This is a genomic window from Streptomyces sp. NPDC048718 (assembly GCF_043198875.1).
In the GTDB taxonomy this organism is placed as follows: Bacteria; Actinomycetota; Actinomycetes; order Streptomycetales; family Streptomycetaceae; genus Streptomyces.
In genome coordinates this window covers 114,876-172,199 of sequence record NZ_JBICVG010000002.1, presented here as the reverse complement: position 1 = coordinate 172,199, position 57,324 = coordinate 114,876, and the positions used below count along the sequence as shown (strand labels likewise).

The window sequence follows — 57,324 nt, the reverse complement described above, 5'->3', positions numbered from 1 at the left end:
TGGGCTATCTGATCCTCGCCCTCGTCAAGCCCGAGAGGTTCTGAGCCCCGAGATGAGTCCCGTCCTCGCTGGAGTCCTCCAGCTTCTGGCGCTGGTCGTCGCGCTCGGTCTGTCGTACCGGCCGCTCGGCGACCACATGGCGCGCGTCTACTCCTCGGAGAAGCACTACCGTCCCGAGAAGTGGATCTACAAGGCGATCGGCGCCAACCCGGACACGGAGATGCGCTGGCCGGCCTATCTGCGCGGAGTGCTCGCCTTCTCCGCCGTCAGTGTCCTCTTCCTCTATCTGCTGCAGCGGGTCCAGGGTTCGCTGCCCGGCTCGCTCGGATTCGTGTCGATCGACCCGGACCAGGCCTTCAACACGGCCGCGTCGTTCGTCGCGAACACCAACTGGCAGTCGTACTACGGCGAGCAGGCCATGGGCCACGTGGTGCAGACCGGCGGCCTCGCGGTGCAGAACTTCGTCTCGGCGGCCGTCGGCATGGCCGTGGCGGTCGCCCTCGTCTGCGGATTTGCCCGGTCCCGCTCCGGTGAACTGGGCAACTTCTGGGCCGACCTGGTCCGCGGCACCGTCCGTATCCTCCTGCCGATCGCGGTCGTCGGCGCGGTGGTCCTGGTGGCCTGCGGCGTCATCCAGAACTTCTCCGGCATCCACGAGGTCGGCCAGTTCGGCGGCACCCCGCAGCAGTGGAACGGCGGCGCGGTGGCCTCGCAGGAGGTCATCAAGGAGCTGGGCACCAACGGCGGCGGCTACTTCAACGCCAACTCCTCCCACCCCTTCGAGAACCCCAACGGGCTGTCGAACCTCTTCGAGATCTACCTGATACTGGTGATCCCCTTCGCGATGACGCGGACCTTCGGCCGGATGGTCGGGTCGGTCAAGCAGGGGTACGCGATCCTCGGCACGATGGCCGTCATCTGGATCGGCTTCACCGCCCTGATGATGTGGACCGAGTTCGCCCACCGCGGCCCGGCGTTCGAGCTGGCCGGCGGGGCCATGGAGGGCAAGGAGACCCGGTTCGGGATCGCCGGCTCGTCGCTGTTCGCCGTGGCCACCACACTGACCTCGACCGGCGCGGTCAACTCCTTCCACTCCTCGTACACCGGCTTCGGCGGCGGCATCGCGATGCTCGGCATGCAGCTCGGCGAGATCGCGCCCGGCGGTGTCGGCTCCGGCCTCTACGGCATGCTGATCATGGCGGTCGTCGCCGTCTTCATCGCGGGTCTGATGGTCGGCCGTACGCCCGAGTACCTGGGGAAGAAGATCGGCACCCGCGAGATCAAGTTCGCGGCCTGCTACATCCTGATCACCCCGGCGCTGGTGCTCTGCTTCACGGCACTCGCGATCGCGCTGCCCACGCCCCCGCACTCGATGCTCAACACGGGCGCCCACGGCTTCTCCGAGATCCTTTACGCCTACACCTCCGGCGCCAACAACAACGGATCCGCCTTCGCCGGTCTGAACGCCGACACCCAGTGGTTCAACTCGACGATCGGCATCGCGATGCTGCTCGGCCGCTTCCTGCCCATGGTGTTCGTCCTCGCCCTCGCCGGCTCGCTCGCCGAACAGGCACCCGTACCGGCGACCGCCGGAACACTGCGGACCGAGAAACCGCTGTTCGCGGGCCTGCTGGGCGGCACGATCCTGATCGTCACCGGTCTCACCTACTTCCCGGCCCTCGCTCTTGGACCGCTCGCCGAAGGGCTCGCGGCATGACACACGGCATACGGAAACCCGGCACACCGGAATCCGGCATACGGGAATCCGGCGCATCGGAACCCGCACCACGGAACCACGCCCCCCAGGCCCACGCCCCCCGGACCGACGCCGCCCGGAACCACCCCGCTCGGACCCCCGCCCCACACCACCCCGGCCCACAGCACCCCGACGTAAAGGATCACGAGGACGCCATGTCCGCCACGCGACCGACCACCGCGCCCCACGGGGACCCCTCCGGCGGGCAGCATGCCCACGGACGGGTGGGCGGCGGTCTGTTCGACCCGAAGCAGCTGGTCACGTCCTTCCCCGACGCGCTGCGCAAGCTCGACCCGCGGGTGATGGTCAAGACGCCGGTGATGTTCGTGGTCCTGGTCGGGTCGGTCGTCACCACGGCCCTCGCGATCCAGAGCCCCTCGGACTGGTTCGGCTGGGCGATCGCCGGCTGGCTGTGGCTGACGACGGTCTTCGCCAATCTCGCCGAGGCCGTGGCCGAAGGCCGCGGCAAGGCGCAGGCCGACACCCTGCGCAAGGCCAAGACCGACACGGTCGCGCGCCGGCTGGCCGGCGGCACCGAGGAACCGGTCCCCGGCACCGATCTGCGCGTCGGCGACCTCGTGGTCTGCGAGGCCGGCGACATCATCCCCGGCGACGGCGATGTCGTCGAGGGGGTCGCGAGCGTGGACGAGTCCGCGATCACCGGCGAGTCCGCCCCGGTCATCCGGGAGTCCGGCGGTGACCGGTGCGCGGTCACGGGCGGGACGAAGGTGCTGTCCGACCGGATCGTCGTGAAGATCACGACGAAGCCGGGCGAGACTTTCATCGACCGCATGATCAACCTGGTCGAGGGCGCGGCCCGGCAGAAGACGCCGAACGAGATCGCGCTCAACATCCTGCTGGCCTCGCTGACGATCGTCTTCCTGCTGGCCGTCGTCACCCTGAAGCCCTTCGCGATCTACGCCGGGGCCGACAAGCAGACCTCCCTCATCGTCCTCACCGCGCTTCTCGTCTGCCTTATCCCGACGACGATCGGCGCCCTGCTCTCCGCGATCGGCATCGCGGGCATGGACCGGCTCGTGCAGCGCAATGTGCTCGCCATGTCCGGCCGCGCGGTCGAGGCGGCGGGCGACGTGTCGACGCTGCTGCTCGACAAGACCGGCACCATCACCCTGGGCAACCGGCAGGCCGCCGAGTTCGTGCCGGTCAAGGGTGTGACGGAGGCCGAGGTGGCGGACGCCGCGCAGCTCTCCTCGCTGGCCGACGAGACCCCCGAGGGCCGTTCGATCGTCGTCCTCGCGAAGGAGAAGTACGGGCTGCGCGAACGCCACCAGGGCGAACTCGCCCAGGCGGAGTGGATCGCCTTCACCGCCCAGACCCGGATGTCGGGCGTGGACGTCGACGGCCGGCAGACCCGCAAGGGCGCGGCCGGTTCGGTCCTCGCCTGGGTCCGCGAGCAGGGCGGCGACATCGCCGCCGACGCCGACACACTGGCGGACCGGATCTCCGAGGCCGGCGGCACCCCGCTGCTCGTCGCGGTGAAGGACGACGCCGGCGCGCGGGTCCTGGGCGTCGTCCATCTGAAGGACGTCGTCAAGGAGGGCATGCGGGAACGGTTCGACGAACTGCGCCGCATGGGCATCAAGACGGTCATGATCACGGGCGACAACCCGCTGACCGCCCGCGCCATCGCCGAGGAAGCGGGAGTCGACGACTTCCTCGCCGAGGCCACCCCCGAGGACAAGATGGCCCTCATCAAGCGGGAGCAGGCGGGCGGCAAACTGGTCGCGATGACCGGCGACGGCACCAACGACGCCCCGGCGCTCGCCCAGGCGGATGTCGGCGTGGCGATGAACACGGGCACGTCGGCCGCCAAGGAGGCCGGCAACATGGTCGACCTCGACTCGAACCCGACGAAGCTCATCGAGATCGTCGAGATCGGCAAGCAGCTCCTCATCACCCGGGGCGCGCTGACCACCTTCTCCATCGCCAACGACGTGGCGAAGTACTTCGCCATCATCCCGGCCATGTTCGCGGTGGCGTATCCCTCGCTCGACAAGCTGAACATCATGGCCCTGTCGTCGCCGAGGTCCGCGATCCTCTCGGCCGTCGTCTTCAACGCGCTGATCATCATCGCCCTGGTCCCGCTCGCCCTCAAGGGCGTGCGCTACCGCCCGTCCAGCGCGGACTCGATGCTCCGGCGCAACCTCGGGATCTACGGACTCGGCGGCCTCGTCGCCCCGTTCGTGGGCATCAAGATCATCGACCTGCTCCTCTCCCTCATCCCCGGAATCGGCTGACCCACGATGAACTACTCGGTAGGAAACACGGGCCGTGTGCTCTGGGCCGGCCTGCGGGCCCTGATCGTCCTGACGGTGGTGTGCGGGGTGCTCTACCCGCTCGCCGTGACCGGGATCGCCCAGCTCGCCTTCCCCGCCAAGGCCAACGGATCGACGATCGAGGACGCGAGCGGAAAAGCCGTCGGCTCCTCGCTCATCGGGCAGCGCTACGACCTGCCACTCAAGGACGGCCAGGAGACGGCCGCCCCGGATCTGCGCTGGTTCCAGCCGCGCCCATCCCGTGGCCTTGGTGCCAACACCGTCAACACCCGGTACGCGCTCCTGCTCTCCGGCGCCACCAACCGCGCCGGCGACAGCCCCGAGCTGATCACCTGGATCACCGAGGCCAAGGCGGCCGTGGTCAAGGACAACTCCGTCCCCGGCCACCCGGTGACGCCGTCCGAGGTGCCGGCCGACGCGGTGACCTCCTCCGGTTCGGGCCTGGACCCGAACATCTCCCCGGCGTACGCCAGGCTCCAGGTCCGCCGGGTCGCCGAGAGGAACCACCTGACCGTCGAGCAGGTGGAGAAACTGGTCGCCGGGCACACCAGCGGCCGGATCCTCGGCTTCATCGGAGAGCCCCGGGTCAACGTCCTCGAACTGAACACCGCACTCAGGGACTTGGCGGCCAAGGGCTGAATCGCGAGCCGAGAAGGGGCCGAGTGCCCGATCACGGCGAAGAGGGAGGGGGGGGGGGGGGGGGGGGGGGGGGGGGGGGGGGGGGGGGGGCGCCCGCCCCCGCCCCCCCCCGGCCCCGGGGGGGGCGGGCGCGGCGCGCGGGGGCGCCCCCCCCCCCGCCCCGGCGGGCGCCGCCGCGCCCCCCCCCCCCCCCCCCCCCCCCCCCCCCCCCCCGGCGTACCGGAACTACCGGAGTGGAGCGGAACGGAGCGGAGCGGTACGGCCTTTTCTGCCGACCCGACCCGACCCGACCCGACCCGGCTACGGCTTCGGCAGGGTGCAACCGGCCCGGTTCAGGTCGAACACGTTCCCGGGACCGACGCACGGGATGATCTGGTACGTCTGCTGGGCGTAGTTGATGCCCTGGCGGACCGTCACGGCACCGTTCTCGGCGACCTCGCACGGGTTGTTCATGGTGCAGGTCCCGCCGCTCTCGTTGCCCGTGTTGTTGACGGCGACGACCTTGCCGGTGGTCGTGTCGATCACCGGCGAGCCGGAGGTGCCGCCGATGGTGTTGCAGGACGAGGTGTAGCGGACCGAGTCCTTCCAGGTCCAGGCGTCCTCCTTGAGGCGGTACGCGAACCCGTCGACGTTGCAGCTGTACGTCCGCTTCCAGTACCCGGAGACCACGGTGATCGCCGAACCCTGCGTCGGGCGCACGTCGTTGAGGGTGAGGGCGCCGATGCCGTACTGGCTCTGGATCTGCGCGTACGTCTTGGTCAGCTGGTAGACCGAGATGTCCGTGTCGGTCATCGTGGCGTACGCGATCTTGCTCGCCTGGAGCGTGGCCACCTTGGTGCCCGCCCCGTTGAGCAGGGAGAAGGTGCGGGTCGACGCCCGGTCCTTGACGACCTGACCGGCCGCCGGCATGCCGGTCTCCAGGCAGTGCCCGTTGGAGAGGACGAGCGCGGGGTCGGTCGACAGCGAGGACGGCATCCGGACGACGGAGCCGGAACAGTTGCTGAGCGCGACCGTCCCCGCGAAGTCGACGGCGGCGGGTGCGACGGCCTTGACCGGCGCGGTGTTCCCGGGCGCGGAGGCCATGGCCGGGGCCGTCGTCGCGCCCGCCAGGGCGAGCGCGATCAGCGTGCCGGCGAGAGGCTTGTTCATGTGGGGGTTCCCCTCTGGTGACGGTGCGTTCGAAGCGGTGCGAGTTGTCATGTGCATTCTTGGAACCCCGGGCCCGGCTGACAAGAGGGCGTACCGCGCCACATCCCGACGGCCTCCTCCGCGCCGCCGCCCACCGCCCCCGTGCCCCGGCGCCGACGGCGCTCGGCCCCGCGCGCGGAGCGACCCGACGGCGTACCGCGACTCTCGCGTACGCCCTCGGCCCCCGTGCGCCCCACAGCGCCCCGTTCGCCGCCCCGCAACGCCACCGACCGGCGGCCGGGCACCCCCGGCCATGGCTCACGCACTCTTCCCGAACCGGCGGCCGGCCGTCGAAGACGCCGCTCCGGCGGCGGTTTCCGCGCGCTACGGCGGACGCGCGGGGACCGGCCCGGACCGGACACCCCGCCCATGTCGTACAGTCTGCGGACCGGTGCCGCCATACTGGGACGGGCCGGGGAGGGGCGGCACGGCGACGGGGTACTCGGGGGCGACAGCACGCGATGGCGGACACGGACACCAGGCTGATCCAGGGCCGGTACCGGCTCCAGGAAGTGATCGGCCGCGGCGGCATGGGCGAGGTGTGGCGGGCCACCGACGAATCGCTGGAGCGGCGCGTCGCCGTCAAATGCCTGCGACCGCTCGGCCGGCAGCGCGACCCCGACCATCTCGCCGTCCTGCGCGAGCGCTTCCGGCGCGAGGCCCGGGTCGCCGCCGCGCTCCAGCACCGGGGCATCACCGTCGTCCACGACTTCGGTGAGTCCGACGGGGTCCTCTTCCTCGTCATGGAACTCCTCGACGGGCGCAATCTGAGCCAGCTGCTCACCGACAACGACAAGCGGCCGCTGCCGGTCGCCGAGGTCCTCGACATCGCCGAACAGGTCGCCGAGGCCCTCGCCTACACCCACCGTCAGGGCGTCGTGCACCGCGACCTCAAGCCCGCCAACATCATGCGGCTCACCGACGGCACCGTGAAGATCTGCGACTTCGGCATCGCGCGGCTCGGCGCGGACATGGACTTCACCTCCCGTCTCACCGGCACCGGCATCGCCATGGGCACCCCGCACTACATGTCGCCGGAACAGATCGGCGGGGGCGGCGCCGTCGACCACCGCAGCGATCTGTACTCCCTCGGCTGTGTGCTCTACGAAGTGGCCACCGGACGGCCGCCGTTCGACATGGAGGACACCTGGGCGATCCTCATCGGACACCGTGACACCGCCCCCGCGCCGCTGCGCGGCCATCGCCCCGAACTGCCCGGCTATCTGGACCTGGCCGTCCTCGACCTGCTCGCCAAGGCCCCCGGGGAGCGCCCGGCCGACGCGGCCGAACTGGGCCGGCGGCTGGTCTGCGGCCGCACCGGCACGGACCCGGCCCTCCGGCCGGCGGCACCGGCCGTGCTGCCCGCCTGGGCCCGCACGCTGGCCGTCGGCCGCCCGGCGGCCTCCAGCCCCGCCGGCCGCCCCGCCCCGGCGCACGACCACGCCGCCGCGCTCACCACCGTCTGGACCGGGACCGCCCCGTCACGCCCGCCCGCGCCCCCCGAGAGCGGGTCCGCCCCCGCCTCGCCAGCCGGCGAGATCGCCCCTGCCTCCCCGGCCGGCGAGATCGCCGCCGTCCTCGCCGGCCGGCACCGGGCCGGCCTCGGGCTCGGCCGGCTCGGCCGCTGGACGGAGGCCGCCGACCTGCTCCGTACGGTGGTGCGCGACCGGGCGCACGTGCTCGGCGACGACCACCCCGACACCCTGGCCAGCGGCTACGAACTCGGCTTCGCGCTCGGGCGGCTCGGCCGCGCCACCGACGCCCTGGACCGGTTCGCGGCGGTCGCCGAGGGCCGCGCCCGCACCCTGGGCGCCGACCACCCCGACACCCTGGCGGCCCGTCAGGAGACCGCGTACATCCTCGGCGGACTCGGCCGCCACGCCGAGGCGCACGAGGTCTACGAGACGGTTCTCGCCGCCCGGACCCGCACCATGGGCGCCGAGCACCCCGACACCCTGCGCTGCCGCCACAACCTGGCGTTCACCCTCGGCCGGATCGGCCGGGTCACGGAGGCGTACGCGACGGCCCGCGAGGTCGCCCACGTCCGCGCCCGGCTGCTCGGTGCCGAGCATCCCGACACACTGGCGACCCGGCACGAGATAGGCCACGCGCTCGGGCGGCTCGGCCGCTGGTCGGACGCGCTCGCCCAGCACCGCGAGGTCGCCGAGGCCCGGCGCGCCGTCCTCGGCGCGGACCATCCCGACACCCTCGCCGCGCGCTACGAGACGGGCATCTGCCTGGGCCGCCTCGGGCGCGCCGAGGAGGCCACCGTGCTCTACCGCGACCTGGTCGGCGCCCGGACCCGGGCGAACGGCCCCGACCACCCGGAGACCCTGCGGGCCCGGCACGGCCTGGGTGTCAACCTCGGCCGCCTCGGCGACTGGGACGGCGCCCTGGCCGAGGCCCGTACGGTCCGCTCCGCCCGCGCCCGCGTCCTCGGCGACGACCACCCGGACACCCTCGCCAGCCACCGCGAGGCCGGGATCGCGCTCGGCCATCTGGGCCGCTGGGCGGAGGCCCTGGCCGAGTACCGCCACATCACGGCGACCCGCACCCGGCTGCTCGGCGCCGGCCACCCGGCGACCCGCGCCGCCCTGGCCGACGAGACCCACTGCCGGCGACGGCTGGGCGCCACATCCGCGTAAGACGGCCCACCCGCGCCAATCTGTTCGATCGAGGGGGTATGTCCTGGTAGACAGGGGGAGATGGGTGCCAAGGAGCGCGAGCGCAAGGTGTACCGGCCGCTGCGGCGGGCCGGTCTCGAGGTGATTCCGGACGCCGTGCCGGCCGGCACGATCCCCTTCGTCCTCGGATACGGCACCGAGGACGTGGCCGGCGGGTTCTCCTGCCCGTACGACACCCCGAGGCTCGTCGAGCGGCTGAACGAGAGCTGGTACGACCTCGCCGTCTCGGCGGGTCTGTTCGACGACCGGCGGGAGTTCCTCCTCCAACTGCCCCAGGGCGCCCGGTCGCACCAGGAGATCCTGCGCGATGCCGGTTGCGGAGACCGCGGGGCGCCCGAGGTCTGGACCCGGGTTCGGCTGCTCGACCGCTGGGACATCATGGGCCGGGGCGCGCAGTCGGCGTTCCTCGGTATCCACGCCGGTCATCCCGGCTTCGACATGCTGGCCCTCGACGGCAGTGTGTACATCAGGTGCTCGACCGGTGAGCGGGGTGTCGACGTGCTGGAAGTGCGTCGCCCGGACCGCTCGGAGAGCGTCCTGCGGTTTCTGGAACGAATCGTGGCACAGGACGGATCCTTCGGCCGGCACCGCGAGTTCAAGGAACGGATCGCCGCCTGGCTGCGGGAGCGCTGACGGCGTGCCGCCGTCCGGCCGGCCCGCGCCCGCGCCCCGAAACGTGCCGAGACGCGGCGGGCCCCGGGCGGACCCGGCTTACGGCGGCAGGGGTACGGGTGGGCGGGCCGCCCCCCGCCCGCCCGCCATCCCCCTCGGAGCAGGGGATTTCGCCGATCCCGTCGTGTCGGATCCCTGGTGGAAGCGCCCGCGAGGTGCTAGCAAGGGGCATGATCGATTCGCACAGCTCCTACGACGCAGTCATCGTCGGCGGTGGACACAACGGCCTGGTCGCCGCCGCCTACCTCGCCCGCGCCGGGCGCCGGGTCGTCGTTCTCGAACGACTCGGCACCACCGGTGGCGCCGCCGTCTCGACACAGCCCTTCGCCGGGGTCGATGTGCGGCTGTCCCGCTACTCGTACCTCGTCTCCCTCCTCCCCGAGAAGATCGTGCGCGATCTCGGGCTGCGCTTCGCGGTGCAGAAACGTTCCGTCTCCTCGTACACCCCGTACCGCGACTCCGGTCTGCTCGTCGGCGGCGACCAGGAGCGCACCCGCGCCTCCTTCGCCGCGCTCACCGGATCCGACCGTGAGTACGAGGCCTGGCAGGAGTTCTACGGCCGCACCGCGCGCGCCGCCCGGCGGATCTTCCCGACCCTCACCGAACCGCTGCCGAGCCGGGCCGCCCTGCGTGCCCGCCTCGACGACGAACCGACCTGGGACATGCTCTTCGAGCAGCCGATCGGCGCCGCCGTCGAACGGCACTTCGCCGACGACCTGGTGCGCGGCGTCGTCCTGACCGACGCCCTCATCGGCACCTTCGCCGACGCGCACGACCCCTCCCTGATCCAGAACCGCTGCTTCCTCTACCACGTCATCGGCGGCGGCACCGGCGACTGGGACGTCCCCGTCGGCGGCATGGGCGCGCTCACCACCGCCCTCGCCGACGCCGCCCGCGCCGCGGGCGCGACCCTGCTGACCGGCCACGAGGTCACCCGGATCGAGACCGACGGAAGCCGCGCCGAGATCGCGTACCGCACCGCCGACGGCGACGGCGTCATCGACGCGGAGCACGTCCTCGTCAACGCCTCCCCCGAGGCCCTCGCCGAACTCCTCGGCGACCCGGCCCCCGCCGCCCCCGCCGAGGGCGCCCAGCTCAAGGTCAACATGGTGCTGAGCCGGCTGCCGAGGCTCCGGGACCGGGCCGTCGACCCGCGCGAGGCGTTCTCCGGCACCTTCCACATCGCCGAGGGATACGGCCAGTTGGCCACCGCGTACGCCGAGGCCGCCGCCGGCCGGCTGCCCACCGCCCCGCCGGCCGAGATCTACTGCCACAGCCTGACCGACCCGACGATCCTCGGCCCCGAGGCCACCGCCCGCGGCTACCAGACCCTCACCCTCTTCGGGCTGCACGCGCCCGCCCGGCTCTTCGCCGCCGACCCGGACGGCGCCCGCGAAGAACTCCTGAAGGCCACCCTCGCCCAGCTCGACGCCGTCCTCGACGAGCCGATCACCGACTGCCTCGCCCGCGACGCCGACGGCCGGCCCTGTATCGAGGCGAAGAGCCCCGTCGACCTCGAGAACGAACTCCGGCTGCCCGGCGGCCACATCTTCCACCGCGACCTCTCCTTCCCCTACGGCGACGAGGAGGCCACCGGCGCCGCCCGCTGGGGCGTCGGCACCCGCCACCCCAACGTCCTGCTCTGCGGCGCCGGTGCCGTACGCGGCGGCGGAGTGAGCGGTGTGCCCGGTCACAACGCGGCCATGGCGGTACTCGAAGGGCTCGCGGATTGACGCCCGGCCCCGCCCCGCCAGCGGTGTGAAGCTGATCTGCGAGGGCGCTTAAGAAATCCTCGATGGACCGCGGCCCCGACATACGAAAGATTTCGTCCGGGGATTCCGATGTTTCAGCCTGCCCGGAACCCCCGCACCACAGGAATTCGTACGTCGGGAGCCGTGACATTGAAGGCGCTGGTCAAGCAGAAGTCGGAACCGGGACTCTGGCTCGCGGACGTCCCCGAGCCGGAGACCGGACCCGGTGACGTACTGATCAAGGTCAAGCGGACCGGAATCTGCGGCACCGATCTGCACATCCGCTCCTGGGACGGCTGGGCGCGAAAGACCATCTCCACCCCGCTCGTCCTCGGCCACGAGTTCGTCGGCGAGGTCGTCGAGACCGGCCGCGACGTCTCCGACGACATCAAGGTCGGCGACCTGGTCAGCGGTGAGGGCCACCTGGTCTGCGGCAAGTGCCGCAACTGCCTGGCGGGCCGCCGGCACCTGTGCCGCGCCACCGTCGGCCTCGGTGTCGGCCGCGACGGCGCCTTCGCCGAGTACGTGGTGCTGCCCGCCTCCAACGTGTGGGTACACCGGGTCCCGGTCGACCTCGACGTCGCCGCGATCTTCGACCCGTTCGGCAACGCGGTGCACACCGCGCTGTCCTTCCCGCTCGTCGGCGAGGACGTCCTGGTCACCGGCGCGGGCCCGATCGGCATCATGGCGGCGGCCGTCGCCAAGCACGCCGGCGCGCGCAACGTCATGATCACCGACGTCAGCGAGGAGCGCCTCGCGCTCGCCCGCAAGACGGGTGTCTCGCTCGCGCTCAACGTCGCCGAGCAGACCATCGCCGACGGCCAGCGCACCCTCGGTCTCAAGGAGGGCTTCGATGTCGGCCTGGAGATGTCCGGCAATCCGCGCGCGATGCGCGACATGGTCGCCAATATGACCCACGGCGGCAAGATTGCCATGCTCGGCCTGCCCAGCGAGGACTTCGCCGTCGACTGGTCCCGGATCGTCACCTCGATGATCACCGTCAAGGGCATCTACGGCCGCGAGATGTTCGAGACCTGGTACGCCATGTCGGTCCTCCTGGAGGGCGGTCTCGACCTCGCCCCGGTCATCACCGGGCGCTACGACTACCGCGACTTCGAAGCGGCCTTCGACGACGCCGCGTCCGGCCAGGGCGGCAAAATCATCCTCGACTGGACCGTCTGACCACCCCTCCAGGAGCTTCAGCCATGTTCGATTCCGTACGCGACGACATCCGCACCACCCTTGACGAGATCCGCCAGGCCGGGCTGCACAAGCCCGAGCGGGTCATCGGCACCCCGCAGTCCGCGACCGTCGAGGTCACGGCCGGCGGACGCCCCGGCGAGGTGCTCAACTTCTGCGCCAACAACTACCTCGGCCTCGCCGACCACCCCGAGGTCGTCGCCGCCGCCCACACCGCGCTGGACCGCTGGGGCTACGGCATGGCCTCCGTCCGCTTCATCTGCGGCACCCAGGAGGTGCACAAGGAGCTGGAGGCGCGGCTCTCGGCCTTCCTCGGTCAGGAGGACACGATCCTCTACTCCTCCTGCTTCGACGCCAACGGCGGTGTCTTCGAGACCCTGCTCGGCGCCGAGGACGCGGTGATCTCCGACGCACTCAACCATGCCTCCATCATCGACGGCATCCGGCTGTCCAAGGCCCGCCGCTTCCGCTACGCCAACCGCGACATGGCCGACCTGGAGCAGCAGCTCAAGGAGGCCACCGAGGGCGGCGCCCGGCGCAAGCTCATCGTCACCGACGGCGTGTTCTCCATGGACGGTTACGTCGCGCCGCTCGACGAGATCTGCGACCTGGCCGAGCGCTACGACGCCATGGTGATGGTCGACGACTCGCACGCCGTCGGCTTCGTCGGCCCCGGCGGACGCGGCACGCCCGAGCTGCACGGCGTCATGGACCGGGTCGACATCATCACCGGCACCCTCGGCAAGGCCCTCGGCGGCGCCTCCGGCGGTTACGTGGCCGCCCGCGCCGAGATCGTCGCCCTGCTGCGCCAGCGCTCCCGCCCGTACCTGTTCTCCAACACCCTCGCCCCGGTGATCGCCTCCGCCTCCCTCAAGGTCCTCGACCTGCTGGAGTCGGCCGGCGACCTGCGCGAGCGGCTGAACGCCAACACCGCGCTGTTCCGCGCCCGGATGACCGAGGAGGGCTTCGACATCCTCCCCGGCGACCACGCGATCGCCCCCGTCATGATCGGCGACGCCTCCGAGGCCGGCCGGATGGCCGAGCTGCTCCTGGAGCGCGGGGTGTACGTGATCGGCTTCTCCTACCCGGTCGTCCCGCAGGGCAAGGCCCGCATCCGGGTCCAGCTGTCCGCCGCGCACTCGGCCGAGGACGTGAACCGGGCCGTGGACGCGTTCGTCGCCGCGCGGGCCGCTCTGTAGGGCCAGTGTCACGACCCCGGTGTCCGCGCGGCGAGGCGAAGCCCGCCGTGAGGGACACTGGGGACATGATCGAAGCGCGGCGGCTGCACATTCTCCGGGCGGTGGCCGACCACCGCACCGTCACGGCGGCTGCCGCCGCGCTCTATCTCACCCCCTCGGCCGTCTCCCAGCAGCTCGCGGCGCTGGAGCAGGAGACCGGCCACCGGCTCGTCGACCGCAACGCGCGCGGTACCCGGCTGACCCCGGCCGGCGAGATCCTGCTGAGCCACGCCAACGCCGTCCTGGCCCAGCTGGAGCGCGCCGAGGCCGAGCTGGCCGCGTACGGCTCGGGCGAGGCCGGGACGGTCACGGTGGCCGCGTTCGCCACCGGTATCGGCCTGGTCGTCGCCCCCGCCATCGGCGCCCTCGCGCGAAAGGCGCCCGGCATCCGGGTGCGGGTGCGCGACGCCGAGGGGGACGAGAGCCTGCTCATGGTCCTCGACCGGCAGGTGGACGTCGCCGTGGCCGTCGAATACCGGGGCGCGCCCGGCGAGGACGACGCGCGGCTGACCCGCGTGCCGCTGTACGCCGAGCCGTTCGACGCCGTACTGCCCCGGCACCACCGGCTCGCCGACGACGAGCGGACGGCGCTCGCCGATCTCGCCAAGGATCCCTGGATCGGCCAGTCCGCCGGCAATCCCTGCCATGACGTGACGGTGCTGGCCTGCGAATACGCCGGATTCGAGCCCTCTCTGGAACACATCTCGGACGACTTCCGGGCCGTCGTCGCCCTCGCCGGGGCCGGCGCGGGGGTCGCCCTCGTACCGCGCTCGGCCCTGCGCGGCAACGACCTTACGGATGTGGTGGTCCGGCCGGTCGACGGGGTCGCCCCCACCCGCCGTGTCTTCGCCGCCGTCCGGCGCGGCGCGGAGCAGCACCCGCTGATCCGCCCGGTGCTCGACGCCTTGCGCGAGGCCGCAGGGCCGGGGCCGGTGGACGAACCGTAGGGCCGGCCCGCGGCCGAAGACGGACCCGAGGCCGGAGACGGAAAAGTGCCTCCCGGGCGCGGGAGGCACTTCTCGGCGGGCGCCGGCCGGCGCGGTGGGGAAAGGGCCGGTCAGCGGCGCGGGTCCACCAGGATCTTCACGGCCGTCTCGTTGTGGTGGATGAGGGTCTCGAAGCCGTCGTCCACGAGGCCGTCCAGGCCGATCGTCTTGGTGATGAACGGCGACAGGTCGATCCGTCCCTCCTGGACCAGCTTGATGGTCTGCGGGTGGGAGTTGACGTAGGCGATGGTGCCGCGCAGGTCGACCTCCTTGAGGACGAGCTTCTGCATGTCGAGGCTGGCCGGCTTGCCCCAGATCGAGATGACGGTGATGACACCACCCGGCCGGACCGCGTCGAACAGAGTGTCGAGGACGGCGTTGACGGAGGTGGCCTCGAACGCGACGTCCGCCCCCTTGCCGCCGGTGAGACGCCGCACCTCGGCGGCGACGTCGGTGGTGGCGGGGTCGATGACATGGTCGGCGACCTTGGCGTCCAGCGCCTTCTGCCGGCGCAGCGAGCTGAGCTCGCTGACCGCGACCTCCACGCCCATCGCCTTGAGCACCGCGCAGGTGAGCAGCCCGATGGGGCCCGCGCCGCCCACGAGGGCGAAGTCGCCCGCCTTCGCGCCCGAGCGCTCGAAGGCGTGGTAGCCCACGGACAGCGGCTCGATGAGGGCCGCCTGGTCCAGCGGGACGTCGCCGACCGGGTGGACCCACCGGCGCTCGACGACGATCTTCTCCGCGAGACCGCCGCCTCGGCCGCCCAGCCCGATGAAGTTCATGTCGGGCGACAGATGGTAGGTCGGGTTGTTCTCGCTGGTATCGACATCGGGGCGCACGATGTAGGGCTCGACGACGACCCGGTCGCCCGGCTTCAGATCCTCGACACCCTCGCCGACCGCGTACACCACACCGGACATCTCGTGGCCGAGCGTCACGGGGGCGGCCTCGCCGGAGATGGGGTGCGGGTGGCCGGCCGGCGGGACGAAGATCGGTCCGTCGAGGTATTCGTGCAGGTCGGTGCCGCAGATTCCGCAGTACGCGACATCGATGCCGACGGTGCCGGGCCGTACGGCAGGCTCGGGGATGTCCTCGATACGGATGTCACCGCGGTCGTAGTAGCGCGCAGCCTTCATAGTGAACCGACTCCTTCGCTTATTGCCCGAATTAGTCTGATATTAACAATCGGCTTTTACGGGCGATAAGGGAGGGGTCCGGTCGCGCCGGTCATGCGCGCCGCGCCGGGGCGGGAGCGGCCGGTGCCGCCCCGGCGATGTCGGGATCGGGCTGTCGGCGGTGCGCCCAGCGGACGGCCCGGGGGGCCGCCAGGCCCGTGAGGGCGAACAGCGCGCCCGCGACGTACCATCCGGGCCGGCCCCAGGTGACGCAGAGGGCGATGAGCAGCCCCGGGCCGAAGGCTTCGGCCAGTCCGGCGCCGAGGCCGAAGACGCCGAGGTACTGGCCGGTGGCGTGCTGCGGTGCGAGGGCGAAGGACACCTCGAAGCCCGCGGCGGAGTGCCAGAGCTCGCCGACCGTGTGGATCGTCATCGCGGTCACGAGCAGCGCGGCGGCGGCCCATGCGGGGATCCCCGCCGACAGGGAGGCCAGTGAGCAGGAGACGAGAAAGGCCACGCCCGCCCGGCGGTAGGCGGCTCCGCCGGCCGCCGGGGAATCGATGCCGCGGCCGGCTCGCATCTGGAACAGGACGACGATGACGGTGTTGACGAGCATCGTGCCCGAGATGAGCCAGCGCGGGGCGGTGGTGGCGGTGACGAGCCAGAGCGGGACGGCCACCGTGAGCACCTTGAACTGGACGGCCATGACTCCGTCGAGCGCGGTGAGCAGGAGGTAGGGGCGGTCGCGCAGGGCGATCCAGCGGGGGCCGCCGGCGGGGGGCGCGGGCGGGGTCGGCGGCAGGAGGATCAGGATCGCCGCGGAGGCCGCGAAGGCGACCGCGTTGCCGGCGACCAGGAGCCGGTAGGCGGGGAGGGTGCCCACCGTGACGGCCCAGCCCGCCAGCAGGGCGCCGAGGGAGATGCCCACGTTGGTCACGGCGCGGAGGTAGGCGCGGAAGATCTGGGGCCGGCCCCCTCCGTAATGTCTGATGAGAGGGGCGCGTGCGGCCAGTCCGGCGGCCTTGGCGCTCATCGTCGTGCCCACCGTGACGGCGAACAGCCAGAAGCTGTCCGCCAGGACGAAGGCGGCGGTGGCCAGCGCCTGGGCGGCGAGGGTGAGCGCGTAGACGCCGCGCGCTCCGCGCCGGTCCGCCAGGTGGCCGACGCCGATGCCCACGGCCAGGGAGAGACCGCCGGCGATCCCGAGGCCGAGGCCCACCTGGGCCGCGGGGAGGTGGACGGCCTCGGTGAAGTACAGGACTCCGGCGGTCAGATAGAGGCCGCTGCCGACGGTGTAGACGAAGTTCGAGGCGGCGAGGACGCGTTGGGGTCCGGATGTCGGTAACAGAGGCATGGGGTAGCTCCGCGTCCAGGGTGGGTAAGGACTGGACTAGCTTTCTGCTTGTTACTCGTAAAAGCAAGAGAGTTGCAACAAGTGCGATGTGTGGGGTCCTCCAGGGGCGCTCGGTGGTCCCGGACCGGAACGGGAGTGCTTCGGCCGGTGTACGCGGGGGGCGGCGGTTCCCGGAGCCGGGGCGATACGCCGCGATCGGCGTTTGGGTGCCTTCCGCGGCGCCGCCGGATCGCGCCGTCGGATCGCGCCGCCGGAACGTGGCGACTCCGCGATGACCGCCGCCGTTACTCCGCCGGGGCCCCCGGCCCCGACTCGGAAAGTGTTGGTCATCGGGTGATCACTCGTTCTTGAGGTCGTCGGCGAAGCGGCGGGCTGCTTCGGTCTCGATGGGGCCGTGTGGTTCGATCTTCTCGCCGGCGAGCCGGGCGGCCATGAGCCGGATCGTGGCGACCTTGATCATCGCTTCGGCGCGCGGTCTTGCGCTCGTCGTCCCGTGCCAACCGTCCGCACCGTCCCAGCCGGGAGAATGTCCGCTCGACCACCCACCTGCGGGGCAGTACCTGGAAGCCTTCACATCGGCGTTGCGCGGAACCGCGACGATCTCCACGTTCTCCTGCCCGGCCCGGGGCGGGGCGCCCCGGTGCCGTCGGGTCCGCGGCCGGCGATGGCGGTCAGCACGAGCCCGGTGGCGAGCGCGAGGGTGAGCAGGGTGGTGACCAGCGCGTCGGCGTCGGCGATCCACAGGCCGGGCAGCCGCAGCGCGAGGGTGATGAGGCCGGTGAAAGCGGGCCCGGCGAACCGGGAGCGCGGGGCGATGACGGCCGTGACCGTGCAGGCGACGAGGAGGAGCGGGTCGACCAGCGAGGTGGCGGCGACGCCTCGGCCGGGTGAGCCGCCCTCGCCCAGCCACTGCCTCAGCGGTTCGGCGGTGGGGCCGAGGACGGCGAGGTCCCGCAGCGGCCGGACGACGACGAGGAACGCGAGCGCGGCGCAGAGGCCGGCGCCGGTGAGACGTGCCGTGCGTGTCACAGCCACGGCGCCGATACTCGCGGTCAACGGCCGCCCGGGACAATTCCCTTACCGGGTCTCGGGGGGCACCACCCGCTTCTCCTCGGCGAAGTGGCAGGCCGAGTCGTGCCGCGCCGGGCTGTCGGTGTGCCGGAACTCCTCCGGGACGGCGAGCAGCGGGACTTCGAGGGCGCAGCGTTCGCGGGCCTTCCAGCAGCGGGTGCGGAAGCGGCAGCCGGAGGGGATGTTGGCCGGGGAGGGGACGTCGCCGGTGAGGATGAGGCGTTCGCGGTGTTCGCGGGCCGCCGGGTCGGGGACCGGCACGGCGGACAGCAGCGCCTGGGTGTAGGGGTGCGTGGGGTGGTCGTAGATCGCGGCGTCGGAGCCGGTCTCCACGATCCGGCCCAGGTACATGACGCCGACCCGGTCGGAGATGTGCCGGACGATCGACAGGTCGTGCGCGATGAAGGCGTAGCTCAGGCCGAACTCGTGCTGGAGCTGTTCGAGCAGGTTCACCACCTGCGCCTGGACGGAGACGTCGAGGGCCGAGACGGGCTCGTCGCAGATGATGATCTCCGGGTTGAGCGCGAGGCCGCGGGCGATGCCGATGCGCTGGCGCTGGCCGCCGGAGAACTGGTGCGGATAGCGGTTGATGTACTCGGGGTTGAGGCCGACGACGTCGAGGAGGTCCTGGACCTTGCGGCGCCGGGAGCCTTTGGGGGCGACCTCGGGGTGGATGTCGAAGGGTTCGCCGATGATGTCGCCGACCGTCATGCGCGGGTTGAGCGAGGTGTACGGGTCCTGGAAGACCATCTGGATGTTGCGGCGGACCGCCTTGAGGGCGCGCGGGGACAGCTTGGTGATGTCGTCGCCCTTGTACCGGATGGAGCCGGCGGTCGGGCGTTCCAGGTTGACCAGCATCTTCGCGACGGTCGACTTGCCGCAGCCGGACTCGCCGACGATGCCGAGGGTCTCGCCGGCGGCGAGGTCGAAGTCGACGCCGTCGACCGCGCGGACGGCGCCGATCTGCTTCTTGATGAGGATGCCCCGGGTCAGCGGGTAGTGCTTGACGAGGCCGCGCACCTGGAGAAGGGGTTCCTGAAGGGGTTCCTGGGTGAGGGGCGCCCGGGGGGCGGGGTGACGCGGCGGGGGCTCAGCGCTGGCCTCGGCCATGGAGGCACTCCTTCCAGAAGTGACAGGCGCTGGCGCGGGGGACGGGCGATTCGGTGACGGGGTAGAGCGGTGGCTCGTCGGTGCGGCACACGTCCTGGGCGAGCGGGCAGCGCGGGTTGAAGGCGCAACCGGGCGGGATGTGGAGCAGGTTGGGCGGCAGGCCCTGGATGGCGTAGAGCTCCTGGCCCTTCTGGTCCAGGCGGGGGATGGAGTCGAGCAGACCCCGGGTGTACGGGTGCGCGGGGGCCTTGTAGAGCTCGTGGACCGGCGCCTGCTCGACGATCCGGCCCGCGTACATCACGGCGATCTTGTCGGCGACGTCGGCGACGACGCCGAGGTCGTGGGTGATGAGGATGAGACCCATGTTGTATTCGCGCTGGAGCTCCGCGAGGAGTTCCATGATCTGGGCCTGGACGGTGACGTCGAGGGCGGTGGTCGGCTCGTCGGCGATGATCAGGTCGGGCTCCAGGGCGAGCGCCATGGCGATCATGATGCGCTGGCGCATGCCGCCGGAGAACTGGTGCGGGTACTGGCCGACGCGTTCGCGGGCCGCCGGGATGCGGACCCGTTCCATCAGCTCGACCGCCTTGGCACGGGCGTCCTTCCGTGACGCCCCGCGGTGGACGCGGAACATCTCGCCGAGCTGTTCGCCGACGGTGAGGACCGGGTTCAGCGAGGACAGGGCGTCCTGGAAGATCATGGCCATCTTCGCGCCGCGGATCTTCCGCCGTTCGTCCTCCTTCAGTGTCAGCAGGTCCTGGCCCTGGAAGCGGATCTCGCCGCCGGCGATCCGGCCGGGCGGCACGTCGAGGATGCCCATGATGGCCTGCGCGGTCACGGACTTGCCGGAGCCGGACTCGCCGAGCACGGCGAGGGTCTCGCCCGCGTCGACCGAGTAGTTCACGCCGTTGACGGCCTTGGCCACCCCGTCCCGGGTGTGGAACTCCACGTGCAGATCGCGCACTTCGAGCAGCATGGCCTGCCTCACCTCAGCTTGGGATCGAGGGCGTCGCGCACCGCGTCGCCGAGCATGATGAAGGCGAGCACCGTGACGGCGAGCGCGCCGGCCGGCCAGAGCATCATGTGCGGGGCGTTGCGGATGTACGCCGAGGCCGAGGAGATGTCGATGCCCCAGGAGACGGCGGGCGGCTTCAGGCCGACCCCGAGGAACGACAGGGTGGCTTCGAGGGCGATGAAGGTGCCGAGCGCGATGGTGGCGACGACGATCACCGGGGCGACGGCGTTGGGCGCGATGTGCCGGAGCAGTATGCGGGAGTTGGAGGCGCCCAGCGAGCGGGCGGCCTGGACGTAGTCGTTCTGTTTGGCGGTGATGACGGAACTGCGGGCGATCCGGGAGATCTGCGGCCAGCCGAGCAGCACCATGAAGCCGATCACCGGCCAGACGGTGTCGCCGGTGACGACCGACAGCAGCACCAGGCCGCCGAGAACGACGGGGATGGCGAAGAACACGTCGGTGATCCGCGAGAGCAGGCTGTCGCCGGTGCCGCCGAAGAAGCCCGCGAGGCCGCCGAGGACGCTGCCGAGAACGGCGACGCCGAGGGTGGAGAGGACGCCGACCGTGACGGAGGTGCGGGCGCCGTAGACGGTGCGGGTGTAGACGTCGCAGCCCTGGCCGTCGTAGCCGAAGGGGTGGCCGGGCTGGGAGCCCTCCTGGGCCTTGGCGAGGTCGCAGCTCAGCGGGTCGCCGGAGGCGATGAGCGAGGGCCACAAGGAGATGACGATCAGGAAGACGATGACCAGCCCGGAGACGAGGAAGACGGGGTTGCGGCGCAGGTCGTGCCAGGCGTCGGACCACAGGGAGCGGGGCTTCTTGTCGGTGCCGGTGCCGTGCGGGCCGCCCGGGGCGCCCTCCACGGTCTCGGCCTCGGCCATCGCCAGGTCGGCCGCGCCGCCGGCGCCGGTGGCGGCGATGGCCCGGCCTTCCTCGAACGGTTCCAGCTCAGGCATAGCGGATCCTCGGGTCAAGGACGGCGTACAACAGGTCGACCAGCAGATTCGCCACCAGGAAGACCAGCACGAGCACGGTCACGAAGCCGACGACGGTCTGGGTGTTCTGACGGACGATGCCCTGGAAGAGCTGGTAGCCGACGCCGTGGATGTTGAAGATCCGCTCGGTGACGATGGCGCCGCCCATGAGGCCGCCGATGTCGGCGCCGATGTGGGTGACCACCGGGATGAGGCTGTTGCGCAGCAGGTGGCGGGTGATGACGCGGTGGCGTGGCAGGCCCTTGGCGGTGGCGGTGCGGACGTAGTCGGCGCGCCGGTTCTCGGCGATGGAGGTCCGGGTGAGCCGGGTGACGTAGGCGAGTGAGACGGAGGCGAGGACCAGGCCGGGGACGATCAGTTCGTAGACGGGCGCCTCGGGTGAGACGGCGGGTTTGATCAGGCCCCACTGCACCCCGAGCAGCAGCTGGAGCAGCAGGCCGGTGACGAAGGTGGGGACGGAGAGGACGACGAGGGTGAGGAGCAGGACGGCGGTGTCGACGGGCCGGCCGCGGCGCAGGCCGGTGATCACGCCGAGGGTGATGCCGAGGACGATCTCGAAGACGATCGCGACGATGGTGAGCCGGATGGTGACCGGGAAGGCGCTGGCCATCAGCTCGGTGACGGGCTGGCCGTTGAAGGCGGTGCCGAAGTCGCCGGTGAAGACGTTGCCCATGTAGGTCAGGTATTGCTGCCAGACCGGCTTGTCGAGGCCGAACTCCGACTTGAGCTGGGCGACGGTGGCCGGGTCGCACCGGCGCTCGCCGCACAGTCCGGCGATCGGGTCGCCCATCACGTTCACCATCAGGAAGATCAGCAGCGTGGCGCCGAAGAAGACCGGGATCATCTGCAGCAGCCGCCGGATCACGTAACGACCCATGGGCAGGCTCCAAGGGTTGGCTCCGGGTTGGCGGGCGTACGGGGCGCCCTGCTCGGGCGCCCCGATGCGTCACTTGACCTTGATCTGGTCGTAGACCGGGACGCTGAAGGGGTTCAGGGTGACGTTCCCGATCCGGTCCGAGTAGCCGGCGCTGCCGTTCTGGTACCAGAGCGGGATGACGCCCATGTCGTCGCGGAGCACCTTCTCGGCCTCGATGAAGGTGTCGACGGCCTTGGCCCGGTCGGTCTCGGCGTTGGCCTCGTCGACGAGCTTGTCGAACTTCGGGTTCGAGTAAGTGCCGTCGTTGGAGGAGGCGTTGGTGTAGTACATCGGCTGGAGGAAGTTCTGGATGAGCGGGTAGTCCATCTGCCAGCCGGCCCGGAAGGGGCCGCTGAGCTTGTGCTGGGTGACCTGGTTGCGGAAGTCGGCGAAGGTGCCGACCGGGTTGCCGACACAGGCCCGGTTGTTGCCCAGCGCGCGGTTGATGGAGTTGCAGACGGCGTCCACCCAGACCTTGTGGGAGCCGGTGTCGGCGTTGTACGAGATCTTCATGGTGCCGCCGGGGATGCCGCCCGCCTCGGCGACCAGCTTCTTGGCCTCGGTGGGGTTGTACGTACAGGCGGCGCCGCACAGATCGCCGCGGAAGCCGCCCTGTGCGCCGAGCACCGGAGAGGTCCAGTCCTGGGCGGGCGTCCGGGTGTTGTGGAAGATCGTCTCGGTGATCTGCTTGCGGTCGATGGCCATGGACAGGCCGGTGCGCAGCTTCTCCTGACCCGGCTTGTGCCAGGCGGGGTCGTAGAAGGGGAAGGAGAGGGTCTGGATGAGGCCGGCCGGGGTGTTGATGTAGCGGCCGGAGAGGTCGGACGAGACGTTCTTCAGCTGCGCGGCGGGGACGTCGTCGACGAGGTCGAGGTTGCCCGCGGTCAGGTCGGTGTAGGCGGTGTTGTTGTCGGTGTAGACCCGAAGCGTGATGCCGCCGTTTTGCGCTTTGTCCGGACCGGGGTAGCCGCCCCACCTCTTGAGGGCCATCTGCGAGCCCTTGGTGTACGAGTCCACGGTGTACGGACCGTTGCCGACGGGCTTGGAGAGCCAGGCCGCGTGGCTGTCGTAGAAGGCGCGGGGCAGCGGGACGAAGGCCACGTAGCCGAGGGTGTCGGGGAAGGTGGAGAACTTCTGCGACAGCTTGACGGTGAAGGTCCGGTCATTGACGACCTTGAGGCCGGACAGGGTGGTGGCGGTCGGCCGGCCGGTGTCCGGGTGCACCTTGTCGTAGCCGTCGATGTAGCCGAAGAAGTAGGCGTTCTTCTGGTTGTTCTTGAGGTCGGCGCCGTAGTTCCAGGCGTCGACGAAGGACTTGGCGGTGATCTTCTCGCCGTTGGAGAAGGTCCAGCCGTCCTTGACGGTGATGGTGAAGTTCTGCGAGTCCGTCGTCTCGATCTTCTCGGCGAGCATGTTCTTGGCCTCGCCGGTCTTCGGGTCGTAGCGCTTCAGACCGCGGAAGATCATGTCGAGGACCTTGCCGCCCTGGACTTCGTTGGTGTTGCCGGGCTCCAGCGGGTTCTGCGGATCCCCCCAGGAGGAGGAGACGATGCCGTTCGCTCCGTTGACGTCATCACCGCTTCCGCCGCCGCAGGCGGTGGCGGCGAGGGCGACGACGGCGGCCAGAGCGGCCCACCGGACATGCATGGTTCCGCGCATGGAGTGCCTCCGTTCATCACGAATCCTCCGAATGAACCGAATAAATCGAATGTATGAACTTCCGCACAGTACGACCAGGCCTCAATGTCACCCGTTATCAGATTGAGTGCGCTTTCGTGACGTCCGGAAGAACGGAGCCCGGCCCTCCCCAGGGGAACCGGGCGGGCCGGGGTGAGGAGCGGCGGGCCGGGACGAGCCGGGACGAGCCGGGGCGAGCCCGGACGGGCCGTCAGGGCTGGACCGCGCCGACCGGGGAGTACTCGTCGTTGACGGGTGCTCAGTGGGCGGTGGACGACGAGCGCAAGACCGCGCACACCGAAGCGATGATCAAGGTCGCCATGATCCGGCTCATGGCCGCCCGGCTCGCCGGCGAGGAGATCGAACCACAGGGCCCGATCGAGACCGAAGCAGCCCGCCGCCTCGCTGACGACCTCAAGAACGGGTGATCACCCGATGACCCAACACTTTCTCAGGCCGTGAGCGAGCGGACGCTCACGTCACAGCCGCCGCGGTGCCGCCTCGACGCCGTCCGTGATGGTGGTGTTGAACGCGACGGCAGTCTGCGGGAGGTGACGGCGGATCAGATTCACCATCTGCTCGAACAACGGGAGCAGGGGATTTCGCCTTGAGGATCCCGCCGCCGACGACCACCACGTCCCACGGCGCCCGGTCGGCGACTCGACCAGGACGGACTCGGCCGATGCGTCGAACACGACCGGCGTCACCGCCGCGTCGATGCCGTGCTCGCCGAACCGGGCCGGTTCCGCGTCGAGAGCCGCGAGAAGAGCCTCCCCGTCCATGCCGGGAATCGCGGCGCGGGTCGTCATCGATGGGCAGGGCCGAAGGCGGACGGGCAAGCCACCCCGCCCCTCCCCGTCGATGATGTGGAGGGCGCGTCCTAATCCTCCGAGGCCGTCCACCCCTTCGCCTCGATCCGCGACCGGTCCGCCGGCCGGGCCTCGTCGAAGACCGGCTTGCCGGCGGCGTCGAGGAGCCGCAGACCGTCCACGTACACCCCGCGCCCGACGTAGAGCCGGTCGGTGGTGTACCGCCACCGCAGTCGTACCGGCGCCGCCGACCAGGCCGACAGATCGGCGGACAGATCGTGCCACGCGCGCCCCGACCAGCCGCTCGCCGTCCCCGTCGGATGGTCCGTGCCGTGCGGGTGGCCAAAGCCGTGAGGGGAGGTGGCGAAGGGGACGGGCGACCAGTGCGCGCCGCCGTCGGCGGAGGCCTCCAGGGTGACGCCGTCCGCGTCCGGCTCGGTGTCCCACCACAGCGCGCACTCCATCCGCGCCGCGCCCGCGACGTCCGGCAGGGTGAGGGTGGCGGTGGTGCCGTTCGCCATCCCGGAGAACCAGGCGGTACGGCCCCGGGCCGGGCGCACCGGTACGGCGCGGGCCAGCGCGTCGGCGGTGGCGACGCGAGGCGCGGAGCCCGAGCGCCAGGAGCGCACCGGGTGCACCGAGTTGCCCAGCACGATCAGGAACGCGTCGGTCGACGGGTCGAGGACGAGGCTGGTGCCGGTGAAGCCGGTGTGCCCGGCCGTGCGCGGGGTGGCCATGGCGCCCATGTACCAGTGCTGGTAGAGCTCGAAGCCGAGGCCGTGCGCGTCGCCCGGGAACGCCGTGTTGAAGTCGCTGAACATCAGCTCCACCGAGGCGGGGGAGAGGATCCGGGTCGTGCCGTACGCGCCGCCGTTGAGCAGGGTCCGGGCCAGGATCGCGAGGTCCCAGGCGCACGAGAACACCCCGGCGTGCCCGGCGACCCCGCCCATGGCGTACGCGTTCTCGTCGTGCACCTCGCCCCACACCATGCCCCGGTCGAGCCCGGACCAGGGGAGCCGTGAGTCCTCCGTCGCCGCGATGCCCGGCCGCCAGGACGGCGGCGGGTTGTAGCGGGTGCGCTCCATCCCGAGCGGGCCGGTGATCTCGGTGCGCAGGAGTTCGTCGAGGGGGTGGCCGGTGAGCTTCTCCAGGATCAGCTGGAGGGTGATCAGATTGAGGTCGGAGTAGAGGTAGACCGTGCCCGGCGGGTTGGCCGGCACCTCGTTCCACAGCAGCCGCAGCCGTCCTTCCCGGGTCGGCTCCTTGAAGAGCGGGATCCACGCCCGGAAGCCGGAGGTGTGCGTGAGCAGCTGACGTACCGTGACGTCCTGCTTGCCGCCGCCGCCGAACTCCGGCAGATACGTTGTGACCCTCGCCTCCAGTTCCAGCGTGCCGCGCTCGATCTGCCGTACCGCCAGGATCGAGGTGAACAGCTTGGAGACGGACGCCAGGTCGAAGACGGTGTCCTCGCGCATCGGGACCTGTTCGTCCGGCGGCAGCTCGACACCGGTGCCGGTCTTCTCGTCGTACGCGGAGTAGCGCGCCGCCATGCCGATCGGCCGGTGCAGGGCGACGGTCCCGCCACGCCCGGCGAGCAGCACCGCGCCGGCGTACCAGGGGTGCGTGGGGGAGGGGCGCAGGAAGGACTCGGCGGTGGTGACCAGCCGGTCCAGGTGCTCGGGAAGGAGTCCCGCCCGCGCGGCCGAGCCGCGCCGCAGGGTGGTCCGGCGCCCGCTGCCGAAGCCCGGCTCCGGGGCTTCTCCCGCAGCCGTGCCACCCGCCTTGGCCGCGGACCCCGGCCCGGGCTCGGCTCCGGCCGCCGCCGGTACCGCACCGATCATCAGCGCACCTCCCAGGGCCAGGACCCCGCCGCCGAAGGCCCGCCGGCTCGGCCCCCGGCCCTCCGTTCCCGCCCGTCCCGCGGGCATCGTGGTTCCCGTGGTTCCCGTGGTTCCCGTCGTTCTCGGCTCTCTCACCGGTTCCGTCATGCTCATGCTCTCCCACCCACCGCACCGCGCCGAAACAATCTGACACCGCATCAGGAAATCTCTTCCCTCGGCACACCGGCTGCGGCAGCATGCCGCCCATGCAGACGGAGCTGAGCCGCACCCTGGGGATCGAGCACGCTCTCTTCGGCTTCACGCCGTTCCCCGCGGTGGCCGCGGCGATCACCAGAGCCGGCGGACTCGGCGTCCTCGGCGCGGTCCGCTACACCGACCCCGGCGACCTGGCCCGGGATCTCGACTGGATGCAGGCGCACACCGGTGGGCTGCCCTACGGCCTCGACGTCGTCATGCCCGCGAAGAAGGTCGACGGGGTGACCGAGGCCGAGGTCGAGGCGATGATCCCCGACGGCCACCGCGCGTTCGTCCACGACACGCTCGCCCGGCACGGCGTCCCCGAACTGCCCGAGGGGAAGGTGTCCGGCTGGCGCATCACCGGCTGGATGGAGCAGGTCGCCCGGGCCCAGCTCGACGTCGCCTTCGACTACCCCGTCAAACTCCTCGCCAACGCTCTCGGCTCGCCACCCCCCGACGTCGTCGCCCGCGCCCACGACCACGGCATCCTGGTCGCCGCGCTGGCCGGCAGCGCCCGGCACGCCCGCCGCCACGCCGAGGCGGGCATCGACATCGTCGTCGCCCAGGGCTACGAGGCCGGCGGCCACACCGGCGAGATCGCCACCATGGTCCTCACCCCCGAGGTCGTCGAGGCCGTCGCCCCGCTGCCCGTCCTCGCCGCCGGCGGCATCGGCAGCGGCGAACAGATCGCGGCCGGTCTCGCCCTCGGCGCCCAGGGTGTCTGGCTCGGCTCGCTCTGGCTCACCACCACCGAAGCCGGACTCGGTTCCCGCGCCCTCACCGCCAAGCTTCTCGCCGCCGGGTCCGGCGACACCGTCCGCTCCCGGGCCCTGACCGGCAAACCGGCCCGCCAGCTGCGCACCGCGTGGACCGACGCCTGGGACGACCCGGCCGGCCCCGGCCCACTGCCCATGCCGCTCCAGGGACTGCTGGTCGCCGAGGCCGTCTCCCGTATCCAGACGTACGAGGTCGCCCCGCTGCTCGGCACCCCGGTCGGCCAGATCGTCGGCCGGATGACCTCCGAGCGCACCGTCCGGCAGGTCGTCGACGAGCTCACCCGGGGCTTCGAGCGGGCCGTCGACCGGATCGAGCGCATCGCCGGAAGGAGCGCGCGGTGAGCGAGGGACCGGCGCGCGCGGTGAGCGAGGGGCCGGTGCGCGGGGAGGGTGAAGGATTGGTTCGCGGGGAGGGTGAGGGGCCGGCGCGCCGGGAGGGCGAGGCGCCCCGCGGCTTCTGGGCCGAGGCCGCGGCCGACCCGGACCGCGTCGTCCTCGTCGCGCCCGACGGTACGGAGTGGACCGCGGGCCGGCTGCTCGCCGACGCCAACCGGCTCGTCCACGGACTGCGCGCGGCCGGAATGGAACGCGGCGACGCCCTCGCCGTCGTGCTGCCCAACGGCCCCGAACTCCTCACCGCCTATCTCGCCGCCGTCCAGGCCGGGCTCTATCTGGTGCCGGTCAACCACCATCTGGTCGGCTCCGAGATCGCCTGGATCGTCGCCGACTCCGGCGCCCGGCTGCTGCTCGCCCATGAACGATTCGCCGGGGCCGCCGCCCTCGCCGCCGACGAGGCGGGCCTCGCCCCCGCCGGCCGGTTCGCGATCGGCCGGATCGCCGGATTCCGCCCGTACGGCGCACTCCTCGACGGACAGCCGGCGGCGGCCCCCGCCGACCGCACCCTCGGCTGGGTCATGAACTACACCTCCGGCACCACCGGCCGCCCCCGCGGCATCCGGCGCCCGCTGCCCGGTGTGCTCCCCGAGGAGACCCACTTGGGCGGATTCCTCGGCATCTTCGGCATACGGCCCTTCGGCGGCAACGTCCATCTGGTCTGCTCGCCGCTCTACCACACCGCCGTGCTCCAGTTCGCGGCCGCCGCCCTGCACCTCGGCCATCCCCTCGTCGTCATGGACAAGTGGAGCCCCGAGGAGATGCTGCGGCTCGTCGAGACCCACCGCTGCACCCACACCCACATGGTGCCCACCCAGTTCCACCGGCTGCTCGCGCTGCCCGAGGAGACCCGAGGCCGCTACGACGTCTCCTCGATGCGGCACGCCCTGCACGGCGCCGCGCCCTGCCCCGAGCACGTCAAACGCGCCATGATCGAGTGGTGGGGCCCTTGCGTGGAGGAGTACTACGCGGCGAGCGAGGGCGGCGGGACCTTCGCCACCGCCGAGGACTGGCTGAAGAAGCCCGGCACCGTCGGCCGGGCCTGGCCCATCAGCGAACTCGCGGTCTTCGACGACGACGGCAACCGGCTGCCGCCGGGCCGGCTCGGCACCGTCTACATGAAGATGCGTACCGGCGGATTCCGCTACCACAAGGACGAGGCCAAGACCGCGCGCGGCCGGATCGGCGACTTCTTCACCGTCGGCGACCTCGGCGTCCTCGACGAGGACGGCGACCTCTTCCTGCGCGACCGGAAGATCGACATGATCATCTCCGGCGGCGTCAACATCTACCCCGCCGAGATCGAGGCCGCGCTCCTGGCCCACCCCGCCGTCGCCGACGCCGCCGTCTTCGGCATCCCGCACCCCGACTGGGGCGAGGAGGTCAAGGCCGTGGTCGAACCGGCCGAGGGGCACCCGCCCGGCCCGGAACTCGCCGCCGCGCTCCTCCGTCACTGCGCGGGCCGGCTGGCCTCGTACAAGCACCCGCGATCCGTCGACTTCATCGCCGTCATGCCCCGCGATCCCAACGGCAAGCTGTACAAGCGACGCCTGCGGGCGACGTACGGGGAACACCAGGAACACGGGGAGCACAGGCAAGACGGGGAAAACAGGCAGGGCGGGCAAGGCGGGGAAGACCGCGCCGGACCGCGCTGACCGGCTCCCGCGAGGGATTCGGAACCGGCTGCGCGAACGCCTCCGGGACAACGGAGAAGCAGTCCCGCGAACGGCCCCGGAACGGATCCGGGATCGCCACGGGCGGTCCCGCACGACCAGGGGCGCAGCTCGCCTCGGTCCCCTCGAACGTACCTGAGAAATATGCCCTGCGTCGAACGCCCGTCCGATGCAAGAAATGGTGAGGGCCCCGTGATCCCTTGCCTGGCAACGTACTTGAGTGAGCGTCATATTCGGCGCGCACACTTCAAGCGGAGGGTTAGGCTCCCCTTTGTGGCAGGATTCAGGCCATGAGTTCGACTACCGCAGGACTGACACGACAGTGGACCACCTGGGGACCGGTCGTCGCGGCCATCGGCCTGGCCTTCGGATGGGGGCACGACCACCTTCCCGGCTTCGCCGTGGCCCTCATCGTGCTCTGCCTCTTCGCCGCCGTCCTCGCGGCCGTCCACCACGCCGAGGTCATCGCCCTGCGCGTCGGCGAGCCCTACGGCTCACTCGTGCTGGCGGTGGCCGTCACCGTCATCGAGGTCGGGCTGATCGTCACCCTGATGATCGGCGGCGGCGACAAAGCCACCAGTTACGCCCGGGACACCGTCTTCGCCGCCGTGATGATCACATGCAACGGCATCGTCGGCCTCGCCCTCCTGGTCGCCGCGCTACGCAATAGGACAGCGGTCTTCAACGCGGAGGGCAGCGGCGGCGAACTCGCCGTCGTCTGCACCCTCACCACGATGACCATGGTCCTGCCGGCCTTCACCACCACCCACCCCGGCCCCCAGTTCTCCGCCCCCCAACTGGGCTTCGCGGCCGTCGCCTCACTCCTGCTGTACGGCGTGTTCGTCGGCGTCCAGACCGTCCGGCACCGCGACTACTTCCTGCCGGTGACCCGCCCGGGCCAGCAGGGCGACGAAGAGCACGCCCCGCCGCCGAGCGCCAAGCTGGCGTGGATCAGCCTCGGCCTGCTCCTGGTCGCCCTCATCGCCGTCGTCGGAAACGCCAAGCTCGTCTCGCCCACCATCGAGGAGGCCGTCGCCACGGCCGGACTGCCCAAAGCGGTCGTCGGTGTCGTCATCGCCATGATGGTGCTGCTCCCCGAGACCCTCGCCGCCGTGCGGGCGGCCCGCCGCGACCGCATGCAGACCAGCATGAATCTGGCGTACGGCTCCGCCATCGCCAGCATCGGCCTCACCATTCCCACCATCGCGCTGGCCTCGATCTGGCTGGAGGGACCGCTGATCCTGGGACTGGACCCGCTCCACATGGTGCTGTTCGTGCTCACGGCCGTGGTGAGCGCCCTGACGGTGGTGCCCGGCCGGGCCAACCTCCTCCAGGGCAGCGTCCATCTCTCCCTCTTCGCGGCCTTCGTATTCCTGTCCTTCACCCCCTGAACGGGAGGTGAGCGGGCCATGAAACCGGGCGGGAGCGATCGTACGATCCGCTCCCGCCCGGTCGTCGTATCAGCGGTCAGGCCATACCCCGGTCAGGCCATACCCCGGTCCGGCCACCTGCCCCGGCCCGGTCACACTCTCGGTCCGCTTACCGCCCCGGCCCGGTCACAGCCGTGGCCTGCTCACGCCCCGCGCTCAGTCCTTCACGGTCACGACCTTGAGCGCGGGCGAGCGCATGATGTCCTTCTCGCAGAACCGGGAGGTCACCCAGCGCTCGTCCGAGAACAGCCGCGTCTGGTCGCTGTAGTGCGCCGAGAGCGTGTTCTCGGACTGGGAGTACGTCAGCAGGGTCCGGGCCACCGGGCACCGGCTCCCGTCCCAGCCGACCGCCTGGACATGGCTCGTACCGTGCACGACCTCGGTGTAGCCGCCGCCCGCCGCGTTCCACACGGACTCCGTCTTGTTCCAGACGCCCAGCCCCTCGGTGCCGCCGCCCACCGGGATCCGCTCCCCGCCGCGCACCACGAACTGGTGCGGGCCCAGCGGCGCGTCCAGGGCGATCTTGGCCGCCCGCAGCTCGGCCACCGCGTCCTTCAGCGCCTTGGCGAACGTGGGGGAGTCCGTCGCGAGGACGCGCGGAGTGCCCACCGGATCGGCCGCCGAGAACGGCACCTTCCACTGCTCGGCCGGCGGGATCCGCGCCGTGAACTTCCGCCAGAAGCGGTCGAAGAGCAGCGCGCCCCGGCTGTCCGTGTTCATCGTACGGTCCCAGGCCGCGATCACCCGGCACGGCTCCGGATCGCCGGCGAGCACCGAGGCGCAGGCCCGTGCCGTGTCCGACGCGGCCAGATCGCCGATCGGCACCCGGTTGGCGAACTGCTGCCGCTGGAGGTCCCGCACGGTCAGTCGGCCGCGCTCGGCCATCGCCGACACGTCCTCGATCGCGCCGCGGGTGCGCGGGGAGCGTGCGGTGCCGATGGTGCCGAAGACCCGCTCGTAACCGGTGAGGGGCCGGTCGGCGTTGGCCAGCCAGGCGCTGTCGTTGGAGTTCTCCACGTACGGGGCGTCCCGCAGGACCGGCATGTGCGCCGGCCCGAAGATCCCGCTCTGCACGGCGTCCCGGTCCGTGCCGACGGCGCAGTCTCCGCGCGAGCCGTCGAGCACCGCGAGTCCGGAGGTGGGATAGGTGGCCCGGCCGAGCGCCGTCGAGCAGCGCCCGGCCAGCTCGTCGGTGACCCTCGGCAGCACCTGTGCCTGGGTGAACAGAGTGTGTCCCGCCGCGTCGGCGGCGATGGTGTTCACCCAGGGCAGGCCCTGGGTGCGGCGCAGCGACGCCTCGACGTCGCGGGCGGAGCGGGCCTTGGCGAAGCCCAGCTCGGTGTCGGACATCCGCAGATTGGCGGCGTTCGGGTCGCCGAGCGCGTAGGCGGTCGTCGCCGTCCACGGCAGCGGCAGCGCGGAACCGAGCCCGCCGATCACCGGCCCGTACCGGGTCCACCACTGCGTCCGGGTGACCGAGGCGCCGCCGCCGACCGCGACCGTCACCGGGCGCCGGGTCATCTTCTCCCGTCGGCCGTCCACCAGGTACGCGGTCGGGTCGGCCGGGTCGAGGGTGAGCTGGTGCAGGGTCATCGGCACGCCGGTGGCGACGGTGTGACTCCAGGCCACCTTGTCGTTGAAGCCGATGTTGACGACGGGGCTGCCCACCAGAGAGGCGCCGGAGACGTTCAGCTCGCCCGGGATGGTCTGCTGGGACTGCCAGAAGCGCCGGCCGCCCTGCCAGGGGTAGTGCGGATTGCCGAGCAGCAGCCCGCGTCCGCCCGCGGTCGCCCCGCCCCGGAACGCGACCGCGTTGGACCCCATGGTCGCGTTCGCGGCCGAGAACAGTTCCTTCGCCGCGGCGGCGGTACGGCCCGGGTCGGGGCCCGGATCCGAAGCCGGGCCCCGGCGCGTGCTTCCGGCCGGCGCCGGACCGGTGGCGGCGTTGGCGGTGGAGGGCGGCTGGGCGCCGGTGATCCCTTCCACGGCGCGGCCCTGACCGCCGATCACCGCCAGGGCCCAGCTATGGCGCGCCACGTCGAGGGCGGTGATCGGCCGTACCCAGCCGGCGCCCGCACAGGCCGGGTCGGTGATCCGGTTCTGGCGCAGCCAGGCGTTGTAGCCGGCCGCGTAGCCGCGCGTCAGCTCCTCGACCCGATCGCTCGGTCCGGCCGGCGCGGGCTGGGCGAGCAGTGCCTCGACCGTCCCCGCGTCCTTGGCGCCGCGGAAGAACAGGTCACTGGAGAGGTTCTTGGTGACCGAGGACATCGCGCCGTCGGTCACGGCGTCGGGGCCGAACCAGCGGGAGCGTTCGCCGTCCACGGTCACGAAACCGTCGGCCAGCGTGCATATCTGATCGGCGGCCTGCGCCCAGCCGGTGCCGAAGCCCAGGTTCGCGTAGTCCTTGGCCACGATGTGCGGGATGCCGTACTCGGTATAGCGGATGACCGCCGACAGACCGCGGTCCGACGGCCGGTGCGACCGGTCGCCCGGGCCGGTGGCCGCCGCGGCGGGCAGCGAGGCGGTGACGGTGGCGATGGCCGCGCCGAACAGCGCGAGGCGTTTCAGCCGGCCGGGGACGAGGCTGGGAAAGAGAGTGCGCGGATGCAACGTTTCTCCCAACAGACGAGGAACAACGGGCATGAGTCGAACGCGGGGCCCATCCAGACAGGCGGGCGCCCGCCCTGTCAACCGCCGAACCCGGGCACGGGCGTTCCCCGGATCCGTACAACCGGCTCGTCCCCGGTACTTGACCAGGTGTCCGGTCCCGCCCAAGATCCAGCCATGGAACGAGAGCTGCTGTCCCGCACCGTCGACGGCGTGCTGCGCCGCAGCGCCCAGCGCGTCCCCGACCGGATCGCCGTCCGCTACGGCGACCGGACCTGGACGTACGCCGAGCTGGACGCCGCCGTCTCCACCGGGGCGTCGCTGCTGTACGAGGCCGGGCAGCGGACCGGGCTCCAGGAGGGCGACCGGGTCGCGACCTACGCGCACAACTCCGACGCCTGCCTGATCGCGTTCCTCGCCTGCGCCCGCGCCGGTCTCGTCCATGTGCCGGTCAACCACCACCTGACCGGCGACGACCTCGACTACGTCCTCCGTCAGTCGGGCAGCGCGCTGGTCCTCGCCGATCCGGACCTCGTCGGCGAGATCCCCGAGGACATCCCCGTACGGGCCCTGCGGGACACCGCGGACTCCTTCCTCACGGCGCTCGCCGAGCCGGCCGCGTACCAGCCGGAGCGCGACGCCCGCGACCTCGTCCAGCTGCTCTACACCTCGGGCACCACTGCCCTGCCCAAGGGCGCGATGATGACCCACCGCGCCCTGGTGCACGAGTACGCGAGCGCGATCGACGCCCTCGACCTGCACGAGGACGACCGGCCCGTGCACGCGCTGCCGCTCTACCACTCGGCGCAGCTGCACGTCTTCCTGCTGCCGTACCTCGCGGTCGGCGCGGAGAACGTCATCGTCGACGGGCCCGACCCGGCCGTCCTGCTGGATCTCGTCGCCTCCGGGCGCTGCGACAGCCTGTTCGCGCCGCCGACGGTGTGGATCGGTCTCTCCCGGCACCCGGAGTTCGCCACCCGCGATCTGTCGGCGCTGCGCAAGGCGTACTACGGGGCCTCGATCATGCCGGTCCCGGTCCTGGAGCAGCTGCGGGGCCGGCTGCCCGGGCTGCGCTTCTACAACTGCTTCGGCCAGTCGGAGATCGGGCCCCTGGCCACCGTCCTCGGGCCCGACGAGCACGAGGGGCGGATGGACTCCTGCGGGCGGCCGGTGCGCCATGTCGAGGCGAAGGTCGTCGACGAGCAGGGCAGGGAAGTCCCCGACGGCACGACCGGCGAGGTCGTCTACCGCAGCCCGCAACTGTGCGCCGGATACTGGGACAAGCCCGGGGAGACCAGGGAGGCGTTCCGAGGCGGCTGGTTCCGCTCCGGTGACCTCGCCGTCCGGGACGCCGACGGCTACTTCACCATCGTCGACCGGGTCAAGGACGTCATCAACTCCGGTGGCGTCCTGGTCGCCTCCCGTCAGGTCGAGGACGCCCTCTACACCCACCCGGCGGTCGCCGAGACGGCCGTCGTCGGACTGCCCGACGAGCGCTGGATCGAGGCCGTCACCGCCTTCGTCGTCCCGTGCGCCGAGGTCACCGAGGCCGAACTCCTCGCTCACGCGAAGGAGAAGCTCTCCGGCTTCAAGGCCCCGAAGCGGGTGATCCTCCTCGACGCGCTGCCGCGCAACGCGAGCGGCAAGATCCTCAAGCGCGAGCTGCGGGAGCGGTTCGCCGACCGCTGAAGGCGGCTGCGGCGAGTACGACGGTGACACTGATCAGCAGGGCCCAGGCGCCGAACTTCTCCACTCCGACGGGCTGCCAGCCGTGCGTCTGGTACGGGTAGCGCCAGGCACCCACGTATGTGGCGAGATTCTCCGCCAGCCACAGGAAGAAGCCGATCAGTACGAACGACAGCGCCAGCGGCATCCGGTGGCGCACCCCGCGCACCGTGAACCGCACCCAGGTGCGCGCGGTGACCGCGGCCAAGAGCGCTGCGAGCGGCCAGCGCACGTCGGGCAGCCAGTGATGGGTGAAGAAGTTCGCGTAGACGGCGGCGGCCACCAGGGCCGTCGCCCGCGGCCGGTAGCGGACCAGTTCGAGGTCGGCCAGGTGCCAGGCCCGGCAGACGTAGCTGCCGACGGCCGCGTACAGGAACCCGCCGTACAGCGGGACGCCGGCGAACTTCAGCACCGCCGGTTCCGGGTAGCTCCACGAGCCGAGGGACACCTTCACCAGCTCGAAGGCCAGTCCGATGACGTGACAGACGGCGATGACGGCCACGTCCCGGTTGCTCTCCCAGCCGCGCGTCCAGAAGAGCAGGGTGAGCAGGACTCCGTAGACGACGAGCAGGTCGTAGCGGGCCACCGGCAGGTCGGGCAGCAGCGTGGACGCCGCCACTCCCGACAGCAGCGCGATCGCGAAGGCGCAGGCGCGGGTCTGCATCCAGCCGAAACCGAGCAGCTGACGCAGCGGTGAGGACGGGGGGCCGGGAAGGGAGGAGGGAAGGCTCATAATGCCGGCTGGGACGTGCGTTCGAGCGGGGGCGGTTCCCGTACGGCCGGCTGACCGGCCGTACGGATGGCGGGCGGACCGGACCAGGCAGGTCGCGGCCGTACGGGTGTGCTCCGGCGGGGGACTGCCAGGGGCGTGGGGGGCCCTCGGGGCGGGTCAGGCGGCGGGCGGGGGAGTGAAGACCCTCTCAAGGAGTGCGTACAGACAGGCCCGGCCCTCGTCGCCGAGCCGGTCCAGACCCTCCCGGGTGGTGCCCATCCCCGCACGGATCGCGTCGGCGACGCGCTCGCCCTCGGCGGTGAGGACGACGTTCTTGACGCGCCGGTCCGAGACGTCGGCCTCGCGGCGCACGAGGCCGCGCTTCTCCAGCCGGTCGACGATTCCCGTCACATTGGAGGCGTCGCAGGTCATGTGTCCGGCCAGGGCGCGCATCGAGGCGGGGCCCCGGCGCAGCGTGGCCAGGGTCTTGGCCTGGCTCACCGTGAGGTTCTCGCTCGCCGCCGCGACGGTGAAGTCGCCGTAGTAGACGCCGAGGGACACCGAGAGCAGCTCCATGAGCCGGGCCGTGTCGGCGGGCGCGTGCGTGCGGGGAGCTTCTGTCATGGCGCCACTCTACCGGGAGAAACTTGACTACCTCAAATATCAAGTTCTACATTCTTTTATTGCATGAAGTTCTCAAGCATCAAGGTTGTCAAGCAACAGCCATGAGGAGTGCCCCCGTGAGCGTCACCGCGTCCCCCGCCTCCCGTGCGGCCGAGATCCTTTCCCGGCCCGTCGCCCTGAACGGTCTGACCGTCCCGAACCGCATCGCGATGGCGCCGATGACGCGCATGTTCTCCCCCGGTGGTGTGCCCGGCGAGGACGTGCGGTCGTACTACGCCCGCCGCGCCGCCGCCGGCGTGGGCCTGATCGTCACCGAGGGCACCTACATCGGCCACGCGTCGGCCGGGCAGAGCGACCGCGTGCCGCGGTTCCACGGCGAGGAGCAGCTGGCGGGGTGGGCGAAGGTCGCCGAGGACGTGCACTCGGCGGGCGGCACGATCGTGCCGCAGCTGTGGCACATCGGCATGGTGCGCGAGCAGGGCCAGCCCCCGTTCGCCGACGCCCCGGCCATGGGCCCCTCCGGCATCCGGATCGACGGCACCGAGGGCACCGGCAAGGCGATGGCCAGGAGCGACCTGGACGAGGTCATCGGCGCCTTCGCCGAGGCCGCCGCGGCCGCCGAGCGCATCGGTTTCGACGGCGTCGAACTCCACGGCGCCCACGGCTACCTCATCGACCAGTTCCTGTGGGAGGGCACGAACCGCCGCGCCGACGAGTACGGCGGCGACCCCGTGGCCCGTACCCGGTTCGCGGCCGAGATCGTGGCCGCGGTCCGCGCGGCCGTCTCGCCCGCCTTCCCGGTGATCTTCCGTTACTCGCAGTGGAAGCAGGGCGCCTTCGACGCGCGGCTCGCCGGGACGCCGCAGGAGCTGGAGGCGATCCTCGCCCCGCTGGCCGCCGCCGGTGTCGACGCCTTCCACGCCTCCACCCGCCGTCACTGGATCCCCGAGTTCGACGGCTCGGACCTGAACCTCGCGGGCTGGACCAAGAAGCTGACCGGCCGGCCCACGATCACCGTCGGCTCGGTCGGTCTCGACGGCGACTTCATCCACGCCTTCGTGGGCCAGGGCGCGCCGGTCCAGGGGATCGACGACCTTCTCGACCGTCTGGAGCGCGACGAGTTCGACATGGTCGCGGTCGGCCGCGCGCTGCTCCAGGACCCGGAGTGGGCGGCGAAGGTCCTCGCGGGCCGGACCGACGAGCTGAAGCCCTACGACGCGGCGGCGCTGAAGACGCTGAGCTGAGGGACGTACGGGCCGGTGGCCTTCGCACCGTGAGACGGGGCTCCGGCCCGGCGGTGCGTGGGCCGATGGCGCGCGGGGCCGGCCGTCGGCGACGATCCGGGGATCGGCACCGTCCGGCCGGCCCCGGTGCGTTCGGCGGGAAGCGGTCGGACCCCCCGGCCGGCCGGCGGCCTCCCGGGAGGCCGCCGCATTCGGTCTGCCGGGCAGGGGCGCGCGATCAGCCCTTCCCGCGCAGGTCCACGATCCGCTTGATCTTGCCCACGCTCCGCTCGATGGTCTCCGGGTCGACCACCTCCACCGTCACGGAGACACCGATGCCGTCCTTGACCGCCGCGGCGATGGACCGGGCGGCCTCGGCGCGCTGCTCGGGGGTCGCCTCGGGGCGGGCCTCGGCCCGTACGGTCAGGGAGTCGAGGCGGTCCTCGCGGGTCAGTCGGAGCTGAAAGTGCGGGGCGACGGCGGGCGTGCGGAGCACGATCTCCTCGACCGCGGTCGGGAACAGGTTGACCCCGCGCAGGATGATCATGTCGTCGCTGCGGCCGGTCACCTTCTCCATCCGGCGGAAGGTCCGCGCGGTGCCGGGCAGCAGCCGGGTCAGGTCGCGGGTGCGGTACCGGATCACCGGCATCGCCTCCTTGGTCAGGGAGGTGAAGACCAGCTCGCCCTCCTCCCCGTCCGGCAGCACCTCGCCGGTGATCGGGTCCACGATCTCCGGGTAGAAGTGGTCCTCCCAGATGTGCAGACCGTCCTTGGTCTCCACGCACTCCTGCGCCACACCGGGGCCCATCACCTCCGACAGGCCGTAGATGTCGACGGCGTCGATCGCGAAGCGTTCCTCGATCTCCCGGCGCATCTCCTCGGTCCACGGCTCGGCGCCGAAGACCCCGACCTTCAGCGAGGTGCCCCGCGGGTCGACGCCCTGGCGCTCGAACTCGTCGAGCAGGGTGAGCATGTACGAGGGCGTCACCATGATGATCTCGGGCCGCAGATCCGAGATGAGCTGGACCTGGCGGGCGGTCATGCCACCGGAGGCCGGGATGACCGTGCAGCCGAGCCGCTCGGCCCCGTAGTGCGCGCCGAGGCCGCCGGTGAACAGGCCGTAGCCGTACGCAACGTGCACCTTGTGGCCCGGCCGGGCGCCGGCCGCGCGCAGCGAGCGCGCCACCACGTCCGCCCAGGTGTCCAGGTCGCGCTGGGTGTAGCCGACCACCGTGGGGCGCCCGGTCGTACCGCTGGAGGCGTGCAGCCGGCGGATCTCGGACTGGTCGACCGCGAACATCCCGAACGGGTAGTGCTCGCGCAGATCGGACTTGACGGTGAAGGGGAAGCGGGCCAGGTCCGCGAGGGAGCGGCAGTCCTCCGGCCGTACCCCCGCCTGGTCGAAGGACTGCCGGTAGAACGCCACGTTCTCGTAGGCGTGCCGCAGGCTCGCGCGCATCCGCTCCAGCTGGAGCGCCTCCAGCTCGTCGCGTCCGAGCCGCTCGCCCGCGTCCAGCAGGTCACTCATGCGCCACTCCCTCGCCTCACGCGTATTCCACCGGGCCGCCCGTCGTAAAACGGACGACCGATCATTCGGTAGATCCTTTCGGGGTCAGTAAAACCGTCCGCCCGGGGGGTTTGGCAAGAGGTGGGAGCGGGTTTTCTTCTCCCGCGCGCCGACCCGGACGGCCGAGCGCGCGGCGGGTCCGCGGCGGGTCCGGGGTGGGTCCGCGGCGGGTCCGGGGTGGGTCCGGGGTGGGTCCGGGGTGGGTCCGAGGCGAGCCCGGGGTGGGTCCAGTGCGGGCCCGGGGCGGTCGCGCACCCCGCCCCCCGGGCGTTTTGGAACCGGCCGCGCCGAGCCGAGGAGCGGCGAACCGGGCCTTGCCCGGAGCGCGTTGAAGGCCTGGAGGACCGTGCCACCGGACCCGGCGGCGGACTTTGCCGGCCGATCACGCATTCGGGTGCGATCGCCCGCCCGTACGCGCGAACCAGCGCGAACCAGGGAAAGGCAACGGACGAGGGAGCCGCCCGGCTTCCGCCCGCCCCCGGACCCTGGGACCACCATGCTCCACGCGCTCCGCCCCGTCGTCCCCGTCCCCTGCCGCGCCGTGCCCCGCCGCCCCACCGGCCCCGCAGCGTCCCCCACGGTGGTGGCCCGATGACGACGACCGCGACGAGCCCGGGCACCGAGGACGGGCCCCGCGTCCATTTCTGGGCCGTCCCCGACCTCACCGGCCTCGCCTTCGACCCCCTGCTCGCCAGGCTCCTCCACGAGGAGCCGGTCGGCCGCGTCCGGCTGCCGCACGGCGACGGCCACGCCTGGCTCGTCACCCGCTACGAGGACGTCAAGTTCGTCACCACGGACCCCCGGTTCAGCCGGCAGGCCGTCTACGGGCGCTCCGTCACCCGGCTGGCCCCCCACTTCATCCCCATGGAGGACGCCGTCGGCTTCGCCGACCCTCCGGAGCACACCCGGATGCGCCGCGTCGTCGCTCGCGCCTTCTCCGCCCGCGCCCTCGCCGCGCTGCGCGACCACGCCCAGGACGTCATGGACCGGCTGCTCGACCGGCTCGAACGGCACGGGCCGCCCGCCGACCTCATGGAACACGTCAACCGGCCCTTCCCGCTCGCCATGGTCGGCGAACTCATGGGGATCCCCGAGGGCGACCGCCCGCTCATGGCCCGGTGGTCCGACGCCATCGTCTCCGCCGGCGCCAGCCGCGAGGCCTGCGAACGCGCCAAGTCCGAGATGGCCCGCTACTTCACCGAGCTGATCGGCCGCAGCCACGGCACCGGCAAGGAGTTCCTCGCCGCCGTCCTCGCCGACGCCGTCGACGAGGGCTCCCTCGACGAGCGGGAGGCCGTCGGCCTCGCCGTCCTCATCCAGCTCGGCGGCGCCCACTCCGTCCGCAACAACAGCGCCAACATGGTCTACGCGCTCCTCACCCACCCCGGCCATCTGGCCCGGCTGCGCGCCGACCCCGCCCTGCTCCCGGGGGCCGTCGACGAACTGCTGCGCTACATCCCGCACCGCAACGCCGTCGGCCTGTCCCGGATCGCGCTGGAGGACGTCGAGGTCGGCGGTGTCCTCATCCCCGCCGGGGACCCCGTCTACGTCTCGTACCTCACCGCCAACCGCGACCCCGCCGTCTTCGCCGACCCCGACCGGCTCGACTTCGACCGCGGCTACAACCCGCACGTCGCCTTCGGCCACGGCCCGCACTACTGCCCCGGATCCGCCCTCGCCCGCATCGAGTCCGAGATCCTGATCGACACCCTGTGGACCCGCTTTCCCGGCCTGCGGCTCGCCGTCCCCGAGGAGGAGGTCCGCTGGCAGCGCGGAGCCCTCATCCGAGGCCCCGAGACGCTGCCCGTGGTCTGGTGAGAGGAGCAGCCACCCCGTGACCGCCACAGCCATCGGACCGGCCGGCGGCCTGATCGTGCCGCCCGGCCAGGGCAAGACCCTCGTCACCGCCGCCCAGCGCGTCACCTTCAAGGCGACCGGCGAACACACCTCCACCTCCTCGACCTTCGAGGTCGTCGTGCCCCCCGGCTTCGACGTCGGCGCGCACGCCCACGAGCGCAGCGAGGAACTGTTCTACGTCCTGGAGGGCGAGCTCGACGTGCTCGCCTTCGAGCCGCTGGTCCGCACCCGCGACAGCTGGCGCGGCTGGGAATCCGCCGCCGGGCAGCGGGTCGTCCGGGCCGGGGCGGGCACCCTCATCCTCGTCCCGCCCGGCTGCCCGCACGCCTTCGCCAACCCCACCGGCGACCCGGTGCGCATGCTGTTCCAGGCCTCCCCGCCCCCCGACCACGAGCGCTACTTCGAGGAGTTGATGGACATCCTCGCGTCCGGAGGCCCGCCCGACCACGCCGCCATCGAGGCGCTGCGCCTGCGCTACGACATCCAGCAGATCACCCCGCTCCGGCACGACGACCGGCCCTGGCCGGAGGAGAACGGAACGCGGCTCGACGCGGGAGCGTGACGGGACGGCACACGGCGGCGTACGGCATTCGGCGGCATACGGCATACGGCGGCGCACGGTACGGCGCACCGCCCGCGCCCCGGAACCCGAGGTCGCACCGGGTCCCCGGCCCCGCCCGGCGGCCGAAATGCGGTGGCGCGGGCGCCCCGACGGATGCTGGGGTGAGGCCATGGATTCCCTGGACCTCACCACCCTCCGTGATCTGTACGACCGTCAGCTCCGCCTCGGCGCCCGCCCGGACGGCCCCGGTGCGCGCGTCGAACGCGACGGCCCCGTCGTCCGGCAGACCGGACCCGCCCACGGCTGGAACGGCGTCCTGTGGTCCGGGCTCGGCCCGGACGACGCCGACGCCGCCATCGCCGCGCAGATCCGGCACTACGCCTCCGCCGGCCACCGCACCTTCGAATGGAAGGCGTACGGCCACGACCGCCCCGCCGATCTCCCCGCGCGTCTGGAGGCCGCCGGATTCACGGCGGAGGACCGGGAGACCCTGATGGTCGCGGAAGCGGCCGCCTTGTCCGTCCCCGGGGAGCTGCCCGAGGGCGTCGAACTGCGCGAGGTCACCGACGCGGCCGGCGTGGCGCTGCTGGTCCGTGTGCGCGAGCAGGCGTTCGGCACGGACGGCTCGGACCTCGGCCGACGGCTGATCGACCAACTCGCCGACGCGCCCGACAGCTTCGCGGCCGTCGTAGCCCTCCACGACGGCGAACCCGTCAGCGCCGCCCGTCTGGAACTCCCGCCGGACAGCGACTTCGCCGGTCTGTGCGGGGGAGGCACCGTCGAGGCGTGGCGAGGCCGAGGCATCTACCGCGCCCTGGTCGCCCATCGGGCCCGGGTCGCCGCCGCGCGCGGCTACCGCTATCTCCAGGTGGACGCCCGGGACACCAGCCGCCCGATCCTGCGGCGCCTCGGCTTCGAGGCCCTGACCACGACCACCCCGTACATCCACGAGGCCGGCGCCGGGGTCTGAGCCCCGGGGCGATCGACCGGGGCAAGGTGATGGGGCGACGGGTAGTCAGCGGGCCCAGTGCGCGGGGCGCGTGAAGCCCTCCGGCAGCCGGGTCGCCGCGTCGCCGCGGGCCGCGTTCAGCTGCGGCTGGGTGAGGAACAGGGCCCCGGTCAGGTCCGCTCCCGACAGATCGGCGTCCCTCAGGTCCGCGCCGATCATGTCGGCCAGCGACAGATCCGCCCCGGTCAGGTCCGCCGCGATCAGCAGCGCCCCGCGCAGGTCGGCGCCGCGCAGCTTCGCCCCGCGCAGCCGGGCCCCGATCAGATCGGCGCCCCGCCGGCTCTTCGGCTTGCCGCCGGCCGCCGCCCGCACCAGGGCGCTGCTCTTCAGGAGCAGCGGATTGATCTCCGCTCGCACCGGGCCCACGTCCAGTGTTTCCAACTCGGCCGCCGAGGCGTCGGTCAGCCGCCCCACCCGGGCCAGCGCCCGGTCGAGTTCGCCGTGCAGGGGGCGGGTGGCGTCGAGGGACCGGGCCTCGGAGAGATAGTGGAGCAGCTCGTGCAGCTGACGCATCACCGGAAATACCTCGTACATTCGCCGTGCCGTGTCCGGGGCCTCGCGCCACGACACCCCGCCGAAGGTCACCTGCGAGACCTTCTGTCCGGCGCCGAAGCAGTCGTACACCGTGCAGCCGGAGAAGCCGCGCTCGCGCAGCCCGGTGTGGATCCCGCAGCGGAAGTCGTCCTGAAGGTTGCGGCACGGGTCGCCGGCGGACTTGTCCACCGCGAAGCCGCTCGACTTGGCGAAGGGGAGGGCCACACAGCACAGGCCGAAACAGCGGGCGCAGTCGCCGAGCAACTCGTCGTGGTGCGGTGCTGCCTGACGGTTCTCCGACACGGTGAAACGATTCCTTCGCTGGCGGGTACGGGGAGCGCCCACCGTACCCCGGCCACCGGAAACCCATTGCCCTGCCCGCCCCGCGCGTACATGATCGGCGGCATGCCTCATTTCACGACGTACGACGGGACCCGACTCGCCTACCGTGTACAGGGGGAGGGCGGCGAGCCGCTGATCGTGCTGCCCGGCGGCCCCATGCGGGACCAGGCGTATCTCGGTGACCTCGGGGGCCTTGCCGCCCACCGTTCACTCGTCGTGCTCGACCCGCGCGGCACCGGGGACAGCGCGGTCCCCGCCGATCCGGGCGGCTACCGCTGCGACCGGCAGGTCGCCGACATCGAGGCCCTGCGCGCCCACTTGGGCCTCGCGCGGATCGATCTGCTCGGCCACTCCGGCAGCGCCAACCTCGCCACCCTGTATGCCGCCGCGCACCCCGGCCGGATCCGGTCGCTGGTGCTGGTCACGCCCGGCGGCCGGGCCGTCGGCGTCGAGGTGACGGACGAGGAGTGGGACAAGGCCGCCGAGGTCTTCGCGGACCAGCCCTGGTACGTCGGCGCGCGTGCCGCTCTGGACGCACTCGACCCCGGCGCCCCGGTGCGTGAGGCCGCTCCGCTTGTCATGCCCTTCGCGTACGGACGGTGGGACGAGGCCGCCCGGGCGCACGCGGACGCGGTGGTGGAACAGACCAGTTGGGAGGCGGCCGAGGCGTTCTACGGGCCGGGCGCCTTCGACCCCGCCGCGACCCGGGCGGCGCTGCGGGAACTCGACGCGCCGGTCCTCGTCCTCGCGGGTGAGTACGACGGCGGCCCTACCCCGGCCATGGCCGCTCGGATCGCCGACTGCTTCCCGCGCGCCGAACTCGTCGTGCAGAGCGGGGCGGGGCACTTCCCGTGGGTCGACGACGCCGGCGCCTTCCGCCGCTCCGTCGCCGCCTTCCTCGAACCCGGGGTCCGCACGGTCACGGTGGACGGGGTACGGCTCGCCTACCGGGTCACCGGCCCCGAGGGCGCGCCGCCGGTGGTGCTGGTGCACGGGCGAGGCGAGGACGGCGCCACCTGGGACACGATGGCGACGGCGCTCGCGGCGGACCGCCGGGTGTACGCGCTCGACCTGCGCGGTCACGGGCTGAGCGACCATCCCGGACAGTACGGATTCGAATTGTTCCGTGACGAGTTGGGAGGCTTCCTGAAGGCCCTCGGACTGGCCGGAGCCACGGTCGTGGGCCACTCGATGGGCGGCGCGGCCGCGTATCTGCTCGCGCAGCGCGAGCCGGACCTGATCGGCCGGCTCGTCCTGGAGGACGCCGCCGTCTTCTTCCCCCTCGACCCGCCGCGCGGCCCGGCCCTGCCGCCCGAGGAGCCGCCCGGCTTCGACTGGGCGATCGTCGCGGCGGTCGACGCCGAGCTGAACGCACCCGAACCGGCCTGGCTCGACGAGCTGTCCGCCATCACCGCGCCGACGCTCGTCGTCGGCGGCGGGTCGGGCAGTCATCTGCCCCAGGAGCAACTTGCCTGGATGGCCCGGCGGATCCCCGGCGCCCGGCATGTGACGATCGAGGCCGGACATCTGATCCACACGGAGCGGCCGGATGAATTCCTGCTCCTGATAAGGGAGTTCGGAGTCTGAGAATCGATCTCGTGGGCGGCGTCCGCCCGGCGTCCGTCCGGTGACCGGCCTGGTCAGACCCTGTCGCTGTCGCTGTCGCTGTCGCTGTCGCTGTCGCTGTCGCCGTCGCCGTCGCCGGTGCCCTCGGCCACCGACCGCGCCCAGCGGTAGTCCGCCTTGCCCGTGGGGGAGCGCCGGATCGGATCGGCCAGGACGAGCCGGCGCGGCACCTTGTACCCGGCGAGCCGGGTCCGGCAGTGCGTCTGCACGGCCTCCAGGTCCAACGGCTTCGCTCCGTCGCGGAGTTGGACGACGGCTGCCACCCGGCTGCCCCAGACCGGGTCGGGCACTCCGGCGACGAGCGCGTCGTACACGTCCGGGTGGGCCTTGAGCGCCTGCTCGACCTCTTCCGGATAGACCTTCTCGCCGCCGGTGTTGATGCACTGCGAGCCGCGCCCGAGGACGGTGACGATGCCGTCCTCGCCGACGGTCGCCATGTCGCCGAGCAGCACCCAGCGTTCGCCGTCGCGCCGGAAGAAGGTCTCGGCCGTCTTCGCCGGGTCGTTGTAGTAGCCGAGCGGCACATGACCGTGCTGCGCGAGCCGGCCGGGGGCACCCGGGGCCGACAGCTCCAGGGTCGCCGGATCAACCACCCGGGTGCGGGAGTTGACGTGCAGCCGGAAGCCATTCGCCGGGCCCGAGTCGTCGGTCGCCCGGCCGTTGGAGCCGGACTCGGACGAACCGAAGTTGTTCAGCAGCAGGACGTTCGGCATCAGGGCGCGCAGCTCCTCGCGCACGGTGTCCGACATGATCGCGCCCGAGGAGGACAGGGCGAACAGCGACGACAGATCGGTGTCCCGCGACGGCCCCCGCAGCGCGTCGACCAGCGGGCGCAGCATGGCGTCGCCGACCAGCGACACACTGGACACCTTCTCCTTCTCGATGGTGCGCAGCACCTCCTCGGGGACGTACTTGCGGTGGAGCGCCACCCGCTGCCCGCAGTCGAGGGCGATGAACGCGGTGAGCGTGGAGGTGCCGTGCATCAGCGGGGGAACGGGGAAGAAGGTGAGTCCCGCACCGCCCGCGGCGACACGCTCCGCCAGTTCCTCCGGACGGGTGATGGGCGTGCCGCCCGGATCACCGCCGAACAAACCGGCGAAGAACAAGTCCTCCTGACGCCATATCACCCCCTTCGGCATGCCCGTGGTGCCGCCGGTGTAGATGATGAACAGGTCGTCGGCCGAACGCGGGGCGAAGCCGCGCTCCGGGGAGCCGGACGCCTCGGCCTCCTCGAACTCCACACAGCGCGGCGGTGCGGCCGGACGCCCGGCGCCCGGTGCCCCGGCCCGCACCAGATGCCGCAGGGTGCCCGCGCGCGGCGCGGCGGTCGCGACCCGGTCGGTGAACTCGGCGTCGAAGACCAGCGCGGCCAGATCGGCGTCCCGGTAGAGATAGGCCAGCTCGTCCTCGACGTACCGGTAGTTGACGTTGACGGGAACGACCCGCGCCTTCAGGCAGGCAAGCACCGTCTGGAGGTACTCGACCCCGTTGTACAACTGGATTCCGACGTGCTCGCCGGGGCGGATGCCCGCGCCGGTCAGGTGGTGGGCGATCCGGTTGGCGGCGGCGTCGAGTTCCGCGTAGGTGAGCCGGCGCTCGGCCCCGGTCCCCGGATGGTCGACGTACACCAGCGCCTCACGGTCCCAGACCGCGTCGACGACCGATTCGAAAAGGTCGGCAAGGTTGTACTCCACCGTTCCTCCTGATCGTGTGGCCCGCCACGGACTCGGCGGCCATCAGAGCACCGATGGGGGGAGGGTGGAAGGGATCGTACAGAAGAATCTGACGAAGAGTCAGGAAACCCTTGAAGTGCCCGCGGGTCTCCTGCACCCTGTTCCGGACACGCCAGACGGGAGACCCCGATGAGCGGCACCGAACACCTCACCGTACGGCGCGAAGGCGCCACCCTCGTGCTCACCCTCGACCGGCCCGAGGCCAGGAACGCGCTCTCGCCGCCGATGCTGGTCGGCCTGTACGACGGCTGGCTCGCCGCCGACGCCGACGACTCCGTCCGCTCCGTCGTCCTCACCGGCGCGGGCGGCGCCTTCTGCGCGGGCATGGACCTCAAGGCGCTCGCCGGCACCGGCGCGGCGGGACGGACCCAGCAGCGGTACCGCGACCGGATGGCCGCCGACCCCGACCTCCACTGGAAGGCCATGCTGCGCCATCACCGCCCCCGCAAACCCGTGATCGCGGCGGTCGAGGGCCCCTGCGTCGCCGGCGGCACCGAGATCCTCCAGGGCACCGACATCCGGGTCGCCGGCGCCTCCGCCACCTTCGGCCTGTACGAGGTCCGCCGCGGCCTGTTCCCCATCGGCGGATCCACCGTCCGGCTGCCCCGCCAGATCCCCCGCACCCACGCCCTCGAAATGCTCCTCACCGGCCGGCCGTACTCGGCCGGGGAAGCCGCCCGCATCGGCCTCGTCGGCCGGGTCGTCCCCGACGGCCGGGCCCTCGATACGGCCCTGGAGATCGCCGACCGGATCAACGCCTGCGGCCCGCTCGCCGTCGAAGCCGTCAAGGCGTCCGTCTACGAGACCGCCGGCATGACGGAGGAGGACGGTCTCGCCGCCGAACTGGCGCGCGGCCGGCCCCTGTTCGCGACCGACGACGCGAAGGAGGGAGCCCGCGCCTTCGCGGAGAAACGCGCCCCGGTCTACCACCGCCGGTGAGCCGTGCCGCCGCCCCTCCCAGCCAAGGAGCCCGCCATGCCCGCCGACCCCGACGTCCTCAGCGCCCCCCTCGTCGTCTCCTTCCCCTTCACCCGCTCCCTCGGCCCCGTCCAGTCCGCTTTCCTCACCGGACTGCGCGAGCGGATCGTTCTCGGGGTGCGCACCGAGGCCGGGAAGGTGCTCGTCCCGCCCGTGGAGTACGACCCCGACACCGCGGCCGAGCTGAGCGAGCTCGTCGAGGTCGCCGCCACCGGGACCGTCACCACCTGGGCCTGGAACCCGGCGCCCCGCCCCGGGCAGCCCCTGGCCACCCCGTTCGCCTGGGTCCTGGTCCGCCCCGACGGCGCCGACACCGCCCTGCTGCACGCCCTCGACGCCCCCGGACCGGACCGGGTCCGCACCGGTATGCGCGTCCGCGTCCGCTGGGCCGCCCAGCGCGACGGCGCCATCACCGACATCGCCTGCTTCGAACCCTGTGAGGGCACCGAGGGCACCGAGGGCACCGACGACACCGCGAACACCGGTCACGGCTCGGCCGCCCTCGAACCCCGACCCCATGACGGGGTGTTCGCCGACCCCGTCACCGGCATCGTCACCCCCGCCCGCCTCGACTACACCTACACCCCCGGCCGGGCCCAGACCGCCTGGCTGGACGCCCTCGCCGACCGCCGGACCGTCGGCGAACGCTGCCCCTCCTGCGCCCAGGTCTACGTACCGCCCCGCGGCGCCTGCCCCACCTGCGGCGTCGCGACCACCGAGCGCGTCGAGGTCGGCCCGCGCGGCACCGTCACCACGTACTGCGTCGTGAACATCAAAGCGAAGAACCTCGACATCGAAGTCCCGTACGTCTACGCCCACATCGCCCTCGACGGCGCCGGACTCGCCCTGCACGGCCGGATCGCCGGCATCCCCTGCGACCAGGTCCGCATGGGCCTGCGGGTCGAGCCCGTGTGGGCCGACGGCGCCCGCTACCCCGACCACTACCGCCCCAGCGGCGAGCCGGACGCCGACTACGACACCTACAAGGAGCTGCTGTGAGCGAAGGGCCCCGCCGCGTCGCGATCGTCGCCTTCGCCCAGAGCGACCACCGCCGCCGCACCGACGAGGTGTCCGAGGTCGAGATGGTGATGCCGGTCCTGCACGAGGTCCTCGGCACGATGGGACTCACCGCCGCGGACATCGGCTTCACCTGCTCCGGCTCCTCCGACTACCTTGCCGGGCGCGCCTTCTCCTTCACCATGACCCTGGACGGCGTCGGCGCCTGGCCGCCGCTCTCCGAGTCCCATGTGGAGACGGACGGCGCGTGGGCGCTGTACGAGGCGTGGGTCAGGCTCCTCACCGGCGAGACGGACACGGCGCTCGTCTACGCGTACGGGAAGTCCTCGCCCGGCTCCCTGCGCGACGTGCTCAGCCGCCAGCTCGACCCGTACTACACCGCCCCGCTGTGGCCCGACTCCGTCGCGCTCGCCGCGCTCCAGGCCCGGGCCCTGATCGACGCCGGGACGACCGACGAGACCGCGCTCGCGGCCATCGCCGCCCGCGGACGCGAGGACGCGGCCGCCAACCCCCGCGCCCAGCTGCGGGGCGCCCGCCCGCAGGGCGACTACGTCGTCGCGCCGCTGCGCACCGGCGACTGCCCGCCCATCGGCGACGGCGCCGCCGCCGTCGTCCTGGCCGCCGGGGACCGGGCCCGCGAGCTGTGCGCCCGGCCCGCGTGGATCACCGGCATGGACCACCGGATCGAGGCCCACGCACTGGGCGTGCGCGATCTCACCGACTCGCCCTCCACCCGGCTCGCCGCCGAACGCGCCGGCGCCTTCGCCCCCGCCGCCCGCCCGCTCGACACCGCCGAACTGCACGCCCCCTTCACCTCCCAGGAAGTCGTCCTGCGCCGGGCACTCCGCCTCGGCGACGAGGTCCGCGTCAACCCCTCGGGCGGCGCGCCGGCCGCCAACCCGATGATGGCCGCCGGTCTGATCCGGCTCGGCGAGGCCGCCGCCCGCGTCCACCGGGGCGAGTCCCACCGTGCCCTCGCCCACGCCACGTCCGGACCCTGCCTCCAGCAGAACCTGGTCGCCGTCCTCGAGGGCGACCCGCGCCCGTGACCGCCGCCGAGCAGCCGAACCGCCGCGCCGCCGGACGAGCGAAGCCAAGGAGCCCACGTGAGCAAGGAACCCGTCGCCGTCGTCGGCATCGGCCAGACCCGGCACGCCGCCGCCCGCCGCGACGTCTCGATCGCCGGCCTCGTCCGTGAGGCCGCCCGGCGCGCCCTCGACGACGCCGGGTCCACCTGGGCGGACGTCGACGCGGTGGTCGTCGGAAAGGCGCCCGACTTCTTCGAGGGCGTGATGATGCCGGAGCTGTATCTGGCGGACGCGCTCGGCGCGGTCGGCAAGCCCATGCTGCGGGTGCACACCGCGGGCTCGGTCGGCGGCTCGACCGCGCTGGTCGCCGCCCAGTTGGTCGCCGCCCGGGTCCACCGCACCGTCCTCACCGTCGCCTTCGAGAAACAGTCCGAGTCCAACGCCATGTGGGGCCTGTCGCTCCCGGTGCCCTTCCAGCAGCCGCTGCTGGCCGGCGCCGGGGGCTTCTTCGCCCCGCACGTGCGCGCCTACATCCGGCGCGCCGGCGCCCCCGCCACGACCGGCACGCTCGTCGCGTACAAGGACCGTCGCAACGCGCTGCGCAACCCCTTCGCCCACCTCCACGAGCACGACGTCACCCTGGAGAAGGTGCGGTCGTCGCCGATGCTGTGGGACCCGATCCGCTACTCGGAGACCTGTCCGTCCTCCGACGGGGCCTGCGCGATGGTCCTCACCGGCCGGGCGGGAGCGGCCCGTTCGCCCCGCCCGCCGGCCTGGCTGCTCGGCGGGGCGATGCGCAGCGAGCCCACACTCTTCGCGGGCAAGGACTTCGTGTCCCCGCGGGCCGGCCGGGACTGCGCCGCCGACGTCTACCGGCAGGCCGGGATCACCGACCCGCGCCGCCAGATCGACGCCGTCGAGATGTACGTGCCGTTCTCCTGGTACGAGCCGATGTGGCTGGAGAACCTCGGCTTCGCCGAGGAGGGCGAGGGCTGGAAGCTCACCGAGGCCGGGGTCACGGAGATCGGCGGCGACCTGCCCGTGAACCCGTCCGGGGGAGTGCTGTCCAGCAACCCGATCGGCGCCTCCGGCATGCTGCGGTTCGCGGAGGCGGCGATGCAGGTCCGCGGGCAGGCCGGGGACCACCAGATCGAGGGGGCGCGTACGGCGCTCGGACACGCGTACGGAGGGGGCGCGCAGTTCTTCTCGATGTGGCTCGTCGGCGACCGCCCGCCCGCGACGTGAGGTCTGTCGGCGTCCGGGGCCGCTCGATACGCTGAGGCCAGGACGACGAGGGGAGTCACGGACGTGGCGGACGGCACCATCGCGCGGCAGGCCTTCACGGGGGCGGAGCCCCCGCCCGAGATCGATCTGTCGGGGGCGGACTGGCGCTCCGGCAGCCAGGGCGTCGGGGACGTTCAGATCGCGTTCGTCGAGGGGGTCATCGCGATGCGCAACGGGCGGCGGCCGGAGGTTTTGTCGATCGTGTTCACGCCCGCGGAGTGGCGGGCGTTCGTGGTGAACGCGCGCGACGGGGAGTTCGATCTGACATGACGACCGGAACACCTTTCCCGAACGCCGCCCCGGACACCGCCGAGAAGACCGCCGCGCCGGAGCGCGACCTGTCCCGGATGCTCGCCGGTCTCCGGCCCGAACTGCGTCCCGGCCGCTACGCGTTCACCATCGTGTCCGGCCCGGACGCGCTGCCCGCAGGGATCGACCCGGTCGTCACGGTCGCCGAGCCCGAGGGGCTGACACTGGTGGTGCGGCAGGAGGAGGCCGACGCGGCCTCGCTGGCGTACGACTACGTGGCCGGCTGGATCACCCTGCGCGTGCACTCCGCGCTCGACGCCGTCGGGCTGACGGCGGCGGTCGCCGGCGCGCTGGCCGACGCCGGGCTGAGCTGCAACGTCGTCGCCGGTTTCCACCATGATCACCTCTTTGTGGAACACGCCGGGGCGGAGCGGGCGTTGGCCGTCCTCGAAGCGCTCTCGGAAGGTGGCCGCGAAGCCACTCCCTGAGGGCGCGCACCGGCGTACGCTGAGGCTTTCGAGGGGTGACCGCCCCGACGCACCACCCTGTGCGCCGGGCGTGCGCCCCCATCGTGGGGGTAGACGACGATGGCAGCACAGCACACGGGCGCGCCGGCCGGACGGGGCCTCGGCCTGTTCGAACGCGAGGCCGAGCTCGCGGCGGCCGAGGAGGCCCTGAACCTCCTCGTCGGCCTCGACCCGGCCGCCGCACCCCTGCCCTCCTGCCCCATAGCCGTCGCCGAGGCCGGCTTCACCCCCGCCGCCCCCGGACCCGCGTCCGACGGCCCCGCCGCCCCCATCGGCCCCCTCCACGCCTTCGGGCACGAGCGGGCGGGGCTCACGGACCCGTACGGACCGGCGGATGCTCCGGTACGGACACCGGCCGAGCCCGCCGCCCCCAGCGCCACGGCCACTCTGCCCGACCGCTCCGACCGCACCCCCGGAGTACGCCACCCCCGCAGGCTGCGCCTCGTCTCCGTCCCCGGCCGCTCCGCCGACCGCATACCCGCCGGGACGTCCCGCCGCCCCGGCGGGCCGCCCCGGCGCGGCGGAGTGCTCGCGTTCGCCGCCCCCGCCGGACTCGGCAAGACCACCCTCCTCACCGAGATCCGCCGCCGCGCCGCCTACAAGGGAGCGACCGTGCTGTCGGCCCGCGGCGGCGACCAGGAACAGCGCGTCGCCTTCCATGTGGCCCGTCAGCTCCTCCAGCCCCGGCTGGCCGGCGCGTCCCCGGCCGAACTGCGCGAACGGCTCGGCAGCTGGTACGACATCGTCGGCCCCGCGCTCGGACTGTGCACCGCGGCCGAAGGCTCCCCGCCCGACCCCCAGGGACTGCGCGACGGACTCGACTGGGTCCTCACCCATCTCGCCGTACGCGGTGCCCCGCTCGTCGTCGTCCTCGACGACGCCCACTGGGCCGACCCCGAATCCCTCGGCTGGCTCTCCGCGTTCGCGCCCCGCGCCGAGGAACTCCCCATGCTGCTCGTCGTCGCCTACCGGCCCGACGAACTTCCAGACGACGGAGAGGAGTTCACCGGCCGCCGGTCCGGACGGCGCCCGCTCGGCCTGGAACCGCTCACCTCCACCGCCATCGCCCGGCTGGTCCGCGACCGCGTCGGCTCCCACGCCGACGACGCCTTCTGCCACGCCTGCTGGACCATCACCTCCGGCAACCCCTTCGAGGCCGTCGAACTCGCCGCCAAGATCCACGACCGAGGTCTCGAACCCACCGCCGAGCGCACCTCCGCCCTGCGCGACCTGGCGGCCGCCGTCAAGGGCAGCGGCCTCATCGCCCAGATCGAACGCCTCGGCCCCGCCACCGTCCGCCTCGCCTGGGCCTGCGCCGTCCTCGGCACCGAGATCTCGCCCCAGCTCGCCGGCGCCGTCGCCGGACTCGGCGGCGAGGACGTCGCCCGAGGCGCCGCCCTGCTGCGCCGCGCCCGCGTCCTCGCCGAGGCCCGGCCCCGGATCCCGCACCAGGCCCGTCCGCAGGGCCACGACGCCACCACCGGTCCCGAACCGACGGACTCCGGCCCCGAACCGGTGGACGACACCCTGGAGTTCGTCCACCCCCTCGTCGCCACCGCCGTCTACGAGGCGATTTTGCCCGCCACCCGCGTCGCCCTGCACGGCCAGGCCGCCTGGTGCGTCGTCGACGCGGGCCTCGGACCCACCGCCGCCGCCCGCCACCTGGTCGAGACCCACCCCGAGAGCGACCCGTGGGTCGTCCAGCAACTGCGCGCCGCCGCCCGGGAACTGCTGCGGGCCGGCGCCCCCGACACCGCCCGCAGCTATCTCGCCCGCGCCCTGCGCGAGCCCCCGGACCACACGGAACGCGCCGCCGTCCTGTTCGAACTCGGCAGCGCCTCCCTGCTCACCGAACCCGCCACCACCGTCAACCATCTGCGCGCCGCCCTGGAGGAACCGATCGCCGACCCGGCCCTGCGCCACGGCATCGTCTACCGGCTCTCCCAGGTCCTCGCCCACAGCGACCGGCTCGTCGAGGCGTCCGAACTCCTCGCCCGCGAGGCCCGGCTCACCACCGACGCCCGCAGCCGGCTGCGCATGCAGTCCGAGAAGTTCATGTGGGACGCCTTCCGCGCCGACGAACCCGAGTCGCCCGCCCGCTCCCGGCGGCTGGCCCGGCTCGCCGACCGCCTCACCGGACGCGACCTCACCGAGCGCTACATCATCGGCCTGCGCGCCTGGGACGCCACCTTGCGCGGCGAACCCTCCCAGGTCGCCGTCGGTCACGCCGAGCGCGCCCTGCGCGGCGGACTGAGCTGGGCCGACGAGAGCCGCGGCTTCGAGGTCCCGGTCCTGACCGCCCTCACCTTCCTCTACGCCGACCGGCCCGGCCGCGCCGAGGAACTGTTCGCCGCCGGAACCGCCGAGTTCGAGACCCAGGGCTGGCGCGGCGGCCACCTCGCCTTCGCCTACACCCTGCTCGGCTACATCCGCTACCGCCGCGGCCGTCTCGTCGAGGCCGAGGACTTCGTCCGCGCCGGCCTCCGGCTCGCCGAGCGGGTGGGCCCGCGCACCCCCGCCCACTGGTACGCCACCGGCGTCATGATCGAGGTGCTCCTCGCCCGCGGCCGCACCGAGGAGGCCGAGGAGGTCGCCCTCGCCCACGACTTCGGTGCACCCTTCCCCGCCGCCGTCACCTTTCCCGACGCGCGGACCGTCCACGCCGAACTGCTCCTCGCGCTCGGCCGCACCGAGGAGGCCGCCGCCGAGCTCGCGGCCGTCGGCCGCCGGCTCGACCCGCGCGGCATCCGCAACCCCGCCTGGTGTCCCTGGCAGGTCCATCTCGCCCTCGCCGAGTCCGTCACGGCCCCGGAGCGGGCCCGCGCGACCGCCCTGGAGGCCGTCGCCCGCGCCCACCAGTACGGTGCGCCCTCCGCGATCGGCCAGGCGCTCCGGGTCACCGCCGAGGTCTCCGGCGACATCGATCGGGTGAAGCTTCTGGAGGAGTCCGTCGACTGGCTCGACCGCTCGCCCGCCGCGTACGAGCTGGCCCGCTCCCTGGTCGCCCTCGGGGCCGCGCTGCGCCGCGCGGGCCGGGTCGACGAGGCCGCCGGACATCTCTACCGGGGCCTGGAGACCGCCCAGGACTGCGGCGCCGACGGGCTCGTCGAGCAGGCCCGGACCGAACTCGCCACCGCCGGCCTGCGCCCCCGCACCCTGACCCCGGCCGGCTCCGACACCCTCACCGCGCGTGAGCGGACCGCCGCGGAGCTGACCGTCCGGGGCGCGGACCCGGCCGCCGTCCTCGGCACGGACCGGGCCGACGTCACCCGGCTGCTGTCCGCCGCGTACCGCAAGCTCGGCACCGACCCCGCCGGACTCGCCGAGGCGCTCACCGGTGCGGGGTCCTGACCCGCTCCGGAGCGCACGGCCCTGGATCGTGTGTGGGGGGAGTGCGTGCCAGGCGTCGCACGGTGGGGGTACCTCCCAGGCGAAGCTCTCAGGGAGGCAGTTTGAAGACACGGCCTGGGTCGCCCCGGCGCGCCGAGGCGTGCGCCGGGGCACGTACCATGGCGGTATGTCCTTCCTCCGCCGCCGCAGCGCCGCCACACCCGCGGGCCCGGACTTCGACGTCCTGGCCATGGATCCCGGGGACTGGCCCGGCAATCTCGGCGCCGGCCTCCTCCCGGCTCCCGACGGCAGCTGCCAGGGTGTCTTCCTGCGCTACGACCTGTTCGGCGGCCGCGGCCCCGCGATGATCATCGGCAATCTGCCCGAGGGCTCCCCGGCCCGCGAGCTGGCCGACGGCCAGGTCCCCTTCGAGGTGGCCCAGCTGCTCGCCGCCCTCGGCAACGACGAGCCGGTCGAGGTCCAGGGCCGCGAGGACGTCCCCGTGATGCAGGGCGACAACCTGCTGATCGTCCGCCGCCTCAAGCTCTCCGAGAGCCGGATCTCCTGCGTGCAGTTCGATCGCAGCGACAACGTCCTGGTGACCATCGCCAGTTGGGACCGGCCCATCACCGACGATCTGTACGCGCTGCTGAAGCCGCTGCCCGCCGAGCTGTTCCAGCAGGACTGAGCCAAGGGGAGGCGGGGCCGATGAGCGGCGTGCGCGTCGACAGCTGGATCTGGGCCGTACGGCTGGCCAAGACCCGCTCCCAGGCCGCCGCGGCCTGCCGGGCCGGGCACGTGAAGGTCAACGGTGAGCGGGCCAAGCCCGCCCAGCCGGTGAAGACCGGCGACGAGGTCCGGGCCTTCCATGGCGGCCGGCAGCGGATCGTCGAGGTGAAGCAGCTGCTCGTCAAGCGGGTCGGCCCGCCGGCCGCCGCCGAGGCGTACACCGACAACAGCCCGCCCCCGCCGCCCCGCGAGCAGGTCGCCGTCGCGGCGGTCCGCGACCGGGGCGCCGGCCGCCCGACCAAGCGGGACCGCCGCGAACTCGACGCCCTGCGCGGCGCGCGCCCCTGACCCGCGAGGCGAGTGGGCCGCCCTCGGCACCGAATGGGTCCCGGGGCGGCCCGCTTTCTATCCCACGGGTGCTCCGTACGCGGCCGCCAGCCGTGCCGCCGAGGTTCCCAGGCCCCGCGGCCCTCGCCGCAGCAGCGAACTCCCGGCCCCCGCGGGCAGATCCTCGGCCGCGTAACGCCGTGCGTTCCGGTGCCAGTTGAGGATGCCGGCGAGCCAGTCCTCCAGCTCGCCCAGATAACTCCTGAAGGCCGCCCGGCCTCGTGTGTCGAGCCCGAAGTCCAGGAGCAACCGGGGGACTTCGCGTGTCTTCGCGTGCTCGTACTGGGACAGCCGACTGCGCATCAGGTCGTGGATCATCGACACCGCCGTCGGGTAGTCGCAGCCGAAGAACGACCGCACCACGAGCGCGCCGTTGTTCAGCTCGCCCTCGACCTCGATCTCCTTCTGGTACGAGAACAGGTCGTTGAGCAGGGTCGCGTAGTCCATCACCGCCCGCTCCAAGGAGCGCACCGTGTCCGTGCGGAAGAGCTCGGGTGGCAGCGTCGCCTCCTGCCGCAACCGGGCCAGCAGCATGGTCAGCTCGGAGCCGAAGGTGCAGCGGCGCATCTCGATGTAGTCGACGGGGTCGGGCACCCGGTTCTGGTCCGTGTTGTGCAGCTCCCACAGCCAGCTGTCGAGCATGGTGTCCATGGCCTGCCGCAGCCGCTCCCGGGCCGGCCCCGCCATCGGGCCCGCCGTACGTGCCCACAGGTCGGCCAGCCCGGCTTCCAGCGGGCCTCGCGCCGATGCCGCGCCGGCGGCCGGATCGTCCAGGGGCATGCAGGCCTTGAGCCGGTCGTTCTGCGCCCGCGCCCCGATCGTGTCGCGGGTCCGGCCGAAGACGAGCGGATAGT

Annotated in this window: 46 protein-coding genes and 2 pseudogenes (2 of these 48 running past the window's edge); 29 read left to right on the top strand and 19 right to left on the bottom strand. The window is 72.4% G+C overall.

Features of this window, described 5'->3' with window-relative positions; genetic code table 11:
* The 4 genes from kdpF to ACGFRB_RS03800 all read left to right on the top strand — a co-directional run.
* A protein-coding gene (gene kdpF, locus ACGFRB_RS03815) for a K(+)-transporting ATPase subunit F (RefSeq protein WP_361234660.1) crosses the window boundary here: on the top strand, positions 1 to 44 show its 3' portion. 46 nt of this gene lie to the left of the window's left edge; only the last 44 of its 90 coding nucleotides appear in the window; its start codon lies off the left edge, out of view; its stop codon occupies positions 42 to 44.
* 8 nt (positions 45 to 52) lie between these two features.
* Positions 53 to 1,717 (top strand): potassium-transporting ATPase subunit KdpA, encoded by a 1,665-nt coding sequence (gene kdpA / locus ACGFRB_RS03810; protein ID WP_393238571.1) that lies wholly within the window; start codon positions 53 to 55, stop codon positions 1,715 to 1,717.
* A 194-nt stretch (positions 1,718 to 1,911) separates the two neighbouring features.
* Positions 1,912 to 4,014 carry a potassium-transporting ATPase subunit KdpB gene (kdpB, locus tag ACGFRB_RS03805; RefSeq protein WP_393238567.1) on the top strand — a complete coding sequence of 701 codons (2,103 nt, stop codon included), beginning with the start codon at positions 1,912 to 1,914 and terminating at the stop codon, positions 4,012 to 4,014.
* A gap of 6 nt (positions 4,015 to 4,020) precedes the next feature.
* Positions 4,021 to 4,692: a potassium-transporting ATPase subunit C gene (locus ACGFRB_RS03800; RefSeq protein ID WP_393238564.1), complete on the top strand. Its 672-nt coding sequence runs from the start codon at positions 4,021 to 4,023 to the stop codon at positions 4,690 to 4,692.
* A gap of 300 nt (positions 4,693 to 4,992) precedes the next feature.
* On the opposite strand, the gene ACGFRB_RS03795 is transcribed toward ACGFRB_RS03800, so the two are convergent.
* Complete coding sequence (locus ACGFRB_RS03795; protein ID WP_393238561.1) at positions 4,993 to 5,841, bottom strand: serine protease; 849 nt, start codon at positions 5,839 to 5,841, stop codon at positions 4,993 to 4,995.
* A gap of 500 nt (positions 5,842 to 6,341) precedes the next feature.
* Here ACGFRB_RS03795 and ACGFRB_RS03790 point away from each other — a divergent pair, with 500 nt between their 5' ends.
* The 6 genes from ACGFRB_RS03790 to ACGFRB_RS03765 all read left to right on the top strand — a co-directional run bounded on the left by ACGFRB_RS03790 (position 6,342) and on the right by ACGFRB_RS03765 (position 14,372).
* Entirely contained in the window at positions 6,342 to 8,525 is a 2,184-nt protein-coding gene (locus ACGFRB_RS03790) for a tetratricopeptide repeat protein (protein WP_393238558.1), read from the top strand.
* A gap of 60 nt (positions 8,526 to 8,585) precedes the next feature.
* A complete protein-coding gene (locus ACGFRB_RS03785) occupies positions 8,586 to 9,197 on the top strand; it encodes a hypothetical protein (protein ID WP_393238555.1) in 612 nt (203 codons plus the stop codon).
* A 209-nt stretch (positions 9,198 to 9,406) separates the two neighbouring features.
* Entirely contained in the window at positions 9,407 to 10,969 is a 1,563-nt protein-coding gene (locus ACGFRB_RS03780; RefSeq protein ID WP_393238552.1) for a phytoene desaturase family protein, read from the top strand.
* Between the two features lie 168 nt (positions 10,970 to 11,137).
* Positions 11,138 to 12,169 (top strand): L-threonine 3-dehydrogenase, encoded by a 1,032-nt coding sequence (gene tdh / locus ACGFRB_RS03775; protein ID WP_363008275.1) that lies wholly within the window; start codon positions 11,138 to 11,140, stop codon positions 12,167 to 12,169.
* Positions 12,170 to 12,192: 23 nt separating this feature from the next.
* Complete coding sequence (locus ACGFRB_RS03770) at positions 12,193 to 13,386, top strand: glycine C-acetyltransferase (protein WP_363008052.1); 1,194 nt, start codon at positions 12,193 to 12,195, stop codon at positions 13,384 to 13,386.
* A gap of 65 nt (positions 13,387 to 13,451) precedes the next feature.
* The gene (locus tag ACGFRB_RS03765; RefSeq protein WP_393238549.1) at positions 13,452 to 14,372 is read left to right on the top strand and encodes a LysR family transcriptional regulator; all 921 of its coding nucleotides are present in this window, start codon (positions 13,452 to 13,454) and stop codon (positions 14,370 to 14,372) included.
* 110 nt (positions 14,373 to 14,482) lie between these two features.
* Here the strand turns inward: ACGFRB_RS03765 and ACGFRB_RS03760 are convergent, their stop codons facing one another.
* From ACGFRB_RS03760 to ACGFRB_RS03720, 9 genes and pseudogenes are all read right to left on the bottom strand, one after another.
* Positions 14,483 to 15,547, bottom strand: coding sequence for a 2,3-butanediol dehydrogenase (locus ACGFRB_RS03760; RefSeq protein ID WP_393238546.1), 1,065 nt, complete (start codon positions 15,545 to 15,547; stop codon positions 14,483 to 14,485).
* Positions 15,548 to 15,638: 91 nt separating this feature from the next.
* Positions 15,639 to 16,880 carry an MFS transporter gene (locus tag ACGFRB_RS03755; RefSeq protein ID WP_393238543.1) on the bottom strand — a complete coding sequence of 414 codons (1,242 nt, stop codon included), beginning with the start codon at positions 16,878 to 16,880 and terminating at the stop codon, positions 15,639 to 15,641.
* A gap of 337 nt (positions 16,881 to 17,217) precedes the next feature.
* A pseudogene (locus ACGFRB_RS03750) lies at positions 17,218 to 17,458 on the bottom strand (IS5/IS1182 family transposase); the annotation flags it as partial.
* On the bottom strand, positions 17,451 to 17,915 hold the full coding sequence (locus ACGFRB_RS03745; protein WP_393238540.1) for a hypothetical protein: 465 nt from the start codon (positions 17,913 to 17,915) through the stop codon (positions 17,451 to 17,453). The gene ACGFRB_RS03745 and the pseudogene ACGFRB_RS03750, both read right to left, overlap by 8 nt.
* 42 nt (positions 17,916 to 17,957) lie before the next feature.
* Positions 17,958 to 19,061, bottom strand: coding sequence for an ABC transporter ATP-binding protein (locus tag ACGFRB_RS03740; protein WP_393238537.1), 1,104 nt, complete (start codon positions 19,059 to 19,061; stop codon positions 17,958 to 17,960).
* The gene (locus tag ACGFRB_RS03735; protein ID WP_393238534.1) at positions 19,042 to 20,037 is read right to left on the bottom strand and encodes an ABC transporter ATP-binding protein; all 996 of its coding nucleotides are present in this window, start codon (positions 20,035 to 20,037) and stop codon (positions 19,042 to 19,044) included. The genes ACGFRB_RS03740 and ACGFRB_RS03735 overlap by 20 nt, the downstream gene beginning before the upstream one ends.
* An 8-nt stretch (positions 20,038 to 20,045) precedes the next feature.
* A complete protein-coding gene (locus tag ACGFRB_RS03730; protein ID WP_393238531.1) occupies positions 20,046 to 21,029 on the bottom strand; it encodes an ABC transporter permease in 984 nt (327 codons plus the stop codon).
* Entirely contained in the window at positions 21,022 to 21,945 is a 924-nt protein-coding gene (locus ACGFRB_RS03725) for an ABC transporter permease (protein WP_393238528.1), read from the bottom strand. The genes ACGFRB_RS03730 and ACGFRB_RS03725 overlap by 8 nt, the downstream gene beginning before the upstream one ends.
* A 69-nt stretch (positions 21,946 to 22,014) precedes the next feature.
* Positions 22,015 to 23,643: an ABC transporter substrate-binding protein gene (locus ACGFRB_RS03720; protein WP_393238525.1), complete on the bottom strand. Its 1,629-nt coding sequence runs from the start codon at positions 23,641 to 23,643 to the stop codon at positions 22,015 to 22,017.
* A gap of 284 nt (positions 23,644 to 23,927) precedes the next feature.
* Between ACGFRB_RS03720 and ACGFRB_RS03715 the strand changes: the two are divergent.
* Positions 23,928 to 24,089: pseudogene (locus ACGFRB_RS03715) on the top strand (IS5/IS1182 family transposase); the annotation flags it as partial.
* Positions 24,090 to 24,140: 51 nt separating this feature from the next.
* Here the strand turns inward: ACGFRB_RS03715 and ACGFRB_RS03710 are convergent.
* Together ACGFRB_RS03710 and ACGFRB_RS03705 are read right to left on the bottom strand one after the other, a co-directional pair.
* Positions 24,141 to 24,470 (bottom strand): hypothetical protein, encoded by a 330-nt coding sequence (locus ACGFRB_RS03710; RefSeq protein WP_393238522.1) that lies wholly within the window; start codon positions 24,468 to 24,470, stop codon positions 24,141 to 24,143.
* Positions 24,471 to 24,541: 71 nt separating this feature from the next.
* The gene (locus ACGFRB_RS03705) at positions 24,542 to 26,398 is read right to left on the bottom strand and encodes a serine hydrolase (protein ID WP_393238519.1); all 1,857 of its coding nucleotides are present in this window, start codon (positions 26,396 to 26,398) and stop codon (positions 24,542 to 24,544) included.
* Between the two features lie 158 nt (positions 26,399 to 26,556).
* Here ACGFRB_RS03705 and ACGFRB_RS03700 point away from each other — a divergent pair, with 158 nt between their 5' ends.
* The 3 genes from ACGFRB_RS03700 (at position 26,557) to ACGFRB_RS03690 (ending at position 30,781) form a co-directional block, all read left to right on the top strand.
* Positions 26,557 to 27,666 carry an NAD(P)H-dependent flavin oxidoreductase gene (locus tag ACGFRB_RS03700; RefSeq protein ID WP_393238516.1) on the top strand — a complete coding sequence of 370 codons (1,110 nt, stop codon included), beginning with the start codon at positions 26,557 to 26,559 and terminating at the stop codon, positions 27,664 to 27,666.
* A gap of 56 nt (positions 27,667 to 27,722) precedes the next feature.
* Positions 27,723 to 29,372, top strand: coding sequence for an acyl-CoA synthetase (locus ACGFRB_RS03695; RefSeq protein WP_393239424.1), 1,650 nt, complete (start codon positions 27,723 to 27,725; stop codon positions 29,370 to 29,372).
* Positions 29,373 to 29,680: 308 nt separating this feature from the next.
* Positions 29,681 to 30,781, top strand: a complete 1,101-nt coding sequence (locus ACGFRB_RS03690) for a calcium:proton antiporter (protein ID WP_393238513.1) — start codon at positions 29,681 to 29,683, stop codon at positions 30,779 to 30,781.
* A gap of 195 nt (positions 30,782 to 30,976) precedes the next feature.
* Here the strand turns inward: ACGFRB_RS03690 and ACGFRB_RS03685 are convergent, their stop codons facing one another.
* Positions 30,977 to 33,430 (bottom strand): penicillin acylase family protein, encoded by a 2,454-nt coding sequence (locus tag ACGFRB_RS03685; protein WP_393238510.1) that lies wholly within the window; start codon positions 33,428 to 33,430, stop codon positions 30,977 to 30,979.
* A 174-nt stretch (positions 33,431 to 33,604) separates the two neighbouring features.
* Between ACGFRB_RS03685 and ACGFRB_RS03680 the strand changes: the two genes are divergently transcribed.
* A complete protein-coding gene (locus ACGFRB_RS03680) occupies positions 33,605 to 35,116 on the top strand; it encodes a fatty acyl-CoA synthetase (protein WP_393238507.1) in 1,512 nt (503 codons plus the stop codon).
* Here ACGFRB_RS03680 and ACGFRB_RS03675 read toward each other — a convergent pair.
* Entirely contained in the window at positions 35,079 to 35,885 is an 807-nt protein-coding gene (locus tag ACGFRB_RS03675) for a DUF817 domain-containing protein (RefSeq protein ID WP_393238504.1), read from the bottom strand. The two genes, ACGFRB_RS03680 and ACGFRB_RS03675, sit on opposite strands and share 38 nt — an antisense overlap.
* Positions 35,886 to 36,041: 156 nt before the next feature.
* Positions 36,042 to 36,488 (bottom strand): MarR family winged helix-turn-helix transcriptional regulator, encoded by a 447-nt coding sequence (locus tag ACGFRB_RS03670; protein WP_393238501.1) that lies wholly within the window; start codon positions 36,486 to 36,488, stop codon positions 36,042 to 36,044.
* A gap of 116 nt (positions 36,489 to 36,604) precedes the next feature.
* Between ACGFRB_RS03670 and ACGFRB_RS03665 the strand changes: the two genes are divergently transcribed.
* Positions 36,605 to 37,732 (top strand): NADH:flavin oxidoreductase, encoded by a 1,128-nt coding sequence (locus ACGFRB_RS03665; RefSeq protein ID WP_393238498.1) that lies wholly within the window; start codon positions 36,605 to 36,607, stop codon positions 37,730 to 37,732.
* Between the two features lie 217 nt (positions 37,733 to 37,949).
* On the opposite strand, the gene paaK is transcribed toward ACGFRB_RS03665, so the two are convergent.
* The gene (paaK, locus tag ACGFRB_RS03660) at positions 37,950 to 39,239 is read right to left on the bottom strand and encodes a phenylacetate--CoA ligase PaaK (RefSeq protein ID WP_363008086.1); all 1,290 of its coding nucleotides are present in this window, start codon (positions 39,237 to 39,239) and stop codon (positions 37,950 to 37,952) included.
* Between the two features lie 630 nt (positions 39,240 to 39,869).
* Between paaK and ACGFRB_RS03655 the strand changes: the two genes are divergently transcribed.
* The 3 genes from ACGFRB_RS03655 to ACGFRB_RS03645 all read left to right on the top strand — a co-directional run bounded on the left by ACGFRB_RS03655 (position 39,870) and on the right by ACGFRB_RS03645 (position 42,667).
* Positions 39,870 to 41,096 (top strand): cytochrome P450, encoded by a 1,227-nt coding sequence (locus tag ACGFRB_RS03655; protein WP_393238494.1) that lies wholly within the window; start codon positions 39,870 to 39,872, stop codon positions 41,094 to 41,096.
* Positions 41,097 to 41,112: 16 nt separating this feature from the next.
* A complete protein-coding gene (locus ACGFRB_RS03650; protein ID WP_363008090.1) occupies positions 41,113 to 41,697 on the top strand; it encodes a cupin domain-containing protein in 585 nt (194 codons plus the stop codon).
* Positions 41,698 to 41,875: 178 nt separating this feature from the next.
* The gene (locus ACGFRB_RS03645) at positions 41,876 to 42,667 is read left to right on the top strand and encodes a GNAT family N-acetyltransferase (RefSeq protein ID WP_393239421.1); all 792 of its coding nucleotides are present in this window, start codon (positions 41,876 to 41,878) and stop codon (positions 42,665 to 42,667) included.
* A 45-nt stretch (positions 42,668 to 42,712) separates the two neighbouring features.
* Here the strand turns inward: ACGFRB_RS03645 and ACGFRB_RS03640 are convergent, their stop codons facing one another.
* Entirely contained in the window at positions 42,713 to 43,543 is an 831-nt protein-coding gene (locus ACGFRB_RS03640) for a pentapeptide repeat-containing protein (protein WP_393238491.1), read from the bottom strand.
* Between the two features lie 102 nt (positions 43,544 to 43,645).
* Between ACGFRB_RS03640 and ACGFRB_RS03635 the strand changes: the two genes are divergently transcribed.
* The gene (locus ACGFRB_RS03635; RefSeq protein WP_393238488.1) at positions 43,646 to 45,169 is read left to right on the top strand and encodes an alpha/beta fold hydrolase; all 1,524 of its coding nucleotides are present in this window, start codon (positions 43,646 to 43,648) and stop codon (positions 45,167 to 45,169) included.
* Between the two features lie 53 nt (positions 45,170 to 45,222).
* Here the strand turns inward: ACGFRB_RS03635 and ACGFRB_RS03630 are convergent, their stop codons facing one another.
* Positions 45,223 to 46,902, bottom strand: coding sequence for an acyl-CoA synthetase (locus ACGFRB_RS03630; protein WP_393238485.1), 1,680 nt, complete (start codon positions 46,900 to 46,902; stop codon positions 45,223 to 45,225).
* Between the two features lie 168 nt (positions 46,903 to 47,070).
* On the opposite strand from ACGFRB_RS03630, the gene ACGFRB_RS03625 reads away from it, so the two are divergent.
* From ACGFRB_RS03625 to ACGFRB_RS03585, 9 genes are all read left to right on the top strand, one after another.
* A complete protein-coding gene (locus ACGFRB_RS03625; RefSeq protein ID WP_393238482.1) occupies positions 47,071 to 47,880 on the top strand; it encodes a crotonase/enoyl-CoA hydratase family protein in 810 nt (269 codons plus the stop codon).
* Between the two features lie 36 nt (positions 47,881 to 47,916).
* Complete coding sequence (locus tag ACGFRB_RS03620; protein ID WP_393238479.1) at positions 47,917 to 48,918, top strand: Zn-ribbon domain-containing OB-fold protein; 1,002 nt, start codon at positions 47,917 to 47,919, stop codon at positions 48,916 to 48,918.
* Positions 48,915 to 49,985: a thiolase domain-containing protein gene (locus ACGFRB_RS03615; RefSeq protein ID WP_393238476.1), complete on the top strand. Its 1,071-nt coding sequence runs from the start codon at positions 48,915 to 48,917 to the stop codon at positions 49,983 to 49,985. The genes ACGFRB_RS03620 and ACGFRB_RS03615 overlap by 4 nt, the downstream gene beginning before the upstream one ends.
* A gap of 57 nt (positions 49,986 to 50,042) precedes the next feature.
* Positions 50,043 to 51,209: a thiolase domain-containing protein gene (locus ACGFRB_RS03610; protein ID WP_393238473.1), complete on the top strand. Its 1,167-nt coding sequence runs from the start codon at positions 50,043 to 50,045 to the stop codon at positions 51,207 to 51,209.
* A 63-nt stretch (positions 51,210 to 51,272) separates the two neighbouring features.
* Positions 51,273 to 51,518, top strand: coding sequence for a DUF397 domain-containing protein (locus tag ACGFRB_RS03605; RefSeq protein WP_393238470.1), 246 nt, complete (start codon positions 51,273 to 51,275; stop codon positions 51,516 to 51,518).
* On the top strand, positions 51,515 to 51,985 hold the full coding sequence (locus ACGFRB_RS03600) for an ACT domain-containing protein (protein WP_393238467.1): 471 nt from the start codon (positions 51,515 to 51,517) through the stop codon (positions 51,983 to 51,985). The genes ACGFRB_RS03605 and ACGFRB_RS03600 overlap by 4 nt, the downstream gene beginning before the upstream one ends.
* Before the next feature lie 99 nt (positions 51,986 to 52,084).
* Entirely contained in the window at positions 52,085 to 55,375 is a 3,291-nt protein-coding gene (locus ACGFRB_RS03595) for an ATP-binding protein (RefSeq protein ID WP_393238464.1), read from the top strand.
* A 166-nt stretch (positions 55,376 to 55,541) separates the two neighbouring features.
* A complete protein-coding gene (locus ACGFRB_RS03590; protein ID WP_363008112.1) occupies positions 55,542 to 56,042 on the top strand; it encodes a hypothetical protein in 501 nt (166 codons plus the stop codon).
* A gap of 20 nt (positions 56,043 to 56,062) precedes the next feature.
* Complete coding sequence (locus tag ACGFRB_RS03585; protein WP_393238459.1) at positions 56,063 to 56,431, top strand: RNA-binding S4 domain-containing protein; 369 nt, start codon at positions 56,063 to 56,065, stop codon at positions 56,429 to 56,431.
* Between the two features lie 57 nt (positions 56,432 to 56,488).
* Here ACGFRB_RS03585 and ACGFRB_RS03580 read toward each other — a convergent pair whose 3' ends face one another.
* Positions 56,489 to 57,324, bottom strand: partial view of a germacradienol/geosmin synthase gene (locus tag ACGFRB_RS03580; RefSeq protein ID WP_393238457.1) — the end only. Its footprint extends 1,363 nt past the window's final position; only the last 836 of its 2,199 coding nucleotides appear in the window; the start codon falls outside the window, past its right edge; its stop codon occupies positions 56,489 to 56,491.

What these genes read in the sequence shown, in the direction of transcription:
- ACGFRB_RS03590 (WP_363008112.1), top strand. Translation starts at nt 55,542, where the DNA reads ATGTCCTTCCTCCGCCGCCGCAGCGCCGCCACACCCGCGGGCCCGGAC.
- ACGFRB_RS03680 (WP_393238507.1), top strand. Translation starts at nt 33,605, where the DNA reads ATGGAACGAGAGCTGCTGTCCCGCACCGTCGACGGCGTGCTGCGCCGC.
- ACGFRB_RS03585 (WP_393238459.1), top strand. Translation starts at nt 56,063, where the DNA reads ATGAGCGGCGTGCGCGTCGACAGCTGGATCTGGGCCGTACGGCTGGCC.
- ACGFRB_RS03620 (WP_393238479.1), top strand. Translation starts at nt 47,917, where the DNA reads ATGCCCGCCGACCCCGACGTCCTCAGCGCCCCCCTCGTCGTCTCCTTC.
- ACGFRB_RS03670 (WP_393238501.1), bottom strand. Translation starts at nt 36,488, where the DNA reads ATGACAGAAGCTCCCCGCACGCACGCGCCCGCCGACACGGCCCGGCTC.
- ACGFRB_RS03705 (WP_393238519.1), bottom strand. Translation starts at nt 26,398, where the DNA reads ATGCCCGCGGGACGGGCGGGAACGGAGGGCCGGGGGCCGAGCCGGCGG.
- ACGFRB_RS03625 (WP_393238482.1), top strand. Translation starts at nt 47,071, where the DNA reads ATGAGCGGCACCGAACACCTCACCGTACGGCGCGAAGGCGCCACCCTC.
- ACGFRB_RS03735 (WP_393238534.1), bottom strand. Translation starts at nt 20,037, where the DNA reads ATGCTGCTCGAAGTGCGCGATCTGCACGTGGAGTTCCACACCCGGGAC.
- ACGFRB_RS03770 (WP_363008052.1), top strand. Translation starts at nt 12,193, where the DNA reads ATGTTCGATTCCGTACGCGACGACATCCGCACCACCCTTGACGAGATC.
- ACGFRB_RS03595 (WP_393238464.1), top strand. Translation starts at nt 52,085, where the DNA reads ATGGCAGCACAGCACACGGGCGCGCCGGCCGGACGGGGCCTCGGCCTG.
- ACGFRB_RS03795 (WP_393238561.1), bottom strand. Translation starts at nt 5,841, where the DNA reads ATGAACAAGCCTCTCGCCGGCACGCTGATCGCGCTCGCCCTGGCGGGC.
- ACGFRB_RS03725 (WP_393238528.1), bottom strand. Translation starts at nt 21,945, where the DNA reads ATGGGTCGTTACGTGATCCGGCGGCTGCTGCAGATGATCCCGGTCTTC.
- ACGFRB_RS03710 (WP_393238522.1), bottom strand. Translation starts at nt 24,470, where the DNA reads ATGACGACCCGCGCCGCGATTCCCGGCATGGACGGGGAGGCTCTTCTC.
- ACGFRB_RS03720 (WP_393238525.1), bottom strand. Translation starts at nt 23,643, where the DNA reads ATGCGCGGAACCATGCATGTCCGGTGGGCCGCTCTGGCCGCCGTCGTC.
- ACGFRB_RS03785 (WP_393238555.1), top strand. Translation starts at nt 8,586, where the DNA reads ATGGGTGCCAAGGAGCGCGAGCGCAAGGTGTACCGGCCGCTGCGGCGG.
- ACGFRB_RS03740 (WP_393238537.1), bottom strand. Translation starts at nt 19,061, where the DNA reads ATGGCCGAGGCCAGCGCTGAGCCCCCGCCGCGTCACCCCGCCCCCCGG.
- ACGFRB_RS03760 (WP_393238546.1), bottom strand. Translation starts at nt 15,547, where the DNA reads ATGAAGGCTGCGCGCTACTACGACCGCGGTGACATCCGTATCGAGGAC.
- ACGFRB_RS03800 (WP_393238564.1), top strand. Translation starts at nt 4,021, where the DNA reads ATGAACTACTCGGTAGGAAACACGGGCCGTGTGCTCTGGGCCGGCCTG.
- kdpB (WP_393238567.1), top strand. Translation starts at nt 1,912, where the DNA reads ATGTCCGCCACGCGACCGACCACCGCGCCCCACGGGGACCCCTCCGGC.
- ACGFRB_RS03635 (WP_393238488.1), top strand. Translation starts at nt 43,646, where the DNA reads ATGCCTCATTTCACGACGTACGACGGGACCCGACTCGCCTACCGTGTA.
- paaK (WP_363008086.1), bottom strand. Translation starts at nt 39,239, where the DNA reads ATGAGTGACCTGCTGGACGCGGGCGAGCGGCTCGGACGCGACGAGCTG.
- kdpA (WP_393238571.1), top strand. Translation starts at nt 53, where the DNA reads ATGAGTCCCGTCCTCGCTGGAGTCCTCCAGCTTCTGGCGCTGGTCGTC.
- ACGFRB_RS03600 (WP_393238467.1), top strand. Translation starts at nt 51,515, where the DNA reads ATGACGACCGGAACACCTTTCCCGAACGCCGCCCCGGACACCGCCGAG.
- ACGFRB_RS03730 (WP_393238531.1), bottom strand. Translation starts at nt 21,029, where the DNA reads ATGCCTGAGCTGGAACCGTTCGAGGAAGGCCGGGCCATCGCCGCCACC.
- ACGFRB_RS03700 (WP_393238516.1), top strand. Translation starts at nt 26,557, where the DNA reads ATGCAGACGGAGCTGAGCCGCACCCTGGGGATCGAGCACGCTCTCTTC.
- ACGFRB_RS03690 (WP_393238513.1), top strand. Translation starts at nt 29,681, where the DNA reads ATGAGTTCGACTACCGCAGGACTGACACGACAGTGGACCACCTGGGGA.
- ACGFRB_RS03675 (WP_393238504.1), bottom strand. Translation starts at nt 35,885, where the DNA reads ATGAGCCTTCCCTCCTCCCTTCCCGGCCCCCCGTCCTCACCGCTGCGT.
- ACGFRB_RS03765 (WP_393238549.1), top strand. Translation starts at nt 13,452, where the DNA reads ATGATCGAAGCGCGGCGGCTGCACATTCTCCGGGCGGTGGCCGACCAC.
- ACGFRB_RS03780 (WP_393238552.1), top strand. Translation starts at nt 9,407, where the DNA reads ATGATCGATTCGCACAGCTCCTACGACGCAGTCATCGTCGGCGGTGGA.
- ACGFRB_RS03790 (WP_393238558.1), top strand. Translation starts at nt 6,342, where the DNA reads ATGGCGGACACGGACACCAGGCTGATCCAGGGCCGGTACCGGCTCCAG.
- ACGFRB_RS03755 (WP_393238543.1), bottom strand. Translation starts at nt 16,880, where the DNA reads ATGCCTCTGTTACCGACATCCGGACCCCAACGCGTCCTCGCCGCCTCG.
- ACGFRB_RS03655 (WP_393238494.1), top strand. Translation starts at nt 39,870, where the DNA reads ATGACGACGACCGCGACGAGCCCGGGCACCGAGGACGGGCCCCGCGTC.